The organism is Streptomyces sp. NPDC060028, assembly GCF_042736725.1.
In the GTDB taxonomy this organism is placed as follows: domain Bacteria; phylum Actinomycetota; class Actinomycetes; order Streptomycetales; family Streptomycetaceae; genus Streptomyces.
This window is the reverse complement of sequence record NZ_JBHWVJ010000008.1, coordinates 55,242-109,949: the sequence shown is the minus strand read 5'-3', so window position 1 is coordinate 109,949 and position 54,708 is coordinate 55,242. Positions and strand designations below refer to the sequence as shown.

Sequence of the window (54,708 nt, the reverse complement as noted above, 5' to 3'; positions counted from 1 at the left end):
CCTCGCCCTCGACGTCCTCGGCGATGATCAGCAGCGGCTTGCCGGACTGCATGACCTTCTCGAGGAGCGGCAGCAGGTCCTTGACCGAGCCGATCTTCGAGTTGACGATCAGGATGTACGGGTCGTCGAGAGCCGACTCCATACGCTCCATGTCGGTGGCGAAGTACGCCGAGATGTAGCCCTTGTCGAAGCGCATGCCCTCGGTGAGCTCGAGCTCCAGACCGAAGGTCTGGGACTCCTCGACCGTGATGACGCCTTCCTTGCCGACCTTGTCCATGGCCTCGGCGATGAGCTCGCCGATCTGGGTGTCGGCGGCGGAGATGGAGGCGGTCGAAGCGATCTGCTCCTTGGTCTCCACGTCCTTGGCCTGGTCGAGCAGGGCGGCGGAGACGGCCTCGACGGCCTTCTCGATACCGCGCTTGAGGGCCATCGGGTTCGCACCGGCGGCCACGTTGCGCAGGCCCTCGCGGACCAGCGCCTGGGCGAGCACGGTGGCGGTGGTCGTACCGTCGCCGGCGACGTCGTCCGTCTTCTTGGCGACTTCCTTGACCAGCTCGGCGCCGATCTTCTCGTACGGGTCCTCGAGCTCGATCTCCTTGGCGATGGAGACGCCGTCGTTGGTGATCGTGGGGGCGCCCCACTTCTTCTCAAGGACGACGTTGCGACCCTTGGGGCCAAGGGTGACCTTGACGGCGTCGGCGAGCTGGTTCATGCCTCGCTCGAGACCGCGCCGGGCCTCCTCGTTGAACGCAATGATCTTGGCCATCTGAAGTGGTCCTCCCGGACAGCGGTGGATTGCTCCCGGACCGCGCCCGCGCCCGCGACGGACGGCCTGAGTGCCCGGCGGTTCCTTCCCGCCGGACCCTGCGGGCCTCACCGACCCGGTCCTCGTCTTAGTAGCACTCTCACCTGGAGAGTGCTAACGCCAATGATTAGCACTCGACCCCCGCGAGTGCAAGCGGCTTCGGGCAACGCCCGGCGAAGAGGCAGGTGGGACAGGGCCGATCGGGCACGACGCGCGAGGGGCCCACATCCCGTGTCCAGGATGTGGGCCCCTCGTATACGTGGCGTCGGTGGTCGATCGCGCCGGGACTAGCCGAGTGCGAGCTTGACCATGTCCGCCTGCGGACCCTTCTGGCCCTGCGAGATCTCGAACTCGACCCGCTGACCCTCTTCAAGGGTGCGGTATCCGTCCATCTGGATGGCGCTGTAGTGGACGAACACATCCGCACCACCGTCGACCGCGATGAAGCCGTAGCCCTTCTCCGCGTTGAACCACTTGACGGTGCCCTGAGCCATGCCTAACTCCCCTATTACTGGCCCTTGCGCGGGACCGCACTTCGCGGTCCCGGGTCAGAACTTGCGCCGGAACGCCTCGACCGGGGCTGAATGTATCCGCACCGCTGCTGTCTGCAACAGGTCAATCCGACGAGAATTCTGGACACGGGGAAAGATTGAAATAGAGTGAAATGCTGGCATCTTCCCGGGCAACTCGGACCCGGCATAGGGCCTCAAACACCCCATAGCGCGCTTGCATGTTGACTCAATGTCAACCCTCACACGACCCGCTCATATGCGGTAGGCAAGAACAGCGGAGGGGACTTCCCCAACTCTACCGCGCCCAATCAAGCAGAATTGCCCCCTCCGCTTATTACCGGAGGGGGCAATTCTAGGTTTTACGTGTCAGCAGCACTCAATCGCACGCCGCCGGATCAGCGGCAGCCGCCCGCGACGGCCGGAATGATCGAGACCCCGGCGCCCTCCGGCGTGGCCGCCTGCAGCCCTCCCTCGAAGCGCACGTCGTCGTCGTTGACGTAGACGTTCACGAAGCGGCGCAGCTTGCCCTGGTCGTCCAGGACGCGCGCGGCGATGCCCGGGTGGCTCTTCTCCAGGGACTCGATGACCTCGGCGAGGGTCGTGCCCTCGGCGGGGACCTCGGCCTTGCCGCCGGTGTAGGTGCGCAGGATGGTGGGGATGCGGACGTTGACGCTCATGGCGCTACTGCCTTTCCGGAGTGCAGGGGAGGGTCAGGCCAGGCCGGCGGCGCGGAACGCGTCCAGGCTGGGGCGGATGGTGGCGGTCTGCCCGCTGTCCGCGGCCACCGCCTCCAGGGTCTTCAGGCCGTCACCGGTGTTCAGGATCACGGTGGTCAGCGCCGGGTCGAGCTGCCCGTTCTCGATGAGCTTCTTCGTCACGCCGACGGTCACGCCGCCCGCGGTCTCGGCGAAGATGCCCTCGGTCTGCGCCAGGATCTTGATGGCCTCGACGACCTGCTCGTCATTGACGTCCTCGACGTAGCCGCCGGTGCGGCGGGCGATGTCCAGGACGTACGGGCCGTCCGCCGGGTTGCCGATGGCCAGCGACTTGGCGATGGTGTTCGGCTTCTGCGGGCGCACCACCTCGTGGCCGGCCTTGAAGGCGGTCGACACCGGGGAGCAGCCCTCGGCCTGGGCGCCGAAGATCTTGTACGGCTTGTCCTCGACCAGGCCCAGCTTGATGAGCTCCTGCAGACCCTTGTCGATCTTGGTGAGCTGCGAGCCGGACGCGATCGGGATCACGATCTGGTCGGGCAGCTGCCAGCCGAGCTGCTCGCAGATCTCGTACGCCAGCGTCTTGGAGCCCTCGCCGTAGTACGGGCGGAGGTTGACGTTGACGAAGCCCCAACCCTCGCCCAGCGGGTCGCCGATGAGCTCGGAGCAGAAGCGGTTGACGTCGTCGTAGTTGCCCTCGATGCCGATCAGATCGCCGCCGTACACACCGGCCATGACGACCTTGCCCTGCTCCAGGTCGTGCGGGATGAACACGCACGAGCGGAAGCCGGCCCGGGCGGCCGCGGCGCCGACGGCGCCGGCCAGGTTGCCGGTGGAGGAGCAGGACAGGGTGGTGAAGCCGAAGGCGCGGGCGGCCTCCACGGCGATGGCCACGACGCGGTCCTTGAAGGAGTGCGTCGGGTTGCCGGAGTCGTCCTTGACGTAGAGCTTGCCGGTGACGCCGAGCTCCTTGGCCAGGTTGGCCGCGTCCACGAGCTTGGTGAAGCCCGGGTTCAGGCTCGGCTTGGAGGCCACGTCGGCCGGGACGGGCAGCAGCGGCGCGTAGCGCCAGATGTTGTTCGGGCCGGCCTCGATCGCGGCACGCAGGGCCTCGGGGTCACCGGTGGGAAGGTCGTAGGCGACTTCCAGCGGTCCGAAACACTCGACGCACGCGAAGATGGGACCGAGCTCGAAGCGGGTACCACACTCGCGACAGGAAAGGCCGGTGGCGGGTCCGAGATCGACGGTTCCCGGGTTGGCAGAGGTGGCGACAGTCTGTGCAGCCATGACGGCGAGGCCCTTTCTCCTCATCTTCCCCATGGCGCACTTCGCCATGAGACGGAATTGGCACCTTCCCTAGCCGGGGACCTCGCGTGGGTGCGCAAAACGCATCGCGAGAACCGACTGGAGGGTTGCCGGGGCTTCAACGGGCCGTGTCCCTCTGCCCCTCTGGATGAGCGGTATGGCACCGGGCGACGCGCTCCATGGCGCGCCCGGGCGTTTGTACGCGGGGACCCCCGGCATGCGGTGGACCTTCGCGTTGTTCAAGACTGTAACCGAAGGCCCGGGCGGTTGAGACAGCCGTCCGAACCGCGAGATGGATCACATTTCGGACGACCCAGGGAGTGCAGAAGGTGCTGGAAGAGGTGGAGCGCTGGTTGGCAGACCGCTCCTGGTCCGCCGCCGACCGACCGCTCGACCAGCTGCTTCGCGCCAAGCGGGCGGCGGGGACCACGGTCAGCGTGGTGCTGCCGGCGCTCGACGAGGAGGCGACGGTCGGCGACATCGTCGAGGTGATCCGGCGCGATCTGATCGAGGGACTGCCGCTGCCCCTGGTGGACGAACTGGTCGTGATCGACTCGGGCTCCACCGACCGCACGGCGGAGGTCGCGGCGAAGGCCGGCGCCCGGGTGGTGCACCGCGACGAGATCCTGCCGCGGATCGAGCCCCTGCCCGGCAAGGGCGAGGTGCTGTGGCGCTCGCTGCTGGCCACCACCGGCGACGTCGTCTGCTTCGTCGACGCCGACCTGCGCGACTTCTCCGCCACCTTCGTGTCCGGGATCGTCGGCCCGCTGCTGACCGACCCGGACGTGCAGTTCGTCAAGGCGATGTACGACCGCCCGCTGGGCGACGCCCCGGGCCAGGGCGGGCGGGTCACCGAGCTGGTGGCGCGTCCGCTGCTCAATCTGCACTGGCCGAGACTGGCCGGTTTCGTCCAGCCGCTGGGCGGTGAGTACGCCGTACGCCGCTCCCTGCTGGAGCGCCTGCCCTTCCCCGTCGGCTACGGCGTCGAGCTGGGCCTGCTGGTGGACGCGCTGCACACGGTCGGGCTGGACGCGCTGGCCCAGGTGGACGTGGGCGTACGGCTGCACCGCCACCAGGACGGCCAGGCGCTGGGCCGGATGGCCGCGGCGATCTACCGCACGGCCCAGCTGCGCCTCTCGCGCGGGCACCTCGTACGGCCGGAGCTGACGCAGTTCGAGCGCGGGCCGGACGGCTTCATCCCGCGCACGTACGCGGTGGACACGGAGGAGCGGCCGCCCATGCGGGAGATCGAGGAGTACGCGCGGCGCCGCGTGGCGTGAGCGGGCGGGGTGTTTCGCCCGGACGTTTGAGCGGGGGCGGCCCGGGCTAGGTTCGCCGCATGGCTTCTCAGGTACTCGTCGCCGCCAACCGCGGCCCGCTCTCGTACGCCCTCGCCGCCGACGGCGGCCTCAGCGCCCGGCGCGGCGGGGGCGGTCTCGTCTCCGGCCTCTCCGCGGCGCTCGCGCAGCAGCCGGGGGCGCTGTGGATCTGCGCCGCGCTGTCCGAGGCGGACCGGGAGGCGGTGCGCCGGGGCGTGGCCGAGCCGGGTGTCCGGATGCTGGACATCGATCCCACGGTGTACGACGACGCCTACAACGGCATCGCGAACTCGGTGCTGTGGTTCGCCCACCACCACCTGTACGACAGCCCGCGCACGCCGGTCTTCGACGCGGAGTTCCGGCGGCAGTGGGACTCGTACGTGGCGTACAACCGGGCCTTCGCCGGGGCTCTTGCCGAGGAGGCGGCCGACGGGGCCTGCGTGCTGGTCCAGGACTACCACCTGGCACTGGTGCCGGGGCAGTTGCGGGAACTGCGGCCGGACCTGCGGATCGGGCACTTCACGCACACGCCGTGGGCGTCCCCCGACTTCCTGCGCATGCTCCCGGACGACGTCCGCGGCCAGCTGCTGTGGGGGATGCTCGGGGCGGACCGGCTGGGCTTCCACACGTGGGAGTGGGCGGCCGGCTTCATCAGCGGCGCGGCCATGGACGACGCGACCGGCGTCGCGGAGCCGCAGCAGCGCGGGGTCTTGCACACCGGTCACGGCGGGCGCCGCTTCACCGAGGTGACCCCGTACCCGCTCGGGGTCGACGCGGACGAGCTGCGGGCGCTGGCGCACCGGCCGGAGGTGGACGACAAGCTGGCGGGGCTGCGGGCGGAGGTCGCGGGCCGCAAGACGATCGTGCGGGTGGACCGGACCGAGCTGTCGAAGAACATCCTGCGCGGCCTGCTGGCCTACCGGGAGCTGCTGACGGTCCACCCCGAGTGGCAGGAGCGGGTGGTGCACCTGGCTTCCGCGTACCCGTCGCGGCAGGACCTGGCGGTGTACCGGACGTACACGGAGTCGGTGGCGGAGCTGGCGGCGGAGATCAACGCGGAGTTCGGCACGGAGGACTGGCAGCCGGTGCTGGTGTCGGTGCAGGACGATTTCGCGCGCTCGCTGGCGGCGTACCGGCTGGCGGACGTGGCGCTGGTGAACCCGGTGCGGGACGGGATGAACCTGGTGGCGAAGGAGATCCCGGTGGTGTCGGAGGCGGGATGCGTGCTGGTGCTGTCGACGGGGGCGGGGGCGTACGCGGAGCTCCGCGAGGACGCGCTGACGGTGAACCCGTACGACGTCACGCAGACGGCGGAGGCGTTGCACGCGGCGCTGTCCATGCCGGAGGCGGAGCGGGCGGAGCGTACGAAGCGGCTGGCGGCCGCCGCGACCGCCCTTCCTCCGGCCCGGTGGTTCACGGCCCAGCTGGCCGACCTCCGGGCCTGAACGCCGGCGGGGCTGGTGTGCCGGGCGGCGCTGTAAAAGGCGGCATCGGCCCACATCCAGCCCCGCCGGCGTTTGCGGCGCGGGGTCCGGGCGGAGCCCCGGCAACGGCACCGCGCGCGCAAGCTCAGGCCCGGCCGGCCAGCGCAGCGGCGAGGAGGGACAGGAAGCCGGTGACCTCCGCCGGGCCGGGGAGGACGAGGTCGGCCCGGGAGGACAGTTCCGGGACCTCCGCCGAGCCACTGCACACCAGCAGCCCCGGCAGGCCTTCCGTCCGCAGTTTCTCCACCGCCGAGTACGCCGCCAGGTCGCCCAGGTCGTCCCCGGCGTACAGCACGGCCTCCGCCCCCGTCTCGGCCAGGTACTCCGACAGCGCCACGCCCTTGTCCATGCCCGGCGGCCTCAGCTCCAGCACGGACCGGCCCGGCTCCACCATGAGCCCGTGCCGCGCGGCGAGTTCGGCCAGGGGTTCGCGCAGGGCCTCGAAGGCCGCGGCGGGGTCCGAGGCCCGCCGGGTGTGGACCGCCAGCGCCTGGCCCTTCTCCTCGATCCAGGTGCCGCGCCACGCCCCGATCGCGTCCAGGAACCCCGGCAGCTCGGCCCGTACGGCCGCCACCCCGGGGTGTTCGGCGGGCGCGTGAACGATCCCGGTCACCGCGTCCCACCGCTCGGCCCCGTAGTGCCCCAGGACCACCAGGTGTTCGAGCCCCGGCACGCCCGCGAAGCCCCCGTACCGGACCGCGACCCCGGCGGGCCGGCCGGTGACCACGGCCACCGACGCCACCTGGGGGGCCAGCGCGGCGAGCGCGGGGACGGCCCCGGGGTGGGCCCGCGCCTGGTCCGGGTCGGGGACGATCTCGGCGAGGGTGCCGTCGAAGTCGAGGGCGACCACGGAGCGGCGGGGTGACCGGAGCAGGGCGTCGAGCCCCTCGCGTCCGGCGGCGGTGACGGGCATCGGCAGGTCGTGCGGACGGCTCCCCATACGGACGACCCTAACGGGCCCGCCGGGCGACGGCTACGGCGCGCACCACGTCCGTGCCGGCCGCCCCCGCCCCGTCATCTCCGGGCCCGCTGGGCCTCGCGGATGCGTCGCAGCCGGTTCACCGTGCCCGGCGCGTGCTCCAGCGCCCGCGGGTCGTCCATCAGCGCGTTGAGCAGCTGGTAGTACCGGACCGGGGCCATCCCCAGCCCTTCCCGTATGGCCCGCTCCTTGGCCCCGGGCCCCGGCCAGGTGCGGCCCTCGTACGCGAGCACGGCCGCTTCCTCAGCGGTCAGCCGCCCCTCGTCCGTCATACCGCCAGATTAACGCCGCCCGCTGACAGCCACCGGGCGGCGGTGCGTCAGCGCGGATCGGCCGCCCGCGCGGCGCCCGCGATGCCCTCCAGGACCTTCTCCGGCTGCCCGCCCGGCTGCACGCTCTTGCCGATGTTCTGCTTGACGTCCTCGCTCACGCCCGCCCAGGACTTCTTGCCGACCGGGTACAGCCGCGCGTTCGGCAGGGCCTGCAGGAAGGTCTTGAGCTGCGCCGACGCGCCCCCGGTGCCCGCGTCCATCGCCCGGTAGCCGCTGGTCGTCACGGGGAGCAGGTCGTAGCGGTTGGTGAAGGCCGTCACGTTCTTGGCCTCGTACAGGTAGTCCAGGAACTTCCCGGACTCCGTGCGGTGCCCGTTCTTGAACGCCATCACCCAGTCGGCGACGCCCATCGCGGAGTGCTCGGTCCCGTCGACCGTCGGCATGGCCGTCATGCCGAACTTCAGGCCCTTCTCGCCCGCCTGCTTCAGCAGCGTCGGGTGCCCGTTGAGCATGCCGACCTCGCCCCGCGTGAAGGCCTCGAAGGCGGCCTGCCGGTCGAGCTTGCCGGGCTCGACGGGGCCGGTCAGCCCCTGTCCGACCAGCTTGTCCCGCAGGAACTCGAAGGTCTTGATGTTCTCCGGGGAGTCGATCGCGTACGCCTCCTCGTTGTCGGTGTAGCCGCCACCGCCCGACAGGAGCCACATCATCGTCTCGGCCTGCGCCTCCTCGCGGCCCAGCGGCAGAGCGAAGGGGGTCGGGGCGCCCGCGGCCTTGAGCTTCTTGGCGGCCGCTTCGAGGTCCGCCCAGGTCTTGGGCTGCCAGCCGGTCTTGGAGTCCTTGGGGATGACCCCGGCGTCCGTCAGCAGCTTCTCGTTGTAGAAGAGCTGGCGGGTGCTGGCCACGAAGGGCAGCCCGTACTGGACCCGCTTGACCTTGCCGGCGTCGGCGAGCGGCGCCAGGAAGTCGGCTTCCGTCGACACGGAGAGCAGCTCGTCGGCGGTGTAGAGCTTGCCGTCGGCGGCGTAGTCGGCGTACGCGCCGATCTGCGCGATGTCGGGGGCCTTGCCGGCCTTGACCATCTCGGCGACCTTGGCGTCGACCTCCGACCAGGAGTAGACGCTGACCTCGACGTCGATCCCGGGGTGGCCCTTCTCGAAGGAGGCGGCGAGCTCCTTCCAGTACCCCGCCGAGGAGTTCTGCGGATTGTCTCCGTAGTCGGCCGCCACGACCCGCAGGGTCACCTCGTTGTCCCCGGTGAGGCCCGACACGGCCCCGCAGCCCGTCAGCGTCACCGCGGTCAGGCACAGTGCGGCGCCGGACGCGGCCAAGCTCAGGTAACGGCGCTTCACAGTTCTCTTGCCACCCCTTGTTGTACGTACGATCCACGTAAGGTCTACACCACTTTGGCGGCTCTGCCACATCCGGACGACGTCTCTCCCCTTCCTCTTTCCTTCCTCTTCACCGGCTCTCCCCCGCGCCTCCGCCCGTGAATTTGTATGGCGGCTCAACAATCCCTCTCAGTGGACTAGACCTTTCCCCTTCGAGCACGCGAGACTGTCACCCGTGAAACCCGTTGAACACGTCATCGCCCTCGATGTGGGCGGCACAGGGATGAAGGCCGCCCTGGTCGCCGCCGACGGCACCCTGCTCCACGAGGCGCGCCGCGCCACCGGCCGTGAGCGGGGCGCCGAAGCCGTCGTCGAGACGATCCAGGACTTCGCCGCCGAGCTCCTCGCCCTCGGCCGGGAGCGCTACGGCGCGACCGCCTCCGCCGCAGGGGTCGCCGTCCCCGGCATCGTCGACTCCGAGAACGGGATCGCCGTCTACGCGGCGAACCTGGGCTGGCGCGACGTACCGATGCGCGCACTGCTCAGCAGACGCCTGGGCGGCATCCCCGTCGCCCTCGGACACGACGTGCGCACGGGCGGACTCGCCGAGGGCCGCATCGGCGCGGGCCGCGGCGCCGACCGGTTCCTCTTCGTCCCGCTCGGCACCGGCATCGCCGGCGCCATCGGCATCGCCGGCCGCATCGAGGCGGGCGCCCACGGCTACGCGGGCGAGATCGGCCACATCGTGGTCCGCCCCGGCGGCCCCGCCTGCGGCTGCGGCCAGCACGGCTGCCTGGAGACCCTCGCCTCCGCCTCCGCCGTCAGCCGCGCCTGGGCGAGCGCCTCCGGCGACCCCGAGGCCGACGCCGCGGACTGCGCCAAGGCCGTCGAATCCGGCGACGAGCGCGCCCGCGAGGTCTGGCTGGCCGCCGTCGGCGCGCTCGCCGACGGGCTGGTCACGGCGATCACCCTGCTGGACCCGCGCACGCTGATCATCGGTGGCGGGCTCGCCGAGGCCGGGGAAACCTTGTTCACACCACTCAGGACGGCCGTCGAGGAACGCGTGACGTTCCAGCGGCTGCCCCACATCGTCCCGGCGGCCCTCGGGGACACCGCCGGATGCCTGGGCGCAGGGCTGCTCGCCTGGGATCTACTCGCCACGGAGGTACCCGCCTGATGTCCGGAAGCGCTCACAGCACCGTCCTGACCGGCGCCGGGGTGGTGCTGCCCACCGGGACCGTGGCGGGCGGCCGCGTCATCGTCGACGGCGACCGCATCGCCGGCAGCGCCCGCGAGGACGCGCGCGTCGTCGACCTCTCCGGGCACTGGATCGTCCCCGGCTTCGTGGACATGCACAACCACGGCGGCGGCGGCGCGTCCTTCACCTCCGGCACCGCCGAGGAGGTCCTCAAGGGCGTGCGGACCCACCGCGAGCACGGCACCACCACCCTGGTCGCCTCCACCGTCACGGGCGACCTCGACGAGCTGGCCCGCCGCGCCGGACTCCTCGCCGAGCTGACCCAGCAGGGCGAGATCGCGGGCATCCACTTCGAGGGGCCGTTCATCAACCCCTGCCGCAAGGGCGCCCACAAGGAGGACCTGCTCCGCGACCCCGACCCGGCCGAGGTCCGCAAGCTGGTCGACGCCGCACACGGCGCCGCCCGCATGTTCACCCTCGCCACCGAGCTGCCGGGCGGCCTGGACTCCGTACGGCTGCTGGCCGAGCACGGGGTGATCGCCGCGATCGGCCACACGGACTCCACGTACGACCAGACGCGCCAGGCCATCGACGCGGGCGCGACCGTGGCCACCCACCTCTACAACGCGATGCCGGGCATGGAGCACCGCGCCCCGGGCCCGATCGCGGCGCTGCTGGAGGACGAGCGGGTCACCGTCGAGCTGATCAACGACGGCACGCACCTGCACCCGGCCATGCTGGAGCTGGCCTTCCACCACGCGGGCGCGCACCGCGTGGCGCTGATCACCGACGCGATGGACGCGGCCGGCTTCGGCGACGGGATCTACCACCTCGGTCCGCTGGAGGTCGAGGTCAAGGAGGGCGTGGCCCGCCTGGTCGAGGGCGGCTCGATCGCCGGCTCCACCCTCACCCTGGACACCGCGTTCAAGCGGTCGGTGACCGTGGACGAGCTGCCCGTCGAGTCCGTGGTCCAGGCGATCTCCGCCAACCCGGCCAAGCTGCTCGGCCTGTACGACCAGGTCGGCTCGCTGGAGCCCGGGAAGTACGCCGACCTGGTGGTCCTGGACGCCGCCTTCGACGTCAAGGGCGTCATGCGGCGCGGCGAATGGATCGTCAACCCGGTCGCCTGAGCGGCGATCCGACAAGAGATCCGACGAGAGATCCGACGGAGATCCGGCGGCCAAGCGGCTGTACGCACGGAAGCGGTCGGCCCGGAGGACTGGGCCGACCGCTCTTCGTTTGGCATGATCCCGGCACCGAGGAAGACCGGGGTGGCCCATGATCCTGACCGTGACGCTCAACACCGCACTCGACGTCACCTACCGCGTGCCGCGGCTGCACCCGCACGCCTCGCACCGGGTCACCGACGTCACCGAGCGCCCCGGCGGCAAGGGCGTCAACGTCGCCCGGGTCCTGGCGGCCCTCGGCCACGAGGCGACGGCGACCGGCTTCGCGGGCGGCCGCACCGGCGCGGTCGTGACCGAACTGCTCGCCGGCTGCCCCGGGGTGACCGACGCCCTGGTCCCCTGCGCGGGAACCACCCGCCGCACCCTGGCCGTGGTCGACGAGGCCTCGGGCGACACCACGCAGTTCAACGAGCCGGGCCCGCTGATCGGTTCCGCCGAGTGGACCGCGTTCCTCGGCCGGTACGAGGACCTCCTCGCGGGCGCCCGCGCGGTGGCCCTGTGCGGCAGCCTGCCCCCGGGCGTGCCGGTGGGCGCGTACGCCGTTCTCGTACGGGCTGCCCGCGCGGCCGGCGTACCCGTCCTGCTCGACACCAGCGGCGAGGCGCTGCGCCGCGGGGTCGCCGCCCGCCCCGAGGTGATCAAGCCGAACGCAGCCGAGCTCGCCGAGCTGACCGGATCCCGGGACCCGTTGCCCGCCACCCGGGACGCCCGCCGCCGGGGCGCGCACGCGGTGGTCACCTCGCTCGGCCCGGACGGGCTGCTCGCCGCCACCGCCCAGGGCACCTGGCAGGCGGCCCCGCCGCGCGTCCTGTCCGGCAACCCCACCGGCGCCGGGGACTCCGCGGTCGCGGGCCTGCTGTCGGCGCTCACCGAGGGCCTGGACTGGCCGGCCCGGCTGATCCGCGCCGTCGCCCTCTCGGCGGCGACGGTGTGCGCCCCGGCGGCGGGAGAATTCGACCCCCGCACCTACGAGGAGGTACGGGGGTCGGTAAAGGTCACGCAGGCCGGCTAGTGCCGCAACCGCACCAGGAGGCGGCCGAGGAGGTCAGAGCTGCTCCAGCCACAGCTGGTCGATGTTGACGTTGCAGCTGTTGCCGGCCTCACACGACAGCTTGATCGTGTTGGTGCCCTTTTCGAGGCTGACCTGGCCCCAGGTCGTCTGCCAGCCCTTCTCCCAGTCACCCTTGGGCGACTTGGCGAAGTTGCGCATGCTGATCGGGGCCTCGTTCGGCTTGCCGTTGACGGTCAGGGTGCCGTTGGCGTCCTCACCGGGGATGCCGAACCGCACGTAGAACTTGTACTTCCCGGCCTTGGGCGCGTCCAGGGTCCAGGTCACGGCCGCGCCGGGCTGGTTGAAATTGCCGACGTACTGGCCGCCCGAGCTCTTCGCCCCCGGCACCGCGTTCATCAGGACCGCGCCGCCCGTGATGGACATGCCCGCTCCGGCCGCCTCGCCCTTCGGCAGCGGGGCCTGGGAGGGCTGCGGGGAGCTCGGAGGCGGGCTGGACGGGTTCTGCGGGGCCGCCGACTGCTGGTTGGGGTTGGCGGCGTTCTTGTCCTTCTCCTTGTCCTTGCCGCCGAAGGCCAGGGCCGCGCCGATGCCGATCACGACCGCGGCGACCACCGCGACCGCCGCGATGAGCAGGCCCTTGCGGCCGGACCCGCCGCCTCCGCCGTGGCCGCCCGGGGCGGCCATCTGCTGGGTGTAGGGCTGCGGGGGCTGCTGCTGCGGCGGGACGCCGTAGCCGCCCGCCTGGAGCGCTTCCGGGGCCTGGTACTGCGCCTGGTAGGACGCCGGGGGCTGCTGCCCGCCGCCCTGTTGGGGGACGGGGCCGCGCTGGGCGCCGCCGTAGGTCCGCTCACCGACCGTACGCACCTGGTGGTGCGAGGTGCGGGGGACGCCGGGCTGCGCGCCGGGGTGACCTCCGGCCGTGGAGCCGGGGTAGCCGTATCCACCCTGGGCGGGCGAGGTGGCACCGGCGGCCTGGCCGTCCGCGTAGAGGTAGCCGAACGGATCGTCGTCCTCGGGCTGGTTCGCCCCACCGTTCGGGTTGTTGTTCGCGGGCGTCGTCATCGCAGGTCACTCCTTTCGACCCACGGGAGCCTACCCCGAACAGGTGCGCCCACGGGCGGCCGATCGCCTCAGCCGGCCCTGCGGTGTGCTTTGGAACGGGACCTTTTCTCGATGTACATCCGCTGGTCGGCGGAGCGCAGCACCTCGTCCGCCGACATGCCGCAGCTGGCCCAGCCGATGCCGAAACTGGCTCCCACACGGACCGCGCGGCCGTCCACCCGGATGGGCGGGATGATCGCGCTGCGCAGCCGGACGGCCAGATCGGCGGCGTCGGCGGCGCCGAGCCCGTCGGCGAGCACGACGAACTCGTCACCACCCAGCCGGGCGACGGTGTCACCGTCCCTGACGCAGGTCGTCAGCCGCCGGGCCACCTCGATCAGGACCGCGTCACCCGTGTGGTGCCCGAACCGGTCGTTGATCGACTTGAAGCCGTCGAGGTCGCAGAAGAGCACCGCGAGCCCCTTCGTGCCGTCGTCGATGTCGGTCGCGGGGGCCACCGTGTGCACGTGGTGGTCGTACGCCCCCGCCGTGCCGGGGCCGGGCACCAGCGGGCCCATGCTCCCGCCGGGCGCGCCGGGCCCGCCGGGGAGCTCGAAGGGGTCGGACCCGGGGAAGCGGTCGGGGCCGTCGGGTTGAAAGCCGTGGTCGCCGGCACCACCCCCCGTCTCGTGGCCGCCCGCGTGGCGGCCACCCGCGTGCACGCCCTCGCGGCCCTCGTAGGCCGCGTCCAGCGCCTCCACGGCGGTGGCCCGCACGGACTGCGGGCGGCGGCACAGCCGCGCCCCGAGCCGGGCGCGCAGCTCGGCGCTGTTGGGCAGACCGGTCAGCGAGTCGTGGCTGGCGCGGTGCGCGAGCTGCAGCTCGTGGCGCTTGCGCTCCTCGATGTCCTCGACGTGCGTGAGCAGGAAGCGCGGCCCGTCGGCGGCGTCCGCGACGACGGAGTTGCGCAGCGAGACCCATACATACGTGCCGTCGCGCCGCCCGAGGCGCAGCTCGGCGCGGCCGCCCTCGGCGGAGGTGCGCAGCAGGGTGCCGATGTCCTCGGGGTGGACGAGGTCGGAGAAGGAGTACCGGCGCAGGACGGAGGCGGGCCGGCCCAGCAGCCGGCACAGCGCGTCGTTGGTGCGCAGCAGCCTGCCGTGCTGGTCGCCGCCCATCTCGGCGATGGCCATGCCGCTGGGCGCGTACTCGAAGGCCTGCCTGAAGGACTCCTCGCTCGCCCGCAGCGCCTGCTGCTCGCGCTCCAGCCGGACGAGGGCCCGCTGCATGTTTGCTCGGAGTCTGGCATTGCTGATCGCAATCGCCGCCTGGAAGGCGTACATCTGGAGTGCCTCGCGTCCCCAGGCGCCGGGGCGGCGGCCGTTGCGCGGTCTGTCCACCGAAATGACACCCAGAAGTTCCCCGCCGGACGCATACATGGGGGCATAGAGCCGGTCCTCGGGGTGCCACTCGTCCTCGAAGCGCGGTTCGGGGCCTTCCGTGTGCCACTGGGGGACGTCGTCCTCCATGAGGACCCAGCCCTCGGTGTGCGGGATGAAGCGCAGGCCGTCCCAGTTCTCACCCATCGTCAGACGGCGTTCCCAGGAGTTCCGGGAGCCGACGCGGCCGGTGATGAGAGCCTCGGCCGCGGGGTCGCCGGCGAAGGCGGCGACGACGAGATCACCGTCAGGGCGTACGAGGTTGACACAGGCGAGTTCGTAGCCGAGGCCCACGACGATGCCGTCCACGACGGTCTGCAGAGTGTCCGCCAGGCTCCGGGCCGTATTGAGCTCGGCCACCACCCGGTGCAGCTGCCGCAGGGTCGCAAGACGGACGTACGGCTCCGACTCGGTCTCCATTGCTCGCTCTCCCCGAGACCTCGACAGCAACTCCAGGTTTGTCATCGTCGTTTCGTTGCGGTGTCCCGTCCACTGAATCACAGTGAGCTGTGCGGCAGGTACACAGGGTCAACAAATCTTGCCCTCTGTGACTCAAGTCACATGAGATGACCGAACGGGCGCAACAGGGCCTGGCCTTCCCGGGAGCAAACGATACGCCTCGGCCTAGGTCATGGGGCGGGGACACGGTTCGGGCCACGGCCCGATGTGCGGCGAAGGGCCCGAGATTAGCGTTTCCGTGTGCTCAAGACGACCCCCGCAACGACGCCTCCCGCCCCGACACCCCATCCTGAGGGGGTGAGCAACGACGAGTTCCGGGCCGCGATGGCCCGGCTGGCGGCGGGCGTGTGCCTGATCACCGCGCACGAGACCCCGCTGACGGCCGACGGGCCGCGGGGGGAGGACGTCGGCATGACGGCGACCGCCTTCCTGTCGGTGTCCCTGGAACCGCCGCTGGTCCTGGTGAGCCTGCGCGAGGGCTCCCGGATGGACGACCTGCTCGCCGAGCAGCCGCTGTGGGCGGTCTCGGTCCTCGCCGACCACCAGCTCCAGGTCGCGGGCCGCTTCTCGATGAAGGGCCGCATCAGCGACCGCCTGCTCTTCGCCGACCTGCCCTACGAGCGGGGCCCGATCTCCGGCGCCCCGCTGCTGACCGGCGCCCTCGCCACCCTGGAGTGCCGTACGGAGAACCGCGTCGAGGCGGGTGACCACACCCTGGTCATCGGCCGCGTGCTCGGCGCCTCGCTGCCCTCCCCGGACTCCCCGCCGCTGACGTACTTCCGGGGCCGCTACCGGCACCTCGCGCAGTAGGGCGCGGGCCGCCGGCCCGCGGCCGCCGGGGCTGTCGCTCCCGGCCGGGGCTACCAGTCCCGGCCGGTGCGGCCGCGCTTGGTCTCGGCGCGGGCCTTCTTCTCGCGCAGGCGGCGCTCATTGATCCCCCGGGGGATCTTCGTCGCACGGCGCGCCTTCGGCGGCGGCGCGGTCGCCTCCGCCAGCAGCGAAGCCATCCGGACCAGCGCCATCTCCCGGTTGCGCAGCTGCGACCGGTGCTCGGAGGCCCGTACGGTCACCACCCCGTCCACCAGCCTCGCCGCGAGCCGCTCCAGCGCGCGCTCCTTCCACACCTCCGGCAGCGCGTTCGTCGCACCGAGGTCGAACATCAGCTCCACGCGCGAGTCGGAGGTGTTGACGTGCTGGCCGCCGGGCCCCGAGGAACGCGAAAAGCGCCAGGCGAGCTCGCCCTCGGGGAGCACGACCGAACCGCGGATGACATGGGGACCAGGCATGCCCCCTATGATCCGTCCCCGCGCGGGCGCCGTCACGCGCATTTCCGCCGCCGGAACCTAACGGCCCCCTCCCGGCGTTATGGGGTTCAGCGGTAACTTGGCCACATCTCGCAGTCATGCGACCAGGAAGGGACACCAGTCACCATGGCAGTAAGCCTCTCCAAGGGCGGAAACGTCTCGCTCACCAAGGAGGCCCCGGGCCTCACGGCCGTCACCGTCGGCCTCGGCTGGGACGTCCGTACGACGACCGGTGTCGACTTCGACCTCGACGCTTCCGCCATCGCGGTCAATCCCATGGGCAAGGTCGTCTCCGACAGCCACTTCGTCTTCTTCAACAACAAGGCGACCCCGGACCAGACCATCGTCCACACCGGTGACAACCGCACCGGCGAGGGCGCCGGCGACGACGAGGCCATCAACGTCAACCTCGCCGGCCTGCCGGCCGACGTCGACAAGATCGTCTTCCCGGTCTCCATCTACGACGCCGAGACCCGCAGCCAGAACTTCGGCCAGGTCCGCAACGCGTACATCCGCGTCGTGAACCAGGCCGGCGGCGCCGAGATCGCCCGCTACGACCTCTCCGAGGACGCGGCGACCGAGACGGCCATGGTCTTCGGCGAGCTCTACCGCAACGGCGCCGAGTGGAAGTTCCGCGCCGTCGGCCAGGGTTACGCCTCGGGCCTGACCGGCATCGCGCAGGACTTCGGCGTCAACGTCTGAGTCGACGACCGACCCGGCGTCCTGCCCGCCATCCGACCCGGCGCCCGACCCGGCGCCCGGGCCTGACCGGCTGACGACACCGCAGGCGAAGCCCCCTCCCGGCCGTCCGGGGAGGGAGCTTCGCTACCGTGCGACGGTGATTCTCCAACCGCTCGCCCCCGTGGACGGCGCCCTGCCGGGCCCGGTCCTCACGGAAATCGCCGCGCTCTACGCGACCAACCACGCGTTCTTCGAACTCAGCGGCGACTTCCCCGACCCCGGCCGCATCACGGTCGAACAGGTCGCGGCCGCCCTCGCCGACGAACTCTCCCAGGACGGCGCCGAGGTGCTCCTCGCCCGCTCGGCCGGCCGCCTCGTCGGCCTCGCCGCCACCCTGGCCCACCACCCCGACCCGGAGTCCGGCGACCCCGACCCGTGGATCGGCCTGCTGCTCATCGACGCCACCGCGCACCGCGAGGGCCACGGCCGCACCGTGGCGGCCCTGATCGAGGACCGCTTCCGCGCCGCGGGCCGGACCGGGGCACGGCTCGCCGTACTGGACAACAACCCCAGGGGCCTCGCGTTCTGGCAGGCCCAGGGCTACACCGCCCTGCGCCGGGCCGCGGACCGCGAGAGGGGCCGCGCCTGCACGGTGCTGCGCAAGGCGCTCTAGTGCTGTGGCCGGACGAGCCCCGGGACCCCGGCCCCGGGCCCCTACTTGGGGCGGTCCTCGCCGTAGAGCCACACGTCCCAGACCTTGTGCAGGTCGTGGCCCGTCTTCTCCTGCGCGTAGGCGGTGAAGTCGGCCGTGCTCACGTTGCCGTACCGGTGGTCGGCGGCCCAGCCGCGCACGAGGGCGAAGAACTTCTCGTCGCCCACCTCCTGACGGATCCGCTGCAGGACCATCGCGCCGCGGTAGTACACCGGCGGATCGGAGATGTGGTCCGGGCCGGGCGGGGCGGCGGGCGGGAAGGCGTCCCAGCCGGGGCCGGCATGGGGGTCGACCGAGGTGTCACCGGCAAGGAAGGCCTCGGAGCGGCGCTGCGCGGTGATGCCGCCGTGATCCTCCGACCACAGCCATTCGGCATAGAGCGCGAAGCCCTCGTTGAGCCACATGTCCTTCCAGGACTTGGGCGACACCGAGTTCCCGAACCACTGGTGGGCCAGCTCGTGTACGAGGGTCTCCTCGTCGGGCGCGCCCGAGTAGGCGGGCTTGGTCTGCGTCTCCAGGTCGTATGCGAGGGTCTGGGCCGGGAGCACGATCGAGCCGACGGTCGAGAACGGGTACGGGCCGAAGCGGCGTCCGCCCCACTCCACCGCCTCCGGCAGCCGCGCGAGCACGGGCGCCGCCGCCTCGGACTCCTCGGGCGCCACCGCGTTGTAGACGGGCACGCCCGACGGCGTACGGCCGGTGGTCACCTTGAACTTCCCGATGGCGGCGGTGGCCAGGTAACTCGCCATCGGCTCCGGGCTGTGCCAGGTGAACTCCGTGCGCCCGTCGTCGGTGTCCGTGCGGGAGCGCAGCTCGCCGTTGGAGACGGCCTCGTAGCCCTTGGGGACGGTGAGCGTGATGTCGTACGTGGCCTTGTCGCTCGGGTGGTGGTTGCCGGGGAACCAGCTCATCGACCCGACCGGCTCGCCGACCGCGACCGCGCCGTCCTCGGTGGTGATCCAGCCCTCCTGGGACCCGTCGGGATCGGCCAGCGCCTTGGGCTTGCCGGCGTAGTCGATCTCGGTGCGGAACACCTCGCCCTTCTTCAGGTCGTCCGCCGGCCGCACGGTCAGCTCGTTCCCGGTGCGGTTGAACCGGGCCCCGGCGCCCTGGACCTGCACGCTCTCGACCTTCAGGCCGCTCAGGTCGAGGTTGAAGGAGCTGAGTCCCTGTTCGGCACGGGCGGTGATGACGGCCGTGGCGTCCAACTGCCCCTTGTCGGGGTCGTAGTCGAGGTCCAGCTCGTAGTGCTCGACCTGGTAGCCGCCGTTGCCGGCCTTGGGGAAGTACGGGTCGCGCAGCCCCGACGCACCCGGCCGCCCCTGCACGGTGCTGCCCGTACACGCCGTGGTGAGGGCGAGCAGGGCGGCAACGGCGGGGACGGCGAGGCGGGAGAAAGCGCGGTGTTCCACGCGCCCGATCCTAAGCGGGCGGCTTGCGGGGGGCGGCGAAACCTGCTGCCCGACGGGCTGCTTTCGGACTGCTTGCGAGCTGCTTCCGAACCGCTTGCGGACTGCTTCCGGACCGCTTCCGGGCTACTTGTCGAGGGCGTCGACGCCGGCCTTGGCGTACTTCTCGTCCAGGTCGCCGCTCGGGGCGCCGGCCACGCCGATGCCCGCCACCGGGGCGCCCTTGGCCTGCACCGGGGTGCCGCCGCCCAGGAAGAGGGTGCCGGGGATGTCCTTCAGGTTCGGGGTCTGCGCGAGGCGGCCCACGAGCACCGAGGTCGGCGCGTTCCAGGACACGGCCGTGAAGGCCTTGCGCTCGGCCGACTCGTAGGACTGCGGGCCCGCGCCGTCGCCGCGCAGGGTGACGATGGTGTTGCCGTTGCGGTCCACGACCGCGACCGTCACCTTCTGGTTCTCCTTCTCGGCGGCGTCCAGCGCGGCCTGCGCGGCGCGGGTGGCGGCGTCGACCGTCAGGTGCGTGGAGGTGGTGAAGTTCTTGTCGCCGTCCTTCTTCGCCGGGGCGGCCTGCGGCGCGGACGCGGCCCGCTCGGCGCTCGCCGGCGCGGCGGTGGCGCTGACGGCGCCGAAGGTCCCGGCGCCGAGCGCGACGGCGAGGGCGGTACCGGTGAGAACGCGGGTGCGGGTCTTCATGTCTGCTGCTCCTGACTACGTGGGCTTCAGGACGCGACCGAGAACGTCGGCCCGTTTCCTGTCCTGCTCTGCCTGCTCTGCCTGCTCTGCCTGCTCTGCTCCAAGCCTGTGGCCGGGACCCCCGCCCACCCGTCCCCGTACCGGCTCTCGACGGCCACCTCACCGGTTGACCCCGGCGTCAACCGATCGGTCGATGCGGGGCCGCTCCACGGCGGTATTGGCTGGTCACGGCCGCGGCGCAGACCCCGCGGCACCCGTGCCGCAGGCAACAATGGACGCACGCCCCACCCCCAGGAGCCCCCGGTGAGCCACCAGCCCCCCGCGCGCAAACCAGACACCCGCGTGCTGGCGGCGGTCATGCACACGGCGTTCTTCCTGCTCCTGGGCTCCTCCGTGGCCCGCTTCCTGCTCCGCCACCCCGGTGAGCCCCGCACCCCGTGGATCATCGCCCTCAGCATCACCCTGGCCCTGCTGTACGTACTGGGCCCCGCGCTCGGCGCCGCACCCACCCTGCGCCGGCTCCTGTGGCTCGGCCTGGTCGTCGCCACCTGGGTCGTGCTGGTCGTCCTCGCGCCCAGCTTCGCCTGGTGCGCCGTACCGCTCTTCTACACGGCCCTGCGGACCCTGCCCCCGCGGGCGGCGATCGCCCTGGTCGCACTGCTCACGGTGTTCGTGGTGGCCGCCCAGCTGAAACTGTCGAAGGCCTTCGACCCGAACCTCCTCGTGGCCCCGCCCGCGGTCGCCGCGCTCGCCACGGCCGTCTTCGTCCACATGGAACGCCAGGCCCAGGCCCAGCGGGCCCTGATCGACGACCTGATCCGCACCCGCCGGGAGCTGGCCGCCACCGAACGCCGCGAAGGCACCCTCGCCGAACGCCAGCGCCTGTCCATGGAGATCCACGACACCCTCGCCCAGCACCTGTCCAGCCAGCAGATGCTGCTCCAGGCCGCCGACCGCACCTGGGACACCGACCCCGCCGCCGCCCGCGCGCACGTCCGCACCGCCACCGGCATCGCCGCCCGCGGCCTGGCCGAGGCCCGCAGGCTCGTCCACGACCTGGCACCGCGGGAACTGGAGGGCGGCGCCCGCCTCGCCGACGCCCTGCGCGCGCTCGACGCCGGTCCGGACATCGAGGTCCGCTTCCACCTGGAAGGCGCCCCGGCCCCGCTGCCGGAGCGCGCGCAATCCGCCCTGCTGCGCATCGCCCAGGGCGCGCTGGCCAACGTACGGGAGCACTCGGGCGCCCGGACCGCGGCCCTCACCCTCAGCTACCTGGGCGACCAGGTGGTGCTGGACATCGCGGACGACGGCCGCGGCTTGCGGGATTCCGGGGCCACCACGGGAGACCGCGGTCACGGCCTCCCGGCGATGCACGCCCGCGTGCGCCGGCTCGGCGGCACCCTGACGATCGAATCCACCCCGGGCGAGGGCACCGTCCTCTCCGCCTCCATCCCCCTGGAGCCCACAGGATGACCACGATCCTCCTCTGCGACGACCACGCCGTGGTGCGCGCCGGCCTGCTGGCGCTGCTCGGCAGCGAACCGGACATCGAGGTCCTCGGCGAGGCCGGCAGCGGCGAGGAGGCGGTCGCCCTGGCCGCCAAACTCCGCCCCGACGTGGTCCTGATGGACCTCCAGCTCGGCGCGGGCATCGACGGGGTCGAGGCGACGCGCCGCATCACGGCCCTGCCCGCACCCCCGCACGTGCTGGTCCTGACCACCTACGACACGGACGCCGACATCACCCGGGCGATCGGCGCGGGCGCGACCGGCTACCTGCTGAAGGCGGAACGCCCCGAGGAGCTCTTCACCGCGATCCACTCCGCGGCGGCGGGCCGCACCACCCTCTCCCCGCCCGTGGCCAGCCGCGTGATGGCCCACATGCGCGGCGCCCGCCCGACCCTGACGGACCGCGAACTCGACATCCTGGGCCAACTGGCCCGGGGCCTGGGCAACCGCGACATCGCCCGCGCGCTGTTCATCAGCGAAGCCACGGTCAAGACCCACCTGGGCCGCATCTACGACAAGCTCGGCGTGGACACCCGCGCGGGCGCCGTCGCGGTCGCCAAGGAACAGCGCCTGCTGCCGTCTTGACGCGGCCCGCGCGCGGCCCCGCCGGAATCCGTCCGGCTCCCGGGCACGGCCGGGGAGCCAGCTCCGCGCAGCGGCAACCCCGGGAATCCGGCCAGCCGGGGGCCGTTCTTCGGACAACCCCTGACGGGTTCGTGTCGTAGACCTGCCAAACCCGCACCCCTCGGTGCCACGCTCACTCGCGCCGCCACCCCGGCCACCGCGAAGGAGCCCGCGTGACCCACCCCATCCGCCTCGCCGTCCTCCTCGGCACCGCAGCCGCCCTCACCGCCACCGCGGTCACGGCGAACGCAGCCACCGCCGCCCCCGCACCCGCCGAACAAACCCGGCTCGTGGCCCGCAGCACCGTCACCGACCCCGACGGCACCACCCACACCCGCTACGACCGCACGTACGCCGGCCTGCCCGTCCTCGGCGGCGACATCGTCGTCCACCAACGCCCCGACGGCACCCGCACCACCACCGGCAACGACACCCCGATCACGCTCACCCTCCCCACCGGCAAGGCCGCGAGGAAGGGTCCGGGCCGCCAGGTCGTCTGGGCCGCGCCCACCCCCACCCTCGCCCGGGAGACCACCACCCGCACCACCCATCCCGACGGCACCCCCAGCGAGCTCCACACCGTCACGGACGCCCGCACCGGCGCCACCCTCGCCGCGTACGACGCCATCGCCGCCGGCACCGGCCACAGCCAGCACGCCGGCACCGTCCCGCTCACCACCTACTTCACCGGCAGCCTCTACCAGCTCCGCGACACCACCCGCGGCAACCAGCGCACCCTCGACGCCAAGAACCAGCCCGGCGGCGGCACCCTCTTCACCGACCCCGACGACACCTGGGGCAACGGCGCCCCGTCCAACCGTCAGTCAGCCGGCGTCGACGCCCACTACGCCACCGCCGTGACCTGGGACTACTACAAGGGCGTACTCGGCCGCAACGGCATCCGGGGCGACGGCGTCGGCGTCACCTCCCGCGTCCACTACGGCAACAACTACCCCAACGCCTTCTGGGACGGCACCTGCGGCTGCGCCAACTACGGCGACGACCCCGCAACCGGCCAAACCCTCGCCTCACTCGACATCGTCGGCCACGAACTCACCCACGGAGTGACCGCCAACACCGCGAACCTCATCCTCAGCGGCGAACCCGGCGGCCTCAACGAGGGCACCTCCGACATCCTCGGCGCCGCCATCGAGTTCTCCGCCGAGAACGCCACCGACGTCGGCGACTACCACATCGGCGAAGCCGTCTTCGCCGACGGCCCGCTGCGCACCATGGACCGGCCCAGCCTCGACGGCCACTCCCGCGACTACTGGTCCCGCGACATCGGCACCCTCGACGCGCACTACGCCTCCGGCCCCGCCCGGCACTTCTTCTACCTCCTCGCCGAAGGCAGCGGCCCCAAGGTCATCAACGGCATCGCCTACGACTCCCCCACCTACGACGGCTCCAAGCTGCTCGGCATCGGCCGCGACGAGGCCACCCGCATCTGGTACCGCGCACTGACCCTCTACATGACCTCCAACACCAACTACTCCGCCGCCCGCCGCGCCACACTCCAGGCCGCCGGCGACCTCTACGGCCCCACCTCCGTCCAGCTCAGCCGCGTCGCCGCCGCCTGGACCGCCGTCAACGTCCGCTGACCCCCGGCGCCCCCACCCGTCCAGGGGTGGGGGCGCGCCCGCCCGCCCGTACCCGTGACACCATCGGGTACGTGCTCGACATCGGCTACTCCCTCTCCCGGCGCTTCCCCGACCCCCCGCAGACCGACTACCGCTCGGCGGACGTCCACGCGCTGCGCCACGACCTGTTCTGCGGGGACGTCTACCTCGCCGACACCGACAAGGACCGGGAAGTATCCACAGCCTGGGGATGGGTGCCCGTACTGGACTTCGCCTGGGCGCTGTGCGACATCGTCGAACAGCTCGACCAGGACCCCCGCGGCAGCCGCTCCGCCAACCGCCAGTACGCCGAACTCGACTTCACCGAGTCCACCGACCGCATGCTCTTCGAGCGCCGCTTCGGCTGGGTCGACGTCGAGGCCGACTGGATGCCGCCGGAGGAGGACCCGCTGACCTTCAGCCACCGCCTGCTGCGCCGCGAAGCCCGCGACTTCCTCCACGACCTCATCGCCGACCTCGTGGACATGCACGACGGCCTCGCCGACAACCCGGTCATCTGGACCCTCCAGTCCCGCTTCCCCCGAGTCCCGGCCTAGTGCTGTAACCGGAAAGGTTCACCGCGTCGCGGCGCCCGGTACGGCACCTCGCCGTGTTGTCGGACCGCGCAAGTACGTCCAGTACGAGACGCGGTCCTCCGCCTTGCGACGCACCGCACCGGACACCGCGACCCGGCAAACCTTTCCGGCCACAGCACTAGCCCACGCGCCCGCCCCGCCCCCGCCGTCGTCTGACGCCCGGGGCGGAGCCTCGGCCGCGGGCCCGCGCGGAGCCTCGGTCGCGGGCCCGCGCGCCGCTACGCGATCACCCGCACCCCCAGCTGCGCCGCCAGCGCCGGAGCCAGGTCGAACAGCTGAGCCGGGCTGATCACCGCCCCGGACAGCGCTTCCACCCCCCGCGCGATGCCCAGCTCCGCCGCGCCCCGCAGATCCACGTCCGTCATCCGCGCCCCGGAGAAATCGGCTTCCCGCAGCGCACAGCCCCGGAACTCCACCCGCTCCAGCACCGCACCCCCGAAGTCCGGCTCCACCAGCACGCACCCGTCGAAGACCACGTCCTTGAGCCGCGCCATCCGCAGGTTCAGGTAATCGATCTTGCCGCCGCGTACGAGCACCCGCTCCAGCACCGCCCCGTGCAGCTGCACCCCGCCCAGCCGAGCCTCCACCAGCTCCACGTCCCGCAGCGAAGCCCCCGACAGATCCGTCCCGACCCCCCGCACGCCCTCCAGTACGGAGTCCAGGAACCGCGCCTTCGCCAGCCCCGCCTCGTCCAGCGCGCAGCGCCGTACCGCGCAGTCCATGAACCGGGCCCCGATCCCCTCCTGCCCCGCCAGGTCCAGGTCCGCGAACTCCACCCCGTCGTAGTCGCCGTCCGGCTCCAGCCGGCCCTCCTCCCACACCGCCAGTTCAGGCAGCCGCACCTCCGGCCGCCGAGCCGCCTTCACCGTCTGCTGCCGCCCGTTTCGCACCATTCCCCCATCGTGGCCCACGGCACCGACAATCCCTTGACCTCAACCACCCTTGAGGTCACACCCTGGCCGCATGGACAACCCAGACACCCCTGCCGCCCCCGCCCCTGCCGCCACGCCTGCCCCCGCCACCATGCGCGCCATCCGCCTCCACACCTTCGGCCCCGCCGACCACCTCCGCCACGAAACCGCCCCCACCCCCCTCCCCGCCCCCGGCCAGGTCCGCATCGCCGTCGCCGCCGCCGGCGTCCACCTCCTCGACACCACCCTGCGCCGAGGCATCCAGGGCCCCGCCCCCGCCCTGCCCACGCTCCCCACCATCCCCGGCCGCGAAGTCGCCGGCACCGTCGACGCCCTCGGCCCCGCCACCGACCCCGCCTGGCTCGGCCGCCGCGTCGTCACCCACCTCGGCTTCGCCCCCGGCGGCTACGCCGAGTACGCCGTCGCCGACGCCGACCGCCTGCACCCCGTACCCGACGGCCTCGACCCCGCCCAGGCCGTCGCCATGATCGGCACCGGCCGCACCACCCTCGGAATCCTCCAGTTCGCCGACCTCGGCCCCGACTCCGTCGCCCTCGTCCCCGCCGCCGCCGGAGGCATCGGCACCCTCCTCGTCCAGTACGCCAAGAACGCCGGAGCCACCGTCATCGCCCTCGCCGGCGGCCCCGCCAAAACCGCCCTCGCCACCGCCAACGGCGCCGACCTCGCCCTCGACTACACCCGCCCCGACTGGCCCGAAGCCGTCCGCACCGCCCACCCCCACGGCGCCACCCACCTCTTCGACTCCGTCGGCGGCCCCACCGCCCGCACCGCGCTGCGCCTGCTCGCCCCCGGCGCCCACCACCTCGTCTTCGGCTGGGCCGACGGCCCCATCCCCCTCACCGACACCGACCGCGCCGACCTCACCGCCCGCGCCATCACCACCCACCACGTCCTCGGCCCCGCCATGCTCCAACGCGTCGGCGCCCCCGACCCCCTGCGCGTCCTCGAAACCCGCGCCCTCGCCGAAGCCGCCGCCGGCCGCCTGCGCCCCGCCCTCCAGCGCTACCCCCTGGCCCAGGCCGCCGCCGCCCACCACGACCTGGAAACCCGCGCCACCACCGGCAAAGTCATCCTGGAACCCTGACCGCCGACAACCCGCTACGCGCTCCCGACCGCCCTCAACGCCCCGTCCGTCAGTCGGTACACCGACCACTCGTCCTGCCGCCGCGCACCCAACGCCTCGTAGAACTCGATCGTCGGGGCGTTCCACTTCAGCACCGACCACTCCAGCCGCCCGTACCCGCGCTCCACGCAGATCCGCGCCAACTCCCCGAGCAGCGCCCTCCCGTAGCCACCGCCGCGCGCGCCCGGCCGCACGTACAGGTCCTCCAGATAGATGCCGTGCACCCCACGCCACGTCGAGAAACTCAGGAACCACACCGAGAACCCGACGACCTCCCCCTCATCGGACTCCGCGATGTGCGCGAACGCCGCCGGCCGCTCCCCGAACAGCGCCTCCCGCAACTGCTCCTGCGTGGCCCGCGCCTCATCCGGCACCTTCTCGTACTCCGCGAGCTCGCGGATCATGGCCTGGATGACGGGAACGTCCTCGGCAACAGCGCTACGGATCATGCCCGCAGCCTAAGACCGGCGGCTCCCGCCCAGCAGCGCGGCCGCCACCGCCATCTGCTCCGCGCCCATCCGCGACTGCCCGTCCTCCACGTCCCACAGACAGTTCTGCAACACCCGTCCCAACGTCCACGCCCGCGCCCGCTCCCGATCCGCCCCCAACGCCTCCGTCAGCAGATCGAACCGCCACCGCACCTCGTCCACCACGAAGTTGTTCACCAGCGCCGGCAACAGCTCGAACCCCGGATCCCCCGCCAACGGCTTCGGATCGATCGTCAGCCACGCCTCACGCCCGCCCGCCAGCACGTTGCCGAAATGCAGATCCCAGTGCAGCAACCGGTCCCCCGGCTCCCCCACCACCTCCGCCACCGCCGCCGCACAATCCGCCACCAACCCCCGCTCCCGCCCGTCCCCCACCCGCGGCAGCGCCCCCGCCACCCCCGCCAGCATCCCCGCCGCCACACCGCCCAGCGTCCGCAGCCCCGCCGGCGCCCGCACCGCCGTCAGCCGCGCCGACAACTCCCCCACCACCCGCACCGCCGCCCGCGAGTCCCGCACCGCCAACCCCGACAACGGCCGCCCCTCGTCGAGCCGCTCCAGCAGCAGCACCCCGGTCGCGGCGTCATGCTCCAGCAGCCGTACGCAGCCCGCCCCGGCCCACGCCCGCAGCGCGAGCGCCTCCCCCGCGTTCTCCTCGTCCGGCAACGGCAGCTTCAACGCCGCCGCCACCCCGTCACCCCGCACCACCGGCAACACCAGAGCCGTCGCCCCGTGCATCCCCGGCCCCGTCCGCCGCAGCCCCCACCGCTCCAGGAACTCCGCCGCCCGCCCCGGCAACGCCGCGATGAACTCCCGCCCCGCAGCGCCCCCGTACGCCAACTGCGCCCGTACCAAACCGTCCGGAACATCCACGCCGTCGATCACGGCCCGAGCCTACGATCCCCACCCGCGGGCGCGGCTCGGCTCACGCCGCCGCGCCCACTCCCACACCCTTCAGCGTCGCCGCGAACGCCCCCGGATCGAACATCGAGCCGTCCTTCGCCCCCACCGGCTCCCCGCCCATCAGCACCATCGGCGTCCCCTGCGCACCCGTCGCCTCGAAGCCCTTCTCCGCCTCCGCGACCCACCCCTTGTGCGTCTGCTCCCGCACCGCCTTGTCAAAGGCCTCACCGCGCAGCCCCGGCACCTCGTCCGCGATCCTCAGCAAGTACTCGTCCGTGAACCGCCCCCGCGGCTGACTCGCGAACACCGCCGCGTTGTACTCCGCGAACTTCCCCGCGTCCACCGACGCCCGCAACGCGTTCACCGCCTTCACCGACCCGCTCGCCCCACCCTGATCCAGGAACGAAGCCAGCAGGTACTCCACCTTCACCCGCCCCTCCCCCGCGAGCCTCAGCAGCACCTCGCCGCCCGCCTCCTCGAACTTCCCGCAGGCACCGCACCGCGGATCCACCAACACCTGCGCCGTGTGCGGCGCATCCACCCGCCCCACCACGACCTTCGCCCCGTCCACCCGCGCCGGCAGCTTCGCCAGCTGATCGGCGATCGGACTGATCCGCACCACGGCCGTCGCATCGCCGGCAGCGGCCCCCTTCGGGTCCCCGCCCGCCCCACAACCGACGACCGCCCCGCCCAACAGCCCGGCCGCCGCAACGGCCGCGACCGCGCGCCCTGCCCAACGTATGCGCACCATTACCGCACCTCTCACCCAAAACCGAACAAAATACCCCGCCCCACCCTAAGGACCAGACCACCCCGCCCACATCAACCATTCGGCCCCCCTTCCCACCCCGAAACCCGACACCACGTCCCTGGACACCCCTCCAAAACCGGGTGTAGCAACTCCCCCATGACGATCAACGGCGGCATTTCCTTCTGGTACGCGACGGACAAGACCGCCGACCAGCCACCCCGCGCCCCCCTCACCGGCGACACCACCGCGGACGTCGTCATCGTCGGCGGCGGCTACACCGGCCTGTGGACCGCCTACTACCTCAAGCGCGCCGCACCCGGCCTCCGCGTCACCGTCCTGGAGCAGAAGTTCTGCGGCTACGGAGCCTCCGGACGCAACGGCGGCTGGCTCTACAACGGCATCGCGGGCCGCGACCGCTACGCCCGGCTCCACGGCCACCAAGCCGCCCAGCGCCTCCAGCAGGCCATGAACGACACCGTCACCGAAGTCATCGACGTGACGGCCGAAGAAGGAATCGACGCCGACATCCACCGCGGCGGAGTCCTCGAAGTCGCCCGCACCCCCGCCCAGCTCACCCGCCTCAAGGCCTTCCACGCCGCCGAACTCGCCTTCGGCGAGAGCGACCGCGAGCTCTACGACGCCCCCACCACCCGCGCCCACATCAACGTCGCCGACGCCGTCGGCTCCAGCTGGACCCCGCACGGCGCCCGCATCCACCCCCTCAAACTCGTCAAGGGCCTGGCAGCCGCCTGCGAACGCCTCGGCGTGGTCATCCACGAGTCCACCCCCGTCACCGAGATCACCCCCCGCCGCGCCATCACCCCGTACGGCACCATCCGCGCACCCCACGTCCTGCGCTGCACCGAAGGCTTCACCGCCGCCCTCAAGGGCCAGAAGCGCTCCTGGCTCCCCATGAACTCGTCCATGATCGTGACGGCCCCGCTCCCGCCGTCGACCTGGTCCGAGCTCAACTGGTCGGACGCCGCCACCCTCGGCGACATGGCCCACGCCTACATGTACGCCCAGCGCACCGCGGACGACCGCATCGCGATCGGCGGCCGCGGGGTCCCGTACCGCTACGGCTCGCGCACCGACAACGACGGCCGCACCCAGCCCGCCACGATCGAGGCCCTCACCAACCTCCTGACCTCGTTCTTCCCGGTCCTCGCCGGTACGGAGATCACCCACGCCTGGTCCGGCGTCCTCGGCGTCCCGCGCGACTGGTGCGCCACCGTCACCCTGGACCGCACCACGGGCCTCGGCTGGGCCGGCGGCTACGTCGGCTCGGGCGTCGCCACCGCCAACCTCGCCGCCCGGACCCTGCGCGACCTGGTCCTCGGGGACTCCACGGACCTGACGACCCTCCCCTGGGTCAACCACCGCGTCCGCCGCTGGGAGCCGGAACCCTTCCGCTGGCTCGGCGTCCAGGCCCTGTACGCCGCCTACCGCGAAGCCGACCGCCGCGAAGCCGCCACCCACGCCCCGACGACAACCCCGCTGGCCCGCCTGGCCGACCGCATCTCGGGGCGCCACTGACAACAAAGCGGAAGGCTCCGGGTGATCACCCGGAGCCTTCCGCCTCTGTATGAATTTCCCTGATCAACAAGTCTCTGACCTGGGATGGAGCCCCCTGTCGGATTCGAACCGACGACCTACGCATTACAAGTGCGTTGCTCTGGCCGGACTGAGCTAAGGAGGCACACACCACCCGCAAACCCACCGCGCGTGGAGCCGCCATCACTCTACACAGCACCCGAATCCCCGAGCCATCACGTTAAAGCCGTCCCACAACCACCCGCGGGGGCTGACAGATGTGCGTGCGGCGGGTAGCGTCGGGCGGAGTCCGGTTGACTGGACTAGACCTTCCACTCGGATCGTCCGGCACGTTCCTGCCGGTAGAAGGGATTCACCACCATGGCTTCTGTCACTTTCGACAAGGCGACCCGGCTGTACCCCGGCGGCGACAAGCCCGCCGTCGACCAGCTCGAGCTCGGGATCGAGGACGGCGAGTTCCTCGTCCTCGTCGGGCCCTCCGGCTGCGGCAAGTCCACCTCGCTGCGCATGCTCGCCGGCCTGGAGGACGTCAACGGCGGCGCCATCCGCATCGGTGACCGCGACGTCACGCACCTGCCGCCCAAGGACCGGGACATCGCGATGGTGTTCCAGAACTACGCGCTGTACCCGCACATGTCCGTCGCCGACAACATGGGCTTCGCGCTCAAGATCGCCGGTGAGGACAAGGCCACCATTCGCAAGAAGGTGGAGGACGCGGCGAAGATGCTCGACCTGACCCCGTACCTCGACCGCAAGCCCAAGGCCCTCTCCGGTGGTCAGCGTCAGCGTGTGGCCATGGGTCGCGCGATCGTGCGCAAGCCGCAGGTGTTCCTGATGGACGAGCCGCTGTCGAACCTGGACGCGAAGCTCCGCGTGTCGACGCGCACCCAGATCGCCGCGCTCCAGCGCGACCTCGGCATCACCACCGTGTACGTCACGCACGACCAGGTCGAGGCCATGACCATGGGCGACCGGGTGGCCGTGCTCAAGGACGGGCTGCTGCAGCAGGTCGACACCCCGCGCAACATGTACGACCGCCCGGCGAACCTCTTCGTGGCCGGCTTCATCGGTTCCCCGGCCATGAACCTGGTCGAGGTCCCGATCACCGACGGCGGCGTGAAGTTCGGCGACAGCGTGGTCCCGGTGTCGCGCGAGGCACTGTCGGCGGCCGCCGACGCGGGCGACCGTACGGTGACGGTGGGCGTGCGGCCCGAGCACTTCGACATCGGCGACACGGGCGGTCTGACGATCACCGTGAACGTCGTCGAGGAGCTGGGCGCCGACGGGTACGTCTACGGTTCCACCTCCGCGGCCGAAGGTTCGCAGGACATCGTGGTGCGGGTGGGCGGCCGTCAGGTGCCCGAGAAGGGCTCGACCCTGCACGTGGTGCCGCGCGTCGGTGAGATCCACGTGTTCTCGACCTCCTCCGGGGCCCGCCTCTCCGGCTGATCCCCGACAGCACCGAAGGGGCGCTCCCGCCAAGGGGCGCCCCTTCGGCGCGAGTTACGCAGATCGGGCCATTCGGCCCCCCGCGTCAACCCTTAATTCGAAAAGCCACGTCGAACCATCCCCCGACCGGGTGACTAAATGTCGCCAATTCTTCACCGAGCGCTACTCTCGCCCTCGTGACCCACACTGCCCGCCGTATCGGCCGTTCCCTCGCCCTGGTCCTGCCCGTCGTCCTGGTCCTGTCCGGGACCCTCGCGGTCACCATGGTCCCCTGGGCGGACAATTCCCCCTCCCAGATCCTGACCGCCTCCGCCGAGGACGTGTCCGTCCCCGCGAAGCCGCGTGCCGCGCAGGACGTGTTGCGCGACAAGCTGCTCAGCGAGCTCCAGCAGGGTGAGCAGCCGGGTGACGTCCTCACCCACCTCCAGCAGGAGGTGGACCGGCGGCCGTCGCTCGCCGAGCACTGTGTGGGCATCGCACGGGCGCTGGGGCGGGCCGCGGTCGACGCGTACGGGCCGACGAAGGCCCAGTCGTTCGCGCGTCCCGTGTGCGACACCTCGTACGCGTCCGGTGTCGCCTCCATGGGCTGACCCGCCGCGTCCCTACGCTGGCCGGCATGACCGACGTCGGCCCCGCGCCTTCCGCATCTGCCCCATCCGCCGCATCCGCTCCGCCCGCCGTATCCCGATCCGTCTCTCCCGCAGCCGCGTTCCCGGCCTCTCCGACCCAGGCAGTCGTCCTGGCGGGTGGCCAGGGTTCGCGGCTGCGGCCGTATACGGACGACCGTCCGAAGCCGATGGTCGAGATCCCGGGTACGGGGACGCCGATCATCGGGCACCAGTTGGCGTGGCTGGCCGCGGAGGGGGTCACCGATGCGGTGGTGTCGTGCGGGCATCTCGCGGAGGTCCTCCAGGAGTGGCTGGCGCGGGCGCCGTTGCCGCTGCGCGTGACGACGGTGGTGGAGGAGGAGCCGCTGGGCCGTGGCGGTGGGCTGAAGTACGCGGCGCGGCATCTGCCGCATCCGGAGCGGTCGTGGTTCGCGACGAACGGTGACGTGTGGACGCGGTTCTCGCTGCGCGAGATGGCCGGTTTCCATGCGGAGCGGGGTGCGGTGGCGACGTTGGCGCTGGCCCGGCCGCGGCTTCCGTGGGGAGTGGTGGAGACCGACGGGTTCGGGCACGTGCTGGATTTCATCGAGGCGCCGCCGTCGCCTTATCTGATCAACGCCGGTGTGTATGTCTTCGGCACGGAATTCGCGGCGCTGTTGCCGGATTTGGGGGATCACGAGCGTACGACGTTCCCCCGGCTGGCGCGTGAGCGGCGGCTGGCGGGCTTTCCGCTGCCCCAGGGGGCCTACTGGCGGGCGATCGACACGGCGAAGGATCTGGCCGAGGCGGCACGGGAGTTGGGGGCGCAGCGGGCCTCCTGAGGCTTTTGCGGCGGAGGGGGTACGCGAGAGGGCCCGGCACGCTCGTCGCGTGCCGGGCCCTGATGTCTGGCGGGTCTCGTCAGCCGAGGAGGCCTCCCACGAGGCCGGGCTTCTTCGTCGGGGTGCCGCCGCGGCTGCTGGACGAGGAGGACGGCGGCTGCTGCGGGGTGGACTGGCGGGGGGTGCTGCGGGGGCTCTGGCCGCCGCTGGTGCCGCGGGTGGCGGTGGGTGACTCGGCGCCGGTCGAGGCGGTCTCGCGGGCGGTCGAGCCGCTCGTGGCCTTGCCGGTGGCCTTGGCGGTGGGTGCGGAGGCGCCGGCGGAGGGCTGGGTGGCGGGCTTGGAGGCGGGGGCCTGCGAGGGCTTCTGCTGGACGGGCGTGGGCGGCAGGGGCCGTCCGGGCAGGTAGTTGCTGGGGTCCTGGCCGGGCCCGGGGACGGTGACGACGGTGCTGGAGCGGACGGCGCCGCCGAGCAGCGAGCCGACGAGCAGGGTGAGTCCGCAGACGACGGTGGCCATGACGGCTCCGCGGCGCAGGACGCGTCGGCGCAGTCGCCAGATCTCGGAGCGGGGGCCGAGGGTGCGCCAGGCTTCGCCGGCGAGGCGTCCGTCGAGGGAGTAGACGGGGGCGCCGGCGATGATCAGCGGGCTCCAGGCGGCCAGGTAGATGATGTCGGGGGCGTCGTAGGCGGGGACGGTCTTCCAGCTCACGGTCATGAGCAGGGCGGCGGAGAGCAGGGCGCCGAAGCAGGCGGCGAAGCGCTGCCAGAGGCCGAGGACCGTCAGGACGCCGACGACGACCTGGAGGAAGGCGACGGTGAGTCCGGCTCCGACGGGGTGGGCGAGGGCGAAGTCGCGCAGGGGTTCGGCGAGTGCCCAGGGGTGGAGGGTGCGCAGCCAGGTGACCATGGAGCCGCGTTCGCCGCCGTCGAAGTAGACGGGGTCGCAGAGTTTGCCCATGCCGGCGTAGATGGAGATGAAGCCGAGGAAGACGCGCAGCGGGAGCAGCACGACGCCGAGGTTCATGCGGCGGCCCGGGTAGTACGAGGCTTGGCCGCGGGTGTCGTTGGCGGGGCGCCGGGGTTCTGTTCCGGGTCCGTGGTCGCCGCCGGCGTACGAGGGTTCGTACGGGTGGTCTCTCACCGCGGCGAGGGGGCGGGTCTCGTCGAAGTCGCCGTAGGTGCGCTGGCCGATGACGGTCGGCGTGGCGACGGTGTCGTCGGCGAGGTCGTGCGCGAGGTCGATGCGCGGGATGACCTGGGTGGCGCCGCCGTCGAACTCGTCGTGGCCTCGGCTGTTGTCCCGTACGGCCTGGAGCAGGCCGCCCGTCGCTGCGGCGTCGCCGGGAGCGGACTTGCCGCTCCAGACGACGGGGCGGCGGCGGCCGGCTCCGGCGGCGGCTCCCACGAGTGCTCCGCCGAGGGCGGGTACGCGCCCGGGGGCGCCTGCGGGCTTGGGACGCGCGCTCGCGCTCGGTGCGAGCCGCACGCGGAAGCTGGCGTGGTTGACGATGACCTGTGCGGGGTCGCACGGCACCTTGACCATGCTCAGCGCGGGCTGGTCGTCGAACCCTGGCGTTCTGGTGTCCACACTCATCTAACCGAGTGACGGCTGTTTAGGACACTGCCTTGACATCAGGGATGTGTCCGAGGCCCGTCAAGATCCGGCCATCTCCCGGCAGGGGAAAGGCTGTTCGGAATGTTTGACGGCAGCGGATGTGAGAATCAAGCCAGTTGATGTCTTAGGGGGGCACCGCGGATGACCGACCGTGCGCACAACCAGCTCGTCTTCGCAGATCTCACGGACTATCCCGTGATGGCACAAGCTCTCGACAACCAGTGGCTGCCGGCCGATCTGGCAGGGTCCCGGCAGCACGCCAGCGCGCACGCCGGGCCTTCGATGGAGGCCGTGGCGGCCGGCGCGGCGGAGCTGCGGCGCTCGCTCGCCAACAGCGGGACGCTGGTGGTGAACCGGGCGTTCTTCATCAACAACGAAGCGCTGTACGCGAACTACCTGCCGTCGGCCGAGCCGGACGAACGCGCGGCCTTCGCCCGACTGCTGAGCCGTCGGGCGCTGGTGCCGTACCTGTACACGGAGCGGGAGGCCGCGGCCGATTTCCGGTGGGGGCACGACCGGTCGGTGGCTGCGGCCTGGCAGCGGATGGTGACGGAGGAGTCGGATCCGGGGCTGGTGCGCTTCGACTGGGACGACGAGGCGAACCGTGCGCACGCGGGGCAGGTGGGCAACTACTTCTCGCGGGAGCTGTCCGGATTGCGGCGGCTGCCCGCGCCCGTGCTCGCCGAGAACCTGGGCATCGCGCTGGAGCGGGCCCAGGCGATGCGCGAGGGCATCCTCAAGGACCTGTACTTCTGGGCCGGCGAGCAGGACAACGACCGGGACATCACGCGCACTGCGGTCTACGAGCGGTTCCTGACCCGGCCGGGCACGCAGCCGTACGAGAACCTGCTGCGCGAGGGCGATCACGTCGTGCCCGCGAAGCAGCTGATCGACCTGCTGTACAGCCTGGGGGTGCCGAAGGCGAGCGGGCTGGTCTCGCTGACCCCGCCGGACTCGCCGCCGCGCTCGACGCTCCAGGAGCTGCGGGCGGAGTCCCGGCCGACGGGCGACGACCCCGAGATGATCGGCCTGCTGCTGCGGGGGCTGTTCGCGGACGACCTGCACCGGGCGGTGGACGGGCCGAACTCGTACGCGGGGCTGTCGCTGGCCGACCTCGTGCGGCTGCGGCGCGAGGAAGAGTGGCGGTCGTACATCGACGCCTTGCAGGCGTTCGTGCACGGCGGGTTCCGGGACGGGCGGCTGCCGTCGCCGGAGGAGTTCGCCCAGCACACCCGTGACGTGGCGCGGTTCCACGCGCGGATGCTGCGTACGGCGCGCAAGACGAGCGCCTCGCACCGCGGGTTCACCCGGGAGATCAGCACGGTACTGATCCTGGAGTCGTCCGGGATCGCGCTCCAGGTGGCCGCGGGTGAGGACATGTCGCTGCTGGCGGGCTCGCTCCAGCTGCTGACGGCGGCCGCCGGGGCGCTGACCGTACGCCTGCAGTTCCGGGACAAGAGCCGCAAGGGGCTCGGGCTGCGCGGCGGGCTCGGGCACAGCGTGACCCTGCCGTCGCTGCGGCTGAACAATCTGAGGAAGGACTGGCAGACCATCCTTCGGGTATATGGCGACCAGGTGGCGCCGAGCGGCGACACGGGCCGCAGGCGTTCGGCCGACCAGCAGGCGGCCGCGTAGCGCGCCGCGGCGCGGGCGGGCGGGCGGGCCCGCCTTTCACACGACACGGGGGAGAGCATGGGCGGGGCAAGTGGAGTGGAGCGCTACGAGCTGCTGCGCGCGCAGCGGCCGGAGTTGTTTCGCAACGAGCCGGGCGGGATCGAGATCCTGAGTGACCCGGCGGCGCTCGCGGCGGCCGGCGGGGTGCTCTACCAGGACCCGTACGTGATGCTGGTGCGCGACCCGGTGCGGTTCCCGGACGGCCGCGAGGGCACCTACATCAGGTCGATCGGGACGACGGCCGAGCCGGGGTGCGTGGTGCTGCCGCTGCTGGGCGGCGAGGTGGTGCTGATCGAGCACTTCCGGCACGCCACCCGGTCCTGGCACTGGGAGCTGCCGCGCGGCTTCGGCACCGGCGGGATGACGGACCAGGCGAATGCGGCCAAGGAGCTGGACGAGGAGATCGGGGCGGCGGCCTTGGAGCTGATCCCGCTGGGCGTGCTGCATCCGGACACGGGCGTGCTGGGCGACCGGGTGCTGCTGTACGCGGCGCGGATCGACGAGGTGGGTGCGCTGGCCGGGGGCGAGGGCATCCGCAGCGCGCTGACGGTGCCGTTCGCGCAGGCGGAGGCGATGGTGGCGGACGGCCGGATCACGGACGCGTTCACGATGGCGGCGCTGCTGCGGGCCCGGCTGGCGGGCCTGGCGGGCTGACGGCCCGGAGCCCGACCGTCGGCGGGGCCCTCAGGGGGCGGTCCGCCGGCGGCCGGGCCGGGCTGCGGGTCAGGTGCGCGGGGCCTCGGCGCGGCGGCGGGCCGCCTCGTAGAGGACGACGCCCGCGGCGACACCGGCGTTCAGCGACTCGGCGCCGCCCGGCATCGGGATGCGGACGAGGTAGTCGCAGTTCTCGCCGACGAGGCGGCCGAGGCCCTTGCCCTCGGAGCCGACGACGATGACGACCGGCCCGGCGAGCGCCGGCAGGTCGTTGACGGTGTGCTGGCCCTCGGCGGCGAGGCCGACGATGGTCATGCCGGCCTTCTTGTAGTCCTGGAGGGCGCGCGTCAGGTTGGTGACGCGGGACACCGGGGTGCGGGCGGCGGTGCCGGCGGAGCTCTTCCAGGCACCGGCGGTCATGCCGGCGGCGCGGCGCTCGGGGATGACCACGCCGTGGCCGCCGAAGGCGGAGACGGAGCGGACGATCGCGCCGAGGTTGCGCGGGTCGGTGACGCCGTCGAGGGCGACGATGAGCGGGTCCTCGCCGTTGTCGTAGGCGGCGGCGGTGAGGTCCTCGGGGTGCGCGTACTCGTAGGGCGGGACCTGGAGGACCATGCCCTGGTGGTTGAGCCCGTTGGTCATGCGGTCGAGCTCGGGGCGCGGGGCTTCCATCAGGTTGATGTTGCCGCGCTCGGCCGCGAGCTGGAGGGCCTCGCGGACGCGCTCGTCGTTGTCGATGAACTGCTGGACGTACAGGGTGGTGGCCGGTACGCCGTCGCGCAGCGCCTCGAAGACCGGGTTGCGGCCGACGACCATCTCGCTGGTGCCCTTGGCGCCACCGCGGCGGGGGGCCGGGCGGCGCTTGGCGGCCTGGCGGGCCATGGCGTTGCTGATGCGGTTCGCCTTGTGCTTCTTGCGGTCCTCGGCCTTGGGCGTGGGGCCCTTGCCTTCCAGGCCCCTGCGCCGCTGGCCACCGCTGCCGACCGTCGCGCCCTTCTTGTTGGACGTGCGACGGTTCCTGCGCTGGCTGTTCCCGGCCATGACCTATACCTGTTTTCGTTGATGCTGCGATATGTACGTATGAAGAGTGTGCCGCCCGGAGCGCCGGGCGGCACAGCGGGACTGCTCCGGTGGGCTCAGCGCGGGCCGAGCGTCCAGCGGGGTCCCGTGGGGCTGTCCTCGATGACCAGGCCCGACTGCTGGAGCTGGTCGCGGATGGCGTCGGCGGTCGCCCAGTCCTTGCGGGCCCTGGCGGACTCGCGCTGCTCCAGGACGAGGCGTACGAGGGTGTCGACCGCGCCGTGGAGGTCCTCGCCGCGGTCGGCCTCGCCGGCCCAGTGGGGGTCGAGGGGGTCGAGGCCGAGGACACCCAGCATGGCCCGTACCTCCGACAGGCGGGCGATCGCCGCTTCCTTGTCGTCGGCGGCGAGCGCGCTGTTGCCCTGACGGACGGTGGTGTGGACGATGGCGAGCGCCTGCGGCACGCCCAGGTCGTCGTCCATGGCCTCGGCGAAGGCGGGCGGGACCTCGGTGGCGGGCTCGACGGTCTTGCCGGCCTTCTCGATGACGCGCTGGACGAAGCCCTCGATGCGCGCGAAGGCGGACTCGGCCTCGCGCAGCGACTCCTCGCTGTACTCGATCATCGAGCGGTAGTGCGGGGTGCCGAGGTAGTAGCGCAGGACGATGGGCCGCCACTGCTTGACCATCTCGGAGACGAGGACGGAGTTGCCGAGCGACTTGGACATCTTCTCGCCGGACATGGTGACCCAGGCGTTGTGCATCCAGTAGTTCGCGAAGTCGTCACCGAAGGCCTTGGCCTGGACGATCTCGTTCTCGTGGTGCGGGAAGATCAGGTCGAGACCGCCGCCGTGGATGTCGAAGGCGCTGCCGAGGTACTTGTGGGCCATGGCGGAGCACTCCAGGTGCCAGCCGGGGCGGCCGCGGCCCCAGGGGGTCTCCCAGTCGGGCTCGCCGGGCTTGGAGGCCTTCCACATGGCGAAGTCGCGGGGGTCGCGCTTGCCGGTGATGCCTTCCTCGGAGGGCTGGCGCAGGTCGTCGATGTCCTGGTTCGACAGGGCCAGGTAGCCGGGGTACGAGCGCACGTCGAAGTAGACGCTGCCGTCGGCCTCGTACGCGTGGCCGCGCTCGATGAGGACGCGCATCATCTCGATCATCTCGGGGACGTGACCGGTGGCGCGGGGCTCGTACGTGGGCGGAAGGCAGCCCAGCGCGTTGTAGCCCTCGTTGAAGGCGCGCTCGTTGTCGTAGCCGATGGACCACCAGGGGCGGCCCTGTTCGGCGCCCTTCTTGATGATCTTGTCGTCGATGTCGGTGACGTTGCGGATGAAGGTGACGTCCTGGCCGCGGTAGGTGAACCAGCGGCGCAGGATGTCGAAGTTCAGGTACGAGCGGACGTGCCCGATGTGAGGGGCGGCCTGCACGGTCGCGCCACAGAGGTAGATCGAGACACAGCCCGGCGTGAGCGGGACGAAATCACGGATCTGCCGGGCGCTGGTGTCGTACAGGCGAATAGTCACGGCATCCAGGGTAGTGGGCCTACGGCAGTGCCCCGCGACCCTTTCGGGGCGCGGGGTGCGATTGTTTGCGAAGCGGTGCCGTACGGGCTGTCGCCGTGGTGCGGTCAAGCGGGGTCCGGCCGGTACACCAGGGCGGTGGCGATGGCCGCGAGCCCTTCGGCGCGGCCGGTGAGGCCGAGTCCGTCGGTGGTGGTTCCGGAGACGGAGACGGGGGCGCCCGCGGCGGTGGCGAGCGCCTTCTGCGCTTCCTCGCGCCGCTTGCCGATCTTCGGGCGCACGCCGATCACCTGGATGGCGATGTTGCCGATCTCGAAGCCCTCGGCGCGGACGATGCGGGCCGCCTCGGCCAGCAGGGTGACGCCGGCGGCGCCGGACCACTCGGGGCGGGAGGTGCCGAAATGCGCGCCGAGGTCACCGACGCCGGCGGCGGAGAACAGGGCGTCACAGGCGGCGTGCGCGGCCACGTCGCCGTCGGAGTGACCGGCGAGCCCGTCCTCCCCCTCCCACAGCAGCCCGGCGCACCACAGCTCGCGGCCGGCCTCGAAGGCGTGCACGTCGGTGCCGATGCCGACCTGCGGCAGCACGGGCCGCCCGGCGCCACCGGTGACGCCGGTGGCGCCGGTGGCGCCGGCCGAACCTGCGGAACCTGCGGAGCTAGTAGGCATCGGTGGCCCTCCTGCGGGCGAGAACGGCCTCGGCGAGGACCAGGTCGAGCGGGCGGGTGACCTTGAAGGCCTCTTCGTGGCCGGGGACCACCATGACGGTGATGCCGAGCTGCTCCACCATGCCGGCGTCGTCGGTGGCGCCCTCGCCGTTCACGGCGATCTTCTCGTGCGCGCGCACGAGGGTGGCGAGGTCGAAGCCCTGCGGGGTCTGGACGGCGCGCAGCCGGGCGCGCTCGGGCGTGGCGACGACCGGTTCGGGGGCGCCGGGCCGGCCGGGCTCGACCTCCTTGACGGTGTCGGCCAGCGGCAGCCCGGGCACCACGGCGGGGGCGCCGTCGCGTACGGCCTCGATGACGGAGTCGACGGTGTCGACGGGGACGAGCGGGCGGGCCGCGTCGTGGATGAGTACGGAGGTGACGTCCGCCGGGAGGGCGTCCAGACCGGCGCGCACGGACTCCTGGCGGGTCTCACCGCCGGGGACGACCAGGATCTCGGTCCTCTCGGGGAGCGCGTGCTCGTCGAGGAGGTGGCGTACCTCGGCGACCCCGTCGGACGGGGCGACGACGACCACGAGGGACACCGCCCGGGAGCGGGCCATGGCGCGGACGGCGTGGATGAGCATGGGGGTGCCGCCCAGGGACCGCAGGGCCTTGGGGGCGCCCGGGCCGAGGCGTACCCCGCGGCCGGCGGCCGGGATCACCGCGGCGGTGCGGTGGGGGCGCGATTCGTCAGACATCAGTAGCTCCGAGCCAGGTTTGTGACTTCGGCCGACATGGGTATGGCCTCAAGGGTGCCGGGTGCGACGCCCTCGCCCCTTCCGTGACGACCGGTCGAGCCGGCTGCCCGGACCCGGCACGCCAGTGTGATGCGGGATCGGGGTAGGGGACCGCGGCGTGAGACCGGGTATGGGTACAGACATGCCGCAGCGCCCGGCAACAGCCCTCTCGTGGAGGAGAGGGCTTGTCATCGGGCACCGCGGCACAACTGTATGAACACCGTGCGATCGACGGCTCTCGCGTCAGGACGCGAGCACCTCGTCGAGGAGGGCCTCGGCCTTGTCCTCGTTGGTGTTCTCGGCGAGCGCGAGCTCGCTCACCAGGATCTGGCGCGCCTTCGCGAGCATGCGCTTCTCACCCGCGGAAAGCCCGCGCTCACGCTCACGACGCCACAGGTCACGCACAACTTCGGCGACCTTGATGACATCGCCAGAAGCGAGCTTCTCCAGATTTGCCTTGTAGCGCCGGGACCAGTTCGTCGGCTCTTCTGCATACGGTGCACGAAGCACCTCGAAGACCCGGTCCAGCCCGTCCTGGCCGACTACGTCGCGAACGCCGACGAACTCCGCATTGTCCGCAGGCACACGAACCGTCAGGTCGCCCTGGGCGACCTTGAGCACCAAGTAGGTCTTGTCCACGCCTTTGATCTGGCGAGTTTCGATGGCCTCGATCAGCGCGGCCCCGTGATGGGGATAGACCACGGTGTCGCCAACCTTGAACGTCATGTGACAGGTACCCCTTCCGTGGCTATCCAGGGTAACACGAGAACTGACTGTTATGAATGGCGTTTTCGCAGGTCAGGGCACATCTCGGGGCTTGACAACAGCGACACGATCGTGCTGCGAAGGGCTTCCGGAAGGGGGTATTCGCAGGTCGGAGGCGCTGCGCGGACCAGCCGAAACGGCCACGCTACACCGGGCGGGCGGGCGCGTCAGCGTGACGTACGTCCCGTTTTGCCGGTTTCAAAGCCGGGAAACCGAACTACTCCGTTCGACTGGCGGCCACCCGTACGGAGCGGGTTCCGGCCCAATCCTGAATTGATCAAGGGGCGGCGTTCGAAGGAATCCCGAAATTGATCACCGGCGAGCCGCGCACGATATGCGAGCGGCACATGAACGGCGCGCGGAATGCAAGATCGGGTAGCCGCGGCAGGGCCGCTCGTGCGCTGCGGAGGGTCGGGTGCGGGGGCGGGGCGGCGGCTCGGTAACCTAAGCGCGCTGACACACCCTTAGGACGGCTTTACCTCGGCCGTTCCAGGGGGCACTCCCAGCGGAAGCTGGGGGAGTCCATCCTTCCGTTCCGTACGTCCAAGGAGTTGCCGCCGCCGTGAGCCGCAGCCTTCGACGCGGTGCCCTCGCCGCCACCGCCGTCGTGTTCTCGATCGCCTCGTTGGCCGCATGCGGTGCGGGCAAGGACGCTCAGACCCTCCAGATCAAGCCGGACAACGCCGCCGCCACCAAGGGCGACATCAAGGTCCAGAACGCGCTCGTGATCACCCAGGCCAAGCTGGACGCGAAGGGCCCGGCCGCCGTCTCGGCGACGCTCTTCAACACCGGCACCGAGGAGCAGACGCTCGACGCGATCACCCTCTCGGGTGGCAAGGGCAAGGTCGTGCTGAAGCCCGCCGCCGGGGCGGGCAAGGTCATCGTGCCGGCCGGCGGTTCCGTGGTGCTGGGCGGCGCGGGCAACGCGTCCGCCGTGATCGAGTCCGGCCGCGAGGCCGTCGAGGACGGCAACGTACAGAAGGTCGTCTTCCAGCTGAGCTCCGCGGGTGACGTGGAGCTGGGGGCCTACGTGGTCCCGGCGACCGGCCAGTACGCGGGCTTCGGCCCGACCTCGGCCCCGGCCGCGGGTGCGGGCGCCTCCCCGTCGGGAAGCCCCTCGGGCGCCCCGTCGGGCTCGCCGTCCGGTGCGGCCTCGGGCGGGCCCTCCGGGTCCCCCGCGGGCACCCCGTCCGGGTCGGCCTCCGCGGGCACCGGCCACTGAGGCCCGTGCACGGATCGGCGTGACAAACGCATGAGGAAGGGCCCCCATCCGCGACGCGGGTGGGGGCCCTTCCTCGTACTGCTCAAGCCCGGGCGGTCTACGGCTCGAACTTGTAGCCGAGGCCGCGGACCGTGACCAGGTAGCGCGGCGCGCCCGGGTCGGGCTCGATCTTGGCGCGCAGGCGCTTGACGTGGACGTCGAGGGTCTTGGTGTCACCGACGTAGTCGGCGCCCCAGACGCGGTCGATCAGCTGCATGCGGGTCAGCACGCGGCCCGCGTTGCGCAGCAGCATCTCCAGCAGGTCGAACTCCTTGAGCGGGAGGTCCACCTTGGCTCCGGCGACGGTGACCACGTGGCGGTCGACGTCCATCCGTACGGGTCCCGCCTCCAGGGCCGCGGGGGTGACCTCCTCCGGCTCGCCGCGGCGGCGCAGGACCGCGCGGATGCGGGCGACCAGTTCCCGCGAGGAGAAGGGCTTCGTGACGTAGTCGTCGGCTCCTATCTCCAGCCCGACGACCTTGTCGATCTCGCTGTCCTTGGCGGTCACCATGATCACGGGGACGTTGGAGCGGCCGCGCAGCTGCCGGCAGACCTCCGTGCCGGGCAGGCCGGGGAGCATCAGGTCGAGGAGGACGAGGTCGGCGCCGTTGCGCTCGAACTCGTCCAGCCCGTCGGGCCCGGTCGCGGCGATGGCGACCTCGAAGCCCTCCTTGCGGAGCATGTAGGACAGGGCGTCGCTGAAGGATTCCTCATCCTCGACGACGAGCACTCGGGTCACGGAAGGACCTCCGGGGCAGGAATGGCTGGTGCGGTTTCTTGTTCAAGCGGGGGGCTGCTGGGTGTGGGAGCCGTCGCCGGGGTCGGCGCGGCCGCTTCGGGGAGTCGCAGGGTGAACGTGGAGCCCTGACCCTCCGAGCTCCAGACCGACACCTCCCCGCCGTGCGAAGCCGCTACGTGCTTCACGATCGCAAGGCCCAGGCCGGTTCCTCCCGTCGCACGGGAGCGGGCCGGGTCCACGCGGTAGAAGCGCTCGAAGATGCGCTCGCGGTCCTTTTCCGGGATGCCGATGCCCTGGTCGGTCACGGCGACCTCGATCAAGTCTCCCCCAGGTGCCGCGATCCTGCGTGCGGCTATGCCGACGCGGGTGCGGGCGGGGCTGTAGTTGACGGCGTTCTCGACGAGGTTGCCCAGGGCCGCGGCGAGCTGTCCGCGGTGGCCCCAGACGCGCAGGTCGGCGGTGCCGCCGGCGGCCATGGTGATCTGCTTCGAGGACGCCGTGTGGCGGCAGCGGTCGATGGCTTCCGCGACGAGGGTGTCCACGCGGACGGGCTCCGCGTCCTCGAGCGGGTCGTCGTTCTGCACCCGGGAGAGGTCGATGAGCTCTTGTACGAGGTTGATCAGGCGGGTGGCCTCGATCTGCATGCGGCCGGCGAAGCGGCTGACCGCCTCGGGGTCGTCCGCGGCGTCCATGACGGCCTCGGACAGCAGGGAGATCGCGCCGACCGGGGTCTTCAGCTCGTGGGACACGTTCGCGACGAAGTCGCGGCGTACGGCTTCGATGCGGCGGGCCTCGGTGAGGTCCTCGACCAGGAGGAGCACGAGGCGGGAGCCGAGCGGGGCGACGCGCGCCGAGACGGCGAGGGCCTCCCCGCGGCCGGTGCCGCGCCGGGGCAGGTCGAGCTCGACCTGGCGTATCTCCCCGTCGCGGCGGGTGTCGCGGGCCATGTGGAGCATGGGCTCCACGGCCAGCTTGCCGCCGCGGACCAGGCCGAGGGCATATGCCGCCGAGCTGGCCTTGACCACGGCGTCGCCCTCGTCGAGGACGACGGCGGAGGAGCGCAGTACGGAAAGGACGGTGTCCACGCCGGGTGGGAGCACCGCGTTGATGTCGGGGCGCATGGAGCTCCGGGTGGGGCGGGCCTGGTCGCGCTCGCTCCAGCGGAACGCCAGCATGGCGATGACACCGGTGCAAAGACCGGCAATCGCTGCAGCTGCGGCGACCGCCGCGTTCACGTCCATGCATCCAGGTTAAGCAGGCGCAACGACACTTCCACAGCCGTTCGGGTGGCACCTCGAACAGTCGTCGCCCAGAGTTCACCCTGGGGACGGGGTTGATTCACTTGGGATGCCGAAGTCGGACGCGTTCGCGGCCCACCGTGTCAACGTGGGGCAACAGGCCACCCCGGCCGCCGGCCCCGGGCAGTAGAGCAGCAGAGCAGCAGAGCAGTAGGTCAAGAGAGGGACACCAGACATGCGTGACGCGTACCACGAGGAACTGGACTCGATCGGTGAGGGCCTGGTCGAGATGGCCCGGCTGGTCGGTTCCGCGATCGGGCGGGCCACGACGTCCATGCTCGACGCCGACCTGAAGCTCGCCGAGAGCGTCATCGCCGCCGACCAGAAGGTCGACGACCTCCAGCACGACCTGGAGGCGCGGGCCATCGCCCTGCTGGCCCGCCAGCAGCCGGTCGCCACCGACCTGCGCATCGTCGTCACCTCGCTGCGGATGAGCGCCGACCTGGAGCGCTCCGGCGACCTGGCGCAGCACGTGGCGAAGCTGGCGCGGCTGCGCTTCCCGGACACGGCGGTGCCGCGCGACCTGCACGCCACGATCCTGGAGATGGGTCAGCTGGCGCAGCGCCTGATGGCGAAGGCCGCCGAGGTCATCATCACGAAGGACGTCGACCTGGCGCTCCAGCTGGAGCAGGACGACGACGAGATGGACCAGCTGCACCGCACGCTGTTCCAGCACCTGATGGACGACCGCTGGAAGCACGGCATCGAGACGGCCGTCGACGTGACCCTGCTGGGCCGCTACTACGAGCGCTTCGCGGACCACGCGGTGTCGGTGGCCAAGCGCGTGGTCTACCTGGTGACGGGTGAGCACGCCGACGAGCTGCAGGCGCCGACGCAGGTCGAGGGCGTCTGACGGGGTCCGCCCCGGGTCCGGCGGGGCGCGTCGGCGGCTCTGCCCCAATGCGCCGTTGACGCGCCGGTGCGGCTGGGCATGAATGAGGCGAGGGCGGTCCGTCGTGCGAAGTCCCGTACGCCGCCTGCGAGGAGGAACCATGCCCGATTCCCCCGTCCCCATCACCCCGGAGCACGAAGTGCAGCCGCCGGAGGCGCTGCGCCTGCCGCTGCTCGCCGCCTGCGGCTGCGGCTCGGGCTGCGGCTGCGGCTGCCAGTCCGGCGCCCCCTGCCAGTGCGGCGGCTGACCCCGCCCGCACCCGGCTCGACGTACACGAAGGGCCCCGCCCGATCCCTCGGCCGGGGCCCTTCGCATGATGCCCGCGCAGGAACTACTTCTTCTTGCCCTGGTTCTTGACCGCCTCGATCGCGGCCGCGGCGGCGTCCGGGTCGAGGTAGGTGCCGCCCGGCTTGAGGGGGGTGAAGTCGGCGTCGAGCTCGTAGGCGAGCGGGATGCCGGTCGGGATGTTCAGGCCCGCGATGTCGGCGTCGGAGATGCCGTCCAGGTGCTTGACCAGGGCGCGGAGGCTGTTGCCGTGCGCGGCGACCATGACGGTGCGGCCGGCCAGCAGGTCCGGGACGATGCCGTCGTACCAGTACGGCAGCATGCGGACGACGACGTCCTTGAGGCACTCGGTGCGGGGGCGCAGCTCCGGCGGGATCGTCGCGTAGCGCGGGTCTGCGGACTGCGAGAACTCGGTGCCGTCCTCGAGGGCCGGCGGCGGGGTGTCGTACGAGCGGCGCCACAGCATGAACTGCTCCTCGCCGAACTCGGCGAGGGTCTGGGCCTTGTCCTTGCCCTGGAGGGCGCCGTAGTGGCGCTCGTTCAGGCGCCAGGAGCGGTGGACCGGGATCCAGTGGCGGTCGGCTGCCTCGAGCGCCATCTGCGCGGTGCGGATCGCGCGCTTCTGGAGCGAGGTGTGCACGACGTCGGGGAGCAGGCCGGCGTCCTTGAGCAGCTCACCGCCGCGGACCGCCTCCTTCTCGCCCTTCTCGTTGAGATTGACGTCCACCCAGCCGGTGAACAGGTTCTTCGCGTTCCACTCGCTCTCGCCGTGACGGAGGAGGATCAGCTTGTACGGTGCGTCGGCCATGCGTACGAGCCTAATGGACGGCCCGGGGCGCTCGCGCGCGGCGTGCACGGCGGCCGATTGACGGCGCACGTCAATCCAGTGGCTCCGACGGGTGGTCATATGTAGGGTCCCGAGAGCTGGAGGGACACTTACATCGTCGGGGGGATTTCCTTATGTCCGTTGACTCGTTGAGACGGGCCGCGAAGGAGAGCGTGTCGGGTCTGCCGCGCGCGTTCTGGTGGCTGTGGGCGAGCACGCTGGTCAATCGGCTCGGGGCTTTCGTCGCCACATTCATGACGTTGTACCTGACCTTGGAGCGGGGCTATTCGGCCTCGTTCGCGGGACTTGTGGTGGCCCTGCACGGGCTCGGCGGTGTGATCTCCTCGCTCGTCGCGGGCGTGATGACGGACCGGCTGGGGCGTCGGCCCACGATGATGGCGGCGCAGGTCTCGACGGCCTTCTCGGTGGCCCTGCTCGGGTTCATGCAGCAGCCGGCGGCCATCGCGGCGGTGGCGATGCTGGTCGGCATGACCTCGAACGCTTCGCGGCCCGCCGTGCAGGCGATGATGGCCGACATCGTCCGCCCCGAGGACCGGGTACGGGCGTTCGCGCTGAACTACTGGGCCATCAACCTCGGCTTCGCGATCTCCGCGGCCGTCGCCGGCTTCGTGGCCGAGTACAGCTACCTGGCGGGCTTCCTCGGTGAGGCGGCGCTGACGCTCCTCTGCGCGGTCCTGGTCTACCTGAAGCTGCCCGAGTCACGGCCCGAGAAGAGCGACGCGGCCACGGCGGCGGCCGAGGCGGAGGTCCGGCTCGGCACGGTGCTGCGCGACGGCCGTTACATGGGCGTGGTCGGGCTGTCGTTCCTGATCTCGCTGGTCTTCACGCAGGGGTCGTTCGGGCTGCCGCTGGCGATGGGCGAGGCGGGCTTCTCCACCGGGGACTTCGGCCTGGTGTCCGCCATCAACGGCGTGATGATCGTCGTACTGCAGATCCCGGTCACGCGGTTCATCGAGCACCGCGACCCGCAGAAGCTGCTGGTGATCTCCGCTCTCCTGGCCGGGTACGGGTTCGGGCTCACGGCCTTCAGCGGCTCGCTCGGGGCGCTCGCGCTGACCGTCTGCGTGTGGACGCTGGCCGAGATCATCAACTCGCCGACCCAGATGGGCCTGGTCGCGCGGCTCTCCCCGCTGCACGGGCGCGGCCGCTACCAGGGGATGTACACGATGTCCTGGGCGGTGGCCTCGCTGATCGCGCCGCTGCTGGCGGGCGGGGTGATCGACCGCTTCGGGGCGGGGTGGCTGTGGGGGGCGACGGCCGTCCTGGGGACCGTGGCCGGGCTCGGGTACTGGCTGCTGATGCGCAGCCTGCCGCCCGTGGAGGCTCCGGTTCTGATTCCGGGTCCTGTGCCGGGTCCTGTCCCCGAGGTCAGGCCGACGGCTGCGTGAGGTGCTTGAACGCGTCGAGGTTGAAGGTCGGCTCGCCGCGCGAGACGCGCCACTCGTACTCGCGGCGGATGGCGCCCGCGAAGCCCAGCTCCAGCAGGGTGTTGAAGGCCCCGTCCGCCGCCTCCAGGACCGTGCCCAGCAGCTGGTCCAGGTCCTGCGGGGTGACCACGGACAGCGGGAGCCGGGCCGTCAGGTAGACGTCGCCGAGGCGGTCCACCGCGTAGGCCATCCCGTACAGCTTGAGGTTGCGCTCCAGCAGCCAGCGGTGGACGCCGGCCTCGTTCTCGTCGGGGTGGCGGATCACGAAGGCGTTGACCGACAGCGAGTGCTTGCCGACCCGCAGCGAGCAGGTGGTGCTCAGCTTGCGGGTGCCGGGGAGCTGGACGACGTACGAGCCCGGCCCGGGGCTCTCCCAGCTCAGCCCGGCATCGGTCAGCGTGCTCTCGACGATCTCGGCGGTGTCAGCCATGGTGGGAGCGTACGCGACGGCGATGATCATGCATCGCTGCCGTGTACACATCCGCGGTGCCGCTCGCGGCGGTGTCCCAGCCGAAGAACTGCGCGTGCCGGGCGGCCTCGGCGCCCATCCGGTCCGCGAGGTGCGGGTCGTCGACGAAGCGGCGCAGCTCCCGGGCGTAGTCGACCGGGTCGTGGCCGGGTACGAGGATCCCCGTCACGCCGTCGTTGACGGCGACGGGCAGCCCGCCGACGGCGGCCGCGAGGACCGGGGTGCCGGTGGCCTGGGCCTCTATCGCGACCAGCCCGAACGATTCGTTGTACGAGGGCATGACCAGCACGGACGCCGCCCGGAACCAGTCGGCGAGCTGGTCCTGGCGCACCGGCGGGTGGAAGTGCACCAGGTCGGCGATGCCGAGCTTGGCGGCCAGTTTCTGCAGCTCTTCCGGCTTGGCGAGACCGCTGCCGCTCGGCCCGCCCACCACCGGTACGAACAGCCGCGTGCGCAGCGACGGATCGCGGTCCACGAGCTCGGCGACGGCGCGCAGCAGGATGTCGGGGGCCTTGAGCGGCTGGATCCGCCCGGCGAAGAGCGGGATGACGGCGTCCTGCGGCAGGCCCAGGCGGGCGCGGGCGGCGGAGCGGCCGTCGGCGACGGTGAAGCGGTCGAGGTTCACGCCGGGGTGGACGACGGCCACCTTGCCGGGGTCGGCCTCGTAGTGCCGTACGAGCTCGTCGGCTTCCTCGGCGGTGTTGGCGATCAGCCGGTCCGCGGCGGCGACGATCTGGGTCTCGCCGATGACGCGGGCGGCGGGCTCGGGCGTGTCGCCCTCGGCCAGCGCCGCGTTCTTGACCTTGGCCATGGTGTGCATGGCGTGGACGAGGGGGACGCCCCAGCGCTCGGCGGCGAGCCAGCCGACGTGGCCGGAGAGCCAGTAGTGGGAGTGGACGAGGTCGTAGTAGCCGGGGCGGTGGCCGGCCCAGGCCTGCATCACGCCGTGGGTGAAGGCGCACAGCTGGGCCGGGAGCTCCTCCTTGGCGAGGCCTTCGTACGGGCCCGCGTCCACGTGGCGTACGAGGACGCCGGGGGCCAGCTCGACCACGGGCGGCAGGCCGCCGGTGGTGGCGCGGGTGAAGATCTCGACCTCGATGTTGATGGCGGCGAGGCGCCTGGCGAGCTCGACGATGTACACGTTCATACCGCCGGCGTCGCCGGTGCCGGGCTGGTGCAGCGGCGAGGTGTGCACGCTGAGCATGGCGACGCGGCGCGGCTTGCGGTGGCTGCCGACGGCCGGCAGGCGCAGTCGCGGGGGGTCGTGGCGGGTCGCGCGGGCGGCGGAGATGCGGCCGCTGAGGCTGCCGCCGAGGCGGGACACGTACTGGCTCAAGGGAGCAGTTCCTCTCGCTCGGCCGACGGCTGGCGGGCACGGCTGGGCACGGCTGTGGGAGCGCGGCCGGCGCTCTTCTAGGAGTGCAACCCGGATGGCCGTGCCCCGCATTCCGGGACCGCGCGATTTCCTGCTGGGTTTGCCGGTTTTTTATCGGGCGGGAGGGCTCCGCTTACTCTCGGCTCATGGCCTCCCGCAGTACCCCTCCCCCCGGCCGCCCTGTGGGCACGGTGACGCGTGGGACGACGAACCCGAACCGCCTGCGCCGCATGGACCGCTGGATCGCGGCCACGCACGGGGCGGCGCTGCGCCGTGCGGACGCTCCGGTCGCGGTGGACCTTGGCTACGGGGCCGCTCCGTGGACGGCGGTCGAGCTGCTGGCGCGGTTGCGGGAGGCGGCTCCGCGGGTACGGGTCGTCGGCATCGAGATCGAGCCGGCGCGGGTCGCGGGCGCCCGGCCGTACGAGCGGGACGGGCTGACCTTCCGGCACGGCGGCTTCGAGGTGCCGCTGGAGGGCGGGGAGCGGCCGGCGCTGATCCGCGCGGCGAACGTACTGCGCCAGTACGACGAGGAGCAGGTGGCGGCGGTGTGGGCGCGGCTGTGCGCGCGCCTCGCCCCGGGCGGGCTGCTGGTCGAGGGGACCTGCGACGAGATCGGGCGGCGGCACGTGTGGGTGGCGCTGGGTCCGGAGGGGCCGCGCACGGTCACCTTCGCGACGCGGCTGGGGTCGCTGGAACGGCCCTCGGACCTGGCGGAGCGGCTGCCGAAGGCGCTGATCCACCGGAACGTGCCGGGTGAGCCGGTGCACGCGTTCCTGCGGGACTTCGACCGGGCGTGGGCGGCGGCCGCGCCGTACGCCTCGTACGGGGCGCGGCAGCGCTGGATCCGGACGGCTCGGGACCTGTCCGGGGACTGGCCGCTGGCGGACGGGCCGGGGCGGTGGCGGCAGGGGGAACTGACGGTGCGCTGGGAGGCGTTGCGTCCGGTGGGGTGAAGACGGCGTGTCGGGGAACCGGGGATGCGGGCGGCCCGTTGAGCGGTCGGGCAGGGGTTGGGCATGGGGGGACAAGATCGGATGGACGCCCACAAGGGTGTCGGAATTCACCGACTCGTGGCACCATCCCGAAGGCAGTGACAAGTTACTGACCAATAGTCAGATCTGATGTCGAGTGATGTCGCCCGGTATCGGGGCGTCTGGGGGAACCATGGGGACCGTGAAGCGACGGCGGGGTGCGACCGCTCTCACATTGCTGTGCGCGCTGGCGATACTGACCGCACCCGGCCTCGCGGTCGGGACGGCCTTCGCCGCGCCGACGCCCGGTCCGGGCGCGAAGTCCCTGGAGCAGGTCCGCAAGGAAATAGAGGACCTCTACCGCCAGGCGGGCACCGCCACGGACGCCTACAACCTCGCCGAGAGCGAGACGAAGACCCAGTCCGCCAAGATCGTCGAGATCGCCAACCAGGTCGTGGCCGGCCAGGAGCGGATCTCCGCGCTGAAGAACCGCGCGGGCGCGGCGGCCCGCGCCCAGTACCGCTCGGGCGGTCTGCCGCCGGGCGCGAAGCTGGCGTTGAGCAACAGCCCGACCCAGTTCCTCGACGGGGCGGACCGGCTGCGCCAGGGCGAGAAGGCCACCTCCGACCTCCTCTCCGAACTGAACCGGACCCAGAGCGACTTGCAGCAGTACGCGAAGGACGCGAGCGCGCAGTGGGCGGCGCTGGAGGCGAACCGGGTCAAGCAGGAGTCCGCGAAGAAGGAGATCGAGCAGAAGATCAAGACCGCGGAGGAGCTGGAGAACAAGCTGGAGGCCGAGGAGAAGGCCCGGCTGCTGCAGCTGGAGCAGGAGGCCCAGTACCGGGCCCAGACGGCCTGGCTGTCGACGGGCGTGCTGAAGGACGTCCACGGCTCGGCCACCGAGGCCGGCAAGCGGGCCGTCCAGTTCGCGGCCGCGCAGATCGGCAAGCGGTACGTCTGGGGCGCGCAGGGGCCCGACACCTTCGACTGCTCGGGGCTGACCTCGCAGGCCTGGCTCGCGGCGGGCAAGTCGATCCCGCGGACCTCGCAGGAGCAACTGCGGCTGCTCCCGAAGGTCGCGGTCAAGGACATGCGCCCGGGTGACCTGATCATCTACTTCGACGACGCGAGCCACGTCGCGATGTACGTCGGCGACGGCGCGATCATCCACGCGCCCCGTCCGGGACGCAATGTCACCCTGGCGGGCGCGGGCTCCATGCCGATCAAGGCGGTCGTCCGCCCGGACGCGTAGGAGCCCCTCCTGGGTACCGTAATCCCTCCCGTAGGAGCTCGCACGCGGCGGCCTGACCGCCGGGGCGCGTCTGCCCGCCCCGGCGGTCAGGTGTGAGCCCCGGGCGGTCAGGGGCGAGCCCGACGCAACCAGGACGGCGCCCGGGACGTCTCGTCAGACGGGACGGATCGCGGCGCCGCCGTGACGTTGGTCATTCGGTGGAGCGGGTTTTCCCGGGCGATAACGGCATATGACGGCGGCCCTGGCCAGGAAGGGCATTCCGCTCCCCTGGACAAGGCCGCTAGGGTCGCCCGGACGAGCGCACCCTCGGGGGGAGGGAAGGAACCGGAAACGATGCCCGTACCCGTACCGCGGCAGAGGGAGATCCCGGCCCCGGAGAGCGGTCAGGCCCTTCCGCCGGCCGCCGCCCCGCCACAGCTCACGGCCGCGACGGCAGCCGCGGCCGCGCCCTCCCTCACCCTGCTGGTGATCGAGGACGATCCCGCCGGCGGCCTCACCGTCCCCGAGATCCTCGACGCCGACGGCCACCGCATCCGGCTCCGCACGGCCCGCAACCTCACCGAGGCCGCGCGCCTGCTCACGCCCGACGTGCACTGCGTCCTGCTCGACCTCTCCCTCCCGGGCGGCCCCGGCGCCGGCCCGGCCCGCGCCGCGGACGACACCGACCAGCTGGACACCCTGCGCCAGGTGCTCCGCATCGCGCCCCGCCACGCCGTCATCGTCCTCACCTGCGAGGGCGACGCGGAGCGCGCGGCCGAGGCCGTACGCGTCGGCGCCCAGGACTTCCTCTTCCGCGACGAGCTCGACGGACGCCTGCTCAGCCGCGCCATCCGCTACGCCGTGGAGAGAAAACGGGCGGACATCGCCCAGTACAAGCTCGCAGAATCGAAACTGCGCGCCCAGGAGAACGCCCGCCTGGAGCGCGGCCTGCTCCCCAACCCGCTCCTGGAGGGCTCCGACCTCCGCTTCGCCGCCCGCTACCACGCCGGGCGCAGCCGGGCGCTGCTCGGCGGGGACTTCTACGACACCGTCCGCACCCCCGACGGCACGGTCCACGCCATGATCGGTGACGTCTGCGGCCACGGCCCCGACGAGGCGGCCCTGGGCGTGGAGCTGCGCATCGCCTGGCGCGCCCTGACCCTGGCCGGGCTGTGCGGTGACGACCTGCTCGCCACCCTCCAGGAGGTACTGGAGGTGGAGCGGCCCTGCGAGGAGATCTTCGCGACGCTGTGCACGGTGGACATCGCCCCCGACGGCCGCCGCGCGGGCCTGTGCCTGGCGGGCCATCCGGCGCCGCTGATATCCCGGCCGGGCCGCCCCGCGCGACTGCTCCCGTACGAGAACAGCGGCCCGGCGCTGGGCCTGCTGCCCCGGGCCCGGTGGCCCCGCCGGCAGGTGGAGCTGGGCGGCACCTGGAGCCTGATGCTCTACACCGACGGGCTGATCGAGGGCCGGATCGGCGAGGGCCGGGAGCGGCTCGGCCAGGACGGCATGGTCGAGATGATCAACCGCCACCTGGACGCCGGTCTGAGCGGCGAGGGCCTCCTGGAGGCCTCGGTCAGCGAGGCCCGCCGCCTCAACGGCGGCGAGCTCACGGACGACGTCGCCGTGGTGCTGCTCTCCCGCGCCGGGGGCTGAGCAGCGGCGGGGAGCAGCGGCGGGGAGCAGCGGCGGGGAGCAGCGGCGGGAAACTACCGCCCGCCGTTGTAGGGCCCGTACGGTCCGTCGCTGCTGCTGCCGCCGCCCTTGCGGCGGCCGCCGCCGGAGACCTGCTTGAGGGCGGGGCGCACGTCGACGAAGAACACGATGGTGGCGACCAGGCCGGCGATCTCCAGGAAGAGCATTCCGAGGAAGAAGTCCACGAGGACGGTGATGCCGAGGATGACCAGCCAGAAGGTCTTGGTCTGCTTCTCGGCGGCCCGGTACGCGTCCTCGCGCGCCAGCAGGGCGAGCACGAAGGCCACGACGGCGAGCGCCAGCATGGCGAACCCGAGCAACGGAAGCACCCCGTTATCGAACCCGTTCATCAACATCGCCTGACCGCCTTCTCGCGCCTGGTGCCATCTGTCTCCACGCTACCGGCAGAGCAGCGCTCACAAACCACAACGGACCGGGCACCCCTCGGGTGCCCGGTCCACGGTCGTCGTGCCGGTCAGCTCTCGTCGGCCGACGCGGCAACGGTCTTCTTGGCCGCGGGCTTGCGCGTGGCGGCCCTCTTCGCCGAGGGCTTCTCCTCGGCGGCGGCCTCGGCGGCCGGCTCCCCCGTGGACGGCCCGGCCTGGGCCGCGGGCTCCGGCTCGACGGCGACGGCGATGTCGACGATCTCCTCGGAGACCTCGCCTCGCCAGGCCCGCACGGCCTGCTCACCGTGCTCGGCGACCT

General features: G+C 72.0%; 55 protein-coding genes, 1 tRNA gene and 1 riboswitch (2 of these 57 running past the window's edge). Of the genes, 26 read left to right on the top strand and 30 right to left on the bottom strand.

Going from position 1 to position 54,708, the window contains the following annotated elements:
* From groL to thrC, 4 genes are all read right to left on the bottom strand, one after another.
* Positions 1 to 766, bottom strand: partial view of a chaperonin GroEL gene (gene groL, locus ACFWBF_RS07020; protein ID WP_385221948.1) — the 5' end (the start) only. Its footprint begins 857 nt before the window's first position; 766 of the gene's 1,623 nt are visible here — the first part of the coding sequence; its start codon is at positions 764 to 766; its stop codon lies beyond the left edge, outside the window.
* A gap of 326 nt (positions 767 to 1,092) precedes the next feature.
* Positions 1,093 to 1,299 carry a cold-shock protein gene (locus ACFWBF_RS07015; RefSeq protein ID WP_030009783.1) on the bottom strand — a complete coding sequence of 69 codons (207 nt, stop codon included), beginning with the start codon at positions 1,297 to 1,299 and terminating at the stop codon, positions 1,093 to 1,095.
* 413 nt (positions 1,300 to 1,712) lie between these two features.
* Positions 1,713 to 1,994, bottom strand: a complete 282-nt coding sequence (locus ACFWBF_RS07010) for a MoaD/ThiS family protein (RefSeq protein ID WP_385596407.1) — start codon at positions 1,992 to 1,994, stop codon at positions 1,713 to 1,715.
* A gap of 33 nt (positions 1,995 to 2,027) precedes the next feature.
* Positions 2,028 to 3,317, bottom strand: a complete 1,290-nt coding sequence (thrC, locus tag ACFWBF_RS07005; protein WP_385596404.1) for a threonine synthase — start codon at positions 3,315 to 3,317, stop codon at positions 2,028 to 2,030.
* 17 nt (positions 3,318 to 3,334) lie between these two features.
* Positions 3,335 to 3,490, bottom strand: a riboswitch (SAM riboswitch).
* 174 nt (positions 3,491 to 3,664) lie between these two features.
* Here thrC and ACFWBF_RS07000 point away from each other — a divergent pair.
* Positions 3,665 to 4,615 carry a glucosyl-3-phosphoglycerate synthase gene (locus ACFWBF_RS07000; protein WP_385596401.1) on the top strand — a complete coding sequence of 317 codons (951 nt, stop codon included), beginning with the start codon at positions 3,665 to 3,667 and terminating at the stop codon, positions 4,613 to 4,615.
* Positions 4,616 to 4,674: 59 nt separating this feature from the next.
* On the top strand, positions 4,675 to 6,099 hold the full coding sequence (locus ACFWBF_RS06995; RefSeq protein WP_385596398.1) for a trehalose-6-phosphate synthase: 1,425 nt from the start codon (positions 4,675 to 4,677) through the stop codon (positions 6,097 to 6,099).
* Positions 6,100 to 6,223: 124 nt separating this feature from the next.
* Here the strand turns inward: ACFWBF_RS06995 and otsB are convergent, their stop codons facing one another.
* The 3 genes from otsB to ACFWBF_RS06980 form a co-directional block, all read right to left on the bottom strand.
* Positions 6,224 to 7,078, bottom strand: coding sequence for a trehalose-phosphatase (otsB, locus tag ACFWBF_RS06990; protein ID WP_385596395.1), 855 nt, complete (start codon positions 7,076 to 7,078; stop codon positions 6,224 to 6,226).
* Positions 7,079 to 7,152: 74 nt separating this feature from the next.
* Positions 7,153 to 7,389 carry a DUF3263 domain-containing protein gene (locus ACFWBF_RS06985; RefSeq protein ID WP_385221931.1) on the bottom strand — a complete coding sequence of 79 codons (237 nt, stop codon included), beginning with the start codon at positions 7,387 to 7,389 and terminating at the stop codon, positions 7,153 to 7,155.
* A 47-nt stretch (positions 7,390 to 7,436) separates the two neighbouring features.
* Entirely contained in the window at positions 7,437 to 8,738 is a 1,302-nt protein-coding gene (locus ACFWBF_RS06980) for an extracellular solute-binding protein (protein ID WP_385596392.1), read from the bottom strand.
* 214 nt (positions 8,739 to 8,952) lie between these two features.
* On the opposite strand from ACFWBF_RS06980, the gene ACFWBF_RS06975 reads away from it, so the two are divergent.
* From ACFWBF_RS06975 to ACFWBF_RS06965, 3 genes are all read left to right on the top strand, one after another.
* Positions 8,953 to 9,894, top strand: coding sequence for an ROK family protein (locus ACFWBF_RS06975; RefSeq protein WP_385596388.1), 942 nt, complete (start codon positions 8,953 to 8,955; stop codon positions 9,892 to 9,894).
* Entirely contained in the window at positions 9,894 to 11,045 is a 1,152-nt protein-coding gene (gene nagA / locus ACFWBF_RS06970; RefSeq protein WP_385596386.1) for an N-acetylglucosamine-6-phosphate deacetylase, read from the top strand. Before ACFWBF_RS06975 ends, nagA begins: the two co-directional genes overlap by 1 nt.
* A 148-nt stretch (positions 11,046 to 11,193) precedes the next feature.
* Positions 11,194 to 12,114, top strand: coding sequence for a 1-phosphofructokinase family hexose kinase (locus ACFWBF_RS06965; RefSeq protein WP_385596384.1), 921 nt, complete (start codon positions 11,194 to 11,196; stop codon positions 12,112 to 12,114).
* A 33-nt stretch (positions 12,115 to 12,147) separates the two neighbouring features.
* Here ACFWBF_RS06965 and ACFWBF_RS06960 read toward each other — a convergent pair whose 3' ends face one another.
* Both ACFWBF_RS06960 and cdgB read right to left on the bottom strand, forming a co-directional pair.
* Positions 12,148 to 13,176, bottom strand: a complete 1,029-nt coding sequence (locus ACFWBF_RS06960; protein ID WP_385596381.1) for a CBM35 domain-containing protein — start codon at positions 13,174 to 13,176, stop codon at positions 12,148 to 12,150.
* A gap of 68 nt (positions 13,177 to 13,244) precedes the next feature.
* On the bottom strand, positions 13,245 to 15,014 hold the full coding sequence (cdgB, locus tag ACFWBF_RS06955; RefSeq protein WP_385596378.1) for a diguanylate cyclase CdgB: 1,770 nt from the start codon (positions 15,012 to 15,014) through the stop codon (positions 13,245 to 13,247).
* A gap of 279 nt (positions 15,015 to 15,293) precedes the next feature.
* Between cdgB and ACFWBF_RS06950 the strand changes: the two genes are divergently transcribed.
* A complete protein-coding gene (locus ACFWBF_RS06950) occupies positions 15,294 to 15,863 on the top strand; it encodes a flavin reductase family protein (RefSeq protein WP_385596376.1) in 570 nt (189 codons plus the stop codon).
* Between the two features lie 50 nt (positions 15,864 to 15,913).
* On the opposite strand, the gene arfB is transcribed toward ACFWBF_RS06950, so the two are convergent.
* Positions 15,914 to 16,339 carry an alternative ribosome rescue aminoacyl-tRNA hydrolase ArfB gene (arfB, locus tag ACFWBF_RS06945; RefSeq protein ID WP_385596374.1) on the bottom strand — a complete coding sequence of 142 codons (426 nt, stop codon included), beginning with the start codon at positions 16,337 to 16,339 and terminating at the stop codon, positions 15,914 to 15,916.
* Between the two features lie 144 nt (positions 16,340 to 16,483).
* Between arfB and ACFWBF_RS06940 the strand changes: the two genes are divergently transcribed.
* Together ACFWBF_RS06940 and ACFWBF_RS06935 are read left to right on the top strand one after the other, a co-directional pair.
* Entirely contained in the window at positions 16,484 to 17,059 is a 576-nt protein-coding gene (locus ACFWBF_RS06940; RefSeq protein ID WP_385596372.1) for a TerD family protein, read from the top strand.
* 136 nt (positions 17,060 to 17,195) lie between these two features.
* The gene (locus tag ACFWBF_RS06935) at positions 17,196 to 17,711 is read left to right on the top strand and encodes a GNAT family N-acetyltransferase (RefSeq protein WP_385596369.1); all 516 of its coding nucleotides are present in this window, start codon (positions 17,196 to 17,198) and stop codon (positions 17,709 to 17,711) included.
* Positions 17,712 to 17,752: 41 nt separating this feature from the next.
* Here the strand turns inward: ACFWBF_RS06935 and ACFWBF_RS06930 are convergent, their stop codons facing one another.
* A complete protein-coding gene (locus ACFWBF_RS06930; RefSeq protein WP_385596366.1) occupies positions 17,753 to 19,162 on the bottom strand; it encodes a M1 family metallopeptidase in 1,410 nt (469 codons plus the stop codon).
* 123 nt (positions 19,163 to 19,285) lie between these two features.
* Complete coding sequence (locus ACFWBF_RS06925) at positions 19,286 to 19,849, bottom strand: heme-binding protein (RefSeq protein ID WP_385596363.1); 564 nt, start codon at positions 19,847 to 19,849, stop codon at positions 19,286 to 19,288.
* A 357-nt stretch (positions 19,850 to 20,206) separates the two neighbouring features.
* Between ACFWBF_RS06925 and ACFWBF_RS06920 the strand changes: the two genes are divergently transcribed.
* The 4 genes from ACFWBF_RS06920 (at position 20,207) to ACFWBF_RS06905 (ending at position 24,157) form a co-directional block, all read left to right on the top strand.
* Entirely contained in the window at positions 20,207 to 21,322 is a 1,116-nt protein-coding gene (locus ACFWBF_RS06920; protein ID WP_385596468.1) for a sensor histidine kinase, read from the top strand.
* Positions 21,319 to 21,942, top strand: a complete 624-nt coding sequence (locus ACFWBF_RS06915) for a response regulator (protein ID WP_385596360.1) — start codon at positions 21,319 to 21,321, stop codon at positions 21,940 to 21,942. The genes ACFWBF_RS06920 and ACFWBF_RS06915 overlap by 4 nt, the downstream gene beginning before the upstream one ends.
* Positions 21,943 to 22,154: 212 nt before the next feature.
* The gene (locus tag ACFWBF_RS06910; protein ID WP_385596357.1) at positions 22,155 to 23,582 is read left to right on the top strand and encodes a M4 family metallopeptidase; all 1,428 of its coding nucleotides are present in this window, start codon (positions 22,155 to 22,157) and stop codon (positions 23,580 to 23,582) included.
* Between the two features lie 71 nt (positions 23,583 to 23,653).
* Entirely contained in the window at positions 23,654 to 24,157 is a 504-nt protein-coding gene (locus tag ACFWBF_RS06905; RefSeq protein WP_385221889.1) for a hypothetical protein, read from the top strand.
* Positions 24,158 to 24,414: 257 nt separating this feature from the next.
* On the opposite strand, the gene ACFWBF_RS06900 is transcribed toward ACFWBF_RS06905, so the two are convergent.
* Positions 24,415 to 25,089, bottom strand: a complete 675-nt coding sequence (locus tag ACFWBF_RS06900; RefSeq protein ID WP_385596354.1) for a pentapeptide repeat-containing protein — start codon at positions 25,087 to 25,089, stop codon at positions 24,415 to 24,417.
* 130 nt (positions 25,090 to 25,219) lie between these two features.
* Here ACFWBF_RS06900 and ACFWBF_RS06895 point away from each other — a divergent pair, with 130 nt between their 5' ends.
* Positions 25,220 to 26,212, top strand: coding sequence for a zinc-binding dehydrogenase (locus tag ACFWBF_RS06895; protein ID WP_385596465.1), 993 nt, complete (start codon positions 25,220 to 25,222; stop codon positions 26,210 to 26,212).
* A gap of 14 nt (positions 26,213 to 26,226) precedes the next feature.
* Here ACFWBF_RS06895 and ACFWBF_RS06890 read toward each other — a convergent pair whose 3' ends face one another.
* The 3 genes from ACFWBF_RS06890 to ACFWBF_RS06880 are packed head-to-tail and all read right to left on the bottom strand — an operon-like array spanning position 26,227 to position 28,390.
* A complete protein-coding gene (locus ACFWBF_RS06890; protein WP_385596351.1) occupies positions 26,227 to 26,700 on the bottom strand; it encodes a GNAT family N-acetyltransferase in 474 nt (157 codons plus the stop codon).
* 9 nt (positions 26,701 to 26,709) lie between these two features.
* Positions 26,710 to 27,621 carry an aminoglycoside phosphotransferase family protein gene (locus ACFWBF_RS06885; RefSeq protein ID WP_385596348.1) on the bottom strand — a complete coding sequence of 304 codons (912 nt, stop codon included), beginning with the start codon at positions 27,619 to 27,621 and terminating at the stop codon, positions 26,710 to 26,712.
* A 40-nt stretch (positions 27,622 to 27,661) separates the two neighbouring features.
* The gene (locus tag ACFWBF_RS06880) at positions 27,662 to 28,390 is read right to left on the bottom strand and encodes a DsbA family protein (protein ID WP_385596345.1); all 729 of its coding nucleotides are present in this window, start codon (positions 28,388 to 28,390) and stop codon (positions 27,662 to 27,664) included.
* A 156-nt stretch (positions 28,391 to 28,546) separates the two neighbouring features.
* On the opposite strand from ACFWBF_RS06880, the gene ACFWBF_RS06875 reads away from it, so the two are divergent.
* A complete protein-coding gene (locus tag ACFWBF_RS06875) occupies positions 28,547 to 29,926 on the top strand; it encodes an NAD(P)/FAD-dependent oxidoreductase (RefSeq protein WP_385596342.1) in 1,380 nt (459 codons plus the stop codon).
* 85 nt (positions 29,927 to 30,011) lie between these two features.
* Here ACFWBF_RS06875 and ACFWBF_RS06870 read toward each other — a convergent pair.
* Positions 30,012 to 30,089, bottom strand: a tRNA-Thr gene (locus ACFWBF_RS06870).
* A gap of 215 nt (positions 30,090 to 30,304) precedes the next feature.
* Here ACFWBF_RS06870 and ACFWBF_RS06865 point away from each other — a divergent pair.
* The 3 genes from ACFWBF_RS06865 to ACFWBF_RS06855 all read left to right on the top strand — a co-directional run bounded on the left by ACFWBF_RS06865 (position 30,305) and on the right by ACFWBF_RS06855 (position 32,822).
* On the top strand, positions 30,305 to 31,393 hold the full coding sequence (locus ACFWBF_RS06865; RefSeq protein ID WP_385596339.1) for an ABC transporter ATP-binding protein: 1,089 nt from the start codon (positions 30,305 to 30,307) through the stop codon (positions 31,391 to 31,393).
* Positions 31,394 to 31,569: 176 nt separating this feature from the next.
* Positions 31,570 to 31,983: a hypothetical protein gene (locus tag ACFWBF_RS06860; protein ID WP_385221870.1), complete on the top strand. Its 414-nt coding sequence runs from the start codon at positions 31,570 to 31,572 to the stop codon at positions 31,981 to 31,983.
* 26 nt (positions 31,984 to 32,009) lie between these two features.
* Entirely contained in the window at positions 32,010 to 32,822 is an 813-nt protein-coding gene (locus tag ACFWBF_RS06855) for an NDP-sugar synthase (protein WP_385596336.1), read from the top strand.
* A gap of 79 nt (positions 32,823 to 32,901) precedes the next feature.
* On the opposite strand, the gene ACFWBF_RS06850 is transcribed toward ACFWBF_RS06855, so the two are convergent.
* Positions 32,902 to 34,416, bottom strand: coding sequence for a DoxX family membrane protein (locus ACFWBF_RS06850; RefSeq protein ID WP_385596333.1), 1,515 nt, complete (start codon positions 34,414 to 34,416; stop codon positions 32,902 to 32,904).
* Between the two features lie 162 nt (positions 34,417 to 34,578).
* Here ACFWBF_RS06850 and ACFWBF_RS06845 point away from each other — a divergent pair, with 162 nt between their 5' ends.
* Together ACFWBF_RS06845 and ACFWBF_RS06840 are read left to right on the top strand one after the other, a co-directional pair.
* Complete coding sequence (locus ACFWBF_RS06845; RefSeq protein WP_385596331.1) at positions 34,579 to 36,072, top strand: hypothetical protein; 1,494 nt, start codon at positions 34,579 to 34,581, stop codon at positions 36,070 to 36,072.
* Between the two features lie 57 nt (positions 36,073 to 36,129).
* Positions 36,130 to 36,765: an NUDIX hydrolase gene (locus ACFWBF_RS06840; protein ID WP_385596328.1), complete on the top strand. Its 636-nt coding sequence runs from the start codon at positions 36,130 to 36,132 to the stop codon at positions 36,763 to 36,765.
* Between the two features lie 69 nt (positions 36,766 to 36,834).
* On the opposite strand, the gene rlmB is transcribed toward ACFWBF_RS06840, so the two are convergent.
* From rlmB to ACFWBF_RS06815, 5 genes are all read right to left on the bottom strand, one after another.
* Positions 36,835 to 37,806 (bottom strand): 23S rRNA (guanosine(2251)-2'-O)-methyltransferase RlmB, encoded by a 972-nt coding sequence (gene rlmB, locus ACFWBF_RS06835; protein ID WP_385596325.1) that lies wholly within the window; start codon positions 37,804 to 37,806, stop codon positions 36,835 to 36,837.
* Between the two features lie 95 nt (positions 37,807 to 37,901).
* Entirely contained in the window at positions 37,902 to 39,302 is a 1,401-nt protein-coding gene (gene cysS / locus ACFWBF_RS06830) for a cysteine--tRNA ligase (RefSeq protein WP_385596322.1), read from the bottom strand.
* 104 nt (positions 39,303 to 39,406) lie between these two features.
* Positions 39,407 to 39,967, bottom strand: a complete 561-nt coding sequence (ispF, locus tag ACFWBF_RS06825) for a 2-C-methyl-D-erythritol 2,4-cyclodiphosphate synthase (RefSeq protein WP_385596318.1) — start codon at positions 39,965 to 39,967, stop codon at positions 39,407 to 39,409.
* Entirely contained in the window at positions 39,957 to 40,703 is a 747-nt protein-coding gene (ispD, locus tag ACFWBF_RS06820; RefSeq protein WP_385596315.1) for a 2-C-methyl-D-erythritol 4-phosphate cytidylyltransferase, read from the bottom strand. The genes ispF and ispD overlap by 11 nt, the downstream gene beginning before the upstream one ends.
* Before the next feature lie 282 nt (positions 40,704 to 40,985).
* Positions 40,986 to 41,468, bottom strand: a complete 483-nt coding sequence (locus ACFWBF_RS06815; protein ID WP_003953493.1) for a CarD family transcriptional regulator — start codon at positions 41,466 to 41,468, stop codon at positions 40,986 to 40,988.
* Positions 41,469 to 42,069: 601 nt separating this feature from the next.
* Between ACFWBF_RS06815 and ACFWBF_RS06810 the strand changes: the two genes are divergently transcribed.
* On the top strand, positions 42,070 to 42,729 hold the full coding sequence (locus ACFWBF_RS06810) for a DUF461 domain-containing protein (RefSeq protein WP_385596310.1): 660 nt from the start codon (positions 42,070 to 42,072) through the stop codon (positions 42,727 to 42,729).
* 97 nt (positions 42,730 to 42,826) lie between these two features.
* Here ACFWBF_RS06810 and ACFWBF_RS06805 read toward each other — a convergent pair whose 3' ends face one another.
* Positions 42,827 to 43,507: a response regulator transcription factor gene (locus tag ACFWBF_RS06805; protein ID WP_007265514.1), complete on the bottom strand. Its 681-nt coding sequence runs from the start codon at positions 43,505 to 43,507 to the stop codon at positions 42,827 to 42,829.
* Positions 43,504 to 44,748 carry a sensor histidine kinase gene (locus ACFWBF_RS06800; protein ID WP_385596307.1) on the bottom strand — a complete coding sequence of 415 codons (1,245 nt, stop codon included), beginning with the start codon at positions 44,746 to 44,748 and terminating at the stop codon, positions 43,504 to 43,506. The genes ACFWBF_RS06805 and ACFWBF_RS06800 overlap by 4 nt, the downstream gene beginning before the upstream one ends.
* 232 nt (positions 44,749 to 44,980) lie before the next feature.
* Here ACFWBF_RS06800 and phoU point away from each other — a divergent pair, with 232 nt between their 5' ends.
* Both phoU and ACFWBF_RS06790 read left to right on the top strand, forming a co-directional pair.
* Positions 44,981 to 45,658: a phosphate signaling complex protein PhoU gene (gene phoU, locus ACFWBF_RS06795; RefSeq protein ID WP_030858619.1), complete on the top strand. Its 678-nt coding sequence runs from the start codon at positions 44,981 to 44,983 to the stop codon at positions 45,656 to 45,658.
* A 139-nt stretch (positions 45,659 to 45,797) separates the two neighbouring features.
* The gene (locus tag ACFWBF_RS06790) at positions 45,798 to 45,944 is read left to right on the top strand and encodes a hypothetical protein (RefSeq protein ID WP_385221837.1); all 147 of its coding nucleotides are present in this window, start codon (positions 45,798 to 45,800) and stop codon (positions 45,942 to 45,944) included.
* Between the two features lie 84 nt (positions 45,945 to 46,028).
* On the opposite strand, the gene ACFWBF_RS06785 is transcribed toward ACFWBF_RS06790, so the two are convergent.
* A complete protein-coding gene (locus ACFWBF_RS06785; protein WP_385596305.1) occupies positions 46,029 to 46,790 on the bottom strand; it encodes a phosphoglyceromutase in 762 nt (253 codons plus the stop codon).
* A 152-nt stretch (positions 46,791 to 46,942) separates the two neighbouring features.
* Between ACFWBF_RS06785 and ACFWBF_RS06780 the strand changes: the two genes are divergently transcribed.
* On the top strand, positions 46,943 to 48,217 hold the full coding sequence (locus ACFWBF_RS06780; protein WP_385596302.1) for an MDR family MFS transporter: 1,275 nt from the start codon (positions 46,943 to 46,945) through the stop codon (positions 48,215 to 48,217).
* Here ACFWBF_RS06780 and ACFWBF_RS06775 read toward each other — a convergent pair.
* Both ACFWBF_RS06775 and mshA read right to left on the bottom strand, forming a co-directional pair.
* Positions 48,198 to 48,686, bottom strand: coding sequence for a YbjN domain-containing protein (locus ACFWBF_RS06775; protein ID WP_385596299.1), 489 nt, complete (start codon positions 48,684 to 48,686; stop codon positions 48,198 to 48,200). The two genes, ACFWBF_RS06780 and ACFWBF_RS06775, sit on opposite strands and share 20 nt — an antisense overlap.
* Entirely contained in the window at positions 48,679 to 50,061 is a 1,383-nt protein-coding gene (mshA, locus tag ACFWBF_RS06770; protein WP_385596296.1) for a D-inositol-3-phosphate glycosyltransferase, read from the bottom strand. The genes ACFWBF_RS06775 and mshA overlap by 8 nt, the downstream gene beginning before the upstream one ends.
* Positions 50,062 to 50,246: 185 nt before the next feature.
* Here mshA and ACFWBF_RS06765 point away from each other — a divergent pair, with 185 nt between their 5' ends.
* From ACFWBF_RS06765 to ACFWBF_RS06755, 3 genes are all read left to right on the top strand, one after another.
* Positions 50,247 to 51,056 carry a class I SAM-dependent methyltransferase gene (locus ACFWBF_RS06765; protein ID WP_385596293.1) on the top strand — a complete coding sequence of 270 codons (810 nt, stop codon included), beginning with the start codon at positions 50,247 to 50,249 and terminating at the stop codon, positions 51,054 to 51,056.
* Positions 51,057 to 51,267: 211 nt separating this feature from the next.
* Entirely contained in the window at positions 51,268 to 52,326 is a 1,059-nt protein-coding gene (locus ACFWBF_RS06760) for an NlpC/P60 family protein (RefSeq protein ID WP_385596290.1), read from the top strand.
* A gap of 333 nt (positions 52,327 to 52,659) precedes the next feature.
* Positions 52,660 to 53,964 carry a PP2C family protein-serine/threonine phosphatase gene (locus ACFWBF_RS06755; protein WP_385596287.1) on the top strand — a complete coding sequence of 435 codons (1,305 nt, stop codon included), beginning with the start codon at positions 52,660 to 52,662 and terminating at the stop codon, positions 53,962 to 53,964.
* A gap of 53 nt (positions 53,965 to 54,017) precedes the next feature.
* Here the strand turns inward: ACFWBF_RS06755 and ACFWBF_RS06750 are convergent, their stop codons facing one another.
* Entirely contained in the window at positions 54,018 to 54,359 is a 342-nt protein-coding gene (locus ACFWBF_RS06750) for a DUF2516 family protein (protein WP_385596284.1), read from the bottom strand.
* A 119-nt stretch (positions 54,360 to 54,478) separates the two neighbouring features.
* Positions 54,479 to 54,708: the final stretch of a hypothetical protein gene (locus ACFWBF_RS06745; RefSeq protein WP_385596281.1), read on the bottom strand. It continues 343 nt past the right edge of the window; 230 of the gene's 573 nt are visible here — the last part of the coding sequence; its start codon lies beyond the right edge, outside the window; the stop codon is at positions 54,479 to 54,481.

Excerpts from the sequence above, each read along its gene's own strand:
- rlmB (WP_385596325.1), bottom strand. The coding sequence starts at position 37,806 with ATGGCCGGGAACAGCCAGCGCAGGAACCGTCGCACGTCCAACAAGAAG.
- ACFWBF_RS06985 (WP_385221931.1), bottom strand. The coding sequence starts at position 7,389 with ATGACGGACGAGGGGCGGCTGACCGCTGAGGAAGCGGCCGTGCTCGCG.
- ACFWBF_RS06960 (WP_385596381.1), bottom strand. The coding sequence starts at position 13,176 with ATGACGACGCCCGCGAACAACAACCCGAACGGTGGGGCGAACCAGCCC.
- ACFWBF_RS06915 (WP_385596360.1), top strand. The coding sequence starts at position 21,319 with ATGACCACGATCCTCCTCTGCGACGACCACGCCGTGGTGCGCGCCGGC.
- ACFWBF_RS06965 (WP_385596384.1), top strand. The coding sequence starts at position 11,194 with ATGATCCTGACCGTGACGCTCAACACCGCACTCGACGTCACCTACCGC.
- ACFWBF_RS06845 (WP_385596331.1), top strand. The coding sequence starts at position 34,579 with ATGACCGACCGTGCGCACAACCAGCTCGTCTTCGCAGATCTCACGGAC.
- ACFWBF_RS07015 (WP_030009783.1), bottom strand. The coding sequence starts at position 1,299 with ATGGCTCAGGGCACCGTCAAGTGGTTCAACGCGGAGAAGGGCTACGGC.
- ACFWBF_RS06775 (WP_385596299.1), bottom strand. The coding sequence starts at position 48,686 with ATGGCTGACACCGCCGAGATCGTCGAGAGCACGCTGACCGATGCCGGG.
- ACFWBF_RS06865 (WP_385596339.1), top strand. The coding sequence starts at position 30,305 with ATGGCTTCTGTCACTTTCGACAAGGCGACCCGGCTGTACCCCGGCGGC.
- ACFWBF_RS06855 (WP_385596336.1), top strand. The coding sequence starts at position 32,010 with ATGACCGACGTCGGCCCCGCGCCTTCCGCATCTGCCCCATCCGCCGCA.
- ACFWBF_RS06755 (WP_385596287.1), top strand. The coding sequence starts at position 52,660 with ATGCCCGTACCCGTACCGCGGCAGAGGGAGATCCCGGCCCCGGAGAGC.
- thrC (WP_385596404.1), bottom strand. The coding sequence starts at position 3,317 with ATGGCTGCACAGACTGTCGCCACCTCTGCCAACCCGGGAACCGTCGAT.
- phoU (WP_030858619.1), top strand. The coding sequence starts at position 44,981 with ATGCGTGACGCGTACCACGAGGAACTGGACTCGATCGGTGAGGGCCTG.
- ACFWBF_RS06800 (WP_385596307.1), bottom strand. The coding sequence starts at position 44,748 with ATGGACGTGAACGCGGCGGTCGCCGCAGCTGCAGCGATTGCCGGTCTT.
- ACFWBF_RS06750 (WP_385596284.1), bottom strand. The coding sequence starts at position 54,359 with ATGTTGATGAACGGGTTCGATAACGGGGTGCTTCCGTTGCTCGGGTTC.
- ACFWBF_RS06780 (WP_385596302.1), top strand. The coding sequence starts at position 46,943 with ATGTCCGTTGACTCGTTGAGACGGGCCGCGAAGGAGAGCGTGTCGGGT.
- ACFWBF_RS07010 (WP_385596407.1), bottom strand. The coding sequence starts at position 1,994 with ATGAGCGTCAACGTCCGCATCCCCACCATCCTGCGCACCTACACCGGC.
- ACFWBF_RS06840 (WP_385596328.1), top strand. The coding sequence starts at position 36,130 with ATGGGCGGGGCAAGTGGAGTGGAGCGCTACGAGCTGCTGCGCGCGCAG.
- cdgB (WP_385596378.1), bottom strand. The coding sequence starts at position 15,014 with ATGGAGACCGAGTCGGAGCCGTACGTCCGTCTTGCGACCCTGCGGCAG.
- otsB (WP_385596395.1), bottom strand. The coding sequence starts at position 7,078 with ATGGGGAGCCGTCCGCACGACCTGCCGATGCCCGTCACCGCCGCCGGA.
- ACFWBF_RS06940 (WP_385596372.1), top strand. The coding sequence starts at position 16,484 with ATGGCAGTAAGCCTCTCCAAGGGCGGAAACGTCTCGCTCACCAAGGAG.
- ACFWBF_RS06925 (WP_385596363.1), bottom strand. The coding sequence starts at position 19,849 with ATGAAGACCCGCACCCGCGTTCTCACCGGTACCGCCCTCGCCGTCGCG.
- nagA (WP_385596386.1), top strand. The coding sequence starts at position 9,894 with ATGTCCGGAAGCGCTCACAGCACCGTCCTGACCGGCGCCGGGGTGGTG.
- ACFWBF_RS06880 (WP_385596345.1), bottom strand. The coding sequence starts at position 28,390 with ATGGTGCGCATACGTTGGGCAGGGCGCGCGGTCGCGGCCGTTGCGGCG.
- ACFWBF_RS06920 (WP_385596468.1), top strand. The coding sequence starts at position 20,207 with ATGCACACGGCGTTCTTCCTGCTCCTGGGCTCCTCCGTGGCCCGCTTC.
- ACFWBF_RS06890 (WP_385596351.1), bottom strand. The coding sequence starts at position 26,700 with ATGATCCGTAGCGCTGTTGCCGAGGACGTTCCCGTCATCCAGGCCATG.
- ACFWBF_RS06900 (WP_385596354.1), bottom strand. The coding sequence starts at position 25,089 with ATGGTGCGAAACGGGCGGCAGCAGACGGTGAAGGCGGCTCGGCGGCCG.
- ispF (WP_385596318.1), bottom strand. The coding sequence starts at position 39,967 with ATGCCTACTAGCTCCGCAGGTTCCGCAGGTTCGGCCGGCGCCACCGGC.
- ACFWBF_RS06875 (WP_385596342.1), top strand. The coding sequence starts at position 28,547 with ATGACGATCAACGGCGGCATTTCCTTCTGGTACGCGACGGACAAGACC.
- ACFWBF_RS06765 (WP_385596293.1), top strand. The coding sequence starts at position 50,247 with ATGGCCTCCCGCAGTACCCCTCCCCCCGGCCGCCCTGTGGGCACGGTG.
- ACFWBF_RS06760 (WP_385596290.1), top strand. The coding sequence starts at position 51,268 with ATGGGGACCGTGAAGCGACGGCGGGGTGCGACCGCTCTCACATTGCTG.
- ACFWBF_RS06995 (WP_385596398.1), top strand. The coding sequence starts at position 4,675 with ATGGCTTCTCAGGTACTCGTCGCCGCCAACCGCGGCCCGCTCTCGTAC.
- ACFWBF_RS06785 (WP_385596305.1), bottom strand. The coding sequence starts at position 46,790 with ATGGCCGACGCACCGTACAAGCTGATCCTCCTCCGTCACGGCGAGAGC.
- ACFWBF_RS06790 (WP_385221837.1), top strand. The coding sequence starts at position 45,798 with ATGCCCGATTCCCCCGTCCCCATCACCCCGGAGCACGAAGTGCAGCCG.
- ACFWBF_RS06895 (WP_385596465.1), top strand. The coding sequence starts at position 25,220 with ATGCGCGCCATCCGCCTCCACACCTTCGGCCCCGCCGACCACCTCCGC.
- ispD (WP_385596315.1), bottom strand. The coding sequence starts at position 40,703 with ATGTCTGACGAATCGCGCCCCCACCGCACCGCCGCGGTGATCCCGGCC.
- ACFWBF_RS06815 (WP_003953493.1), bottom strand. The coding sequence starts at position 41,468 with ATGACGTTCAAGGTTGGCGACACCGTGGTCTATCCCCATCACGGGGCC.
- ACFWBF_RS06850 (WP_385596333.1), bottom strand. The coding sequence starts at position 34,416 with ATGAGTGTGGACACCAGAACGCCAGGGTTCGACGACCAGCCCGCGCTG.
- arfB (WP_385596374.1), bottom strand. The coding sequence starts at position 16,339 with ATGCCTGGTCCCCATGTCATCCGCGGTTCGGTCGTGCTCCCCGAGGGC.